Origin of the sequence: Nitrosococcus halophilus Nc 4 (assembly GCF_000024725.1) — a bacterium.
Taxonomy (GTDB): domain Bacteria; phylum Pseudomonadota; class Gammaproteobacteria; order Nitrosococcales; family Nitrosococcaceae; genus Nitrosococcus; species Nitrosococcus halophilus.
Genome location: NC_013960.1, coordinates 914,763 through 967,799, shown reverse-complemented (window position 1 = coordinate 967,799; position 53,037 = coordinate 914,763). Strand labels below are relative to the sequence as shown.

The window sequence follows — 53,037 nt, the reverse complement described above, 5'->3', positions numbered from 1 at the left end:
TTCACTCGATCCCAGTCGGTCCGATCTTCCCCGCGCGCGATCATCTCTTTGATTTCCTCTTCGGTATACCTCACTACATCAGGTTCCTCTGGATAGGGCCGTTTCATAAAACATTACCTCTCTGCGATTGGCTTTGCGGAAGGAGATGAGGCGCACCACCTTCGGCCTGCGCTGTACGTAGACCACGACATAAACTCTATTATTCAAGCAGCCATAGGCAATAAGCCGCTCCTCGCCGTAGTCCTTGCGGTTATCACGTACTACAAGAAGCTCTGCACTCTCCAGAACTTCGATGGCGCTCAGGAAATCTAGGCCATGCTTTTCCAAATTAGCCGCGCGCTTCTTCTCATCCCACTCGTAGTTCATTTTTATAGTGTATTTACAATGTATAAATACTTCAAGGCGGCAACCACTTTCTACCTCCCCTAATCCCCCAATTCCTCTTTTCTTTTCCGACACGGAAGTCGGTGAACACACAACTACTACAGTTTTATCAAACGTAATCCACCATTTTATTTACTAGTAAAGTAATACTTGACTAAAAATATAAAGTCATGCTTTACTTTCTCCATCGGCCCACAAATACCCCCACAAGGGACATTGAGGGCACCCACTAAAGGCAGCTGCCCGGCGGTAGCGTGCTTAAAAAAGGAGAACGATGATGGATAGAGAAGACGTGTCTTTAACGCTGTGGTTCCTGTTCACAGCAATCATGGTATTTGCAGCAGTCGATTTTGGTTCCGACTGCTACTTCTGGTTTGTGGATTTGATCGCAGGACGCGGGTTAAGCGAATGGATGTGGGAGGAATTCGCCAAATGACAAACAACGAACACATACAGCAATTCCTCTCCGAGGGAATCACGGAAGCCAGGAAGAGAAACTTCCATCTCCTGGAAGATTCCTACTGCGCCGTTCACCTGGCCAAGAAATGCGCCGAGTTGCAAGCACAGCAGTCCCGCCTAGCGCCCTACCACGAAGCCCGTAATCTCCAGCAATGGATGTGGGAAAAGCCCGTCCTAGCACGCGATGCGCTAGCCCATCTGCATATCGAGCAGCTCGCCGAACTGGCTGCCAATCCCACTCTTTTTGGTTATTACATCTTGGGCCAATTGCACGAGATCATGACGGATAACGAAGAACCGGACCAAAAGGTGGAAGACCTTCACGATCCGGTGAATGGCTATCGTTTGGATGAGCTGGGGGTGGGATGAAAAACTGCCCTTTTTGTGGAGAAGCGGAAAGATCCTGGGATACCAGGGTATCGGCACAACAATTGGAGACTGAACAATGATCACCCATATCACTATGCGCACCCTCCCCTCGAGAAGAGTGCTGACCACCTGCACGGGAGCAGAATCATTTGTCCGGCTGGATGATTTTAGCCAGTGGCCAGATACCGCACTTAACCGCATCGCCAGGGACATCATCAAGGCCAGCCAAACAAATGCCAACGTGGTTAAGTTCCCCCGCTACCGGCGGCAATTCAAAGGAGAAATTAAAGCGTGAAAAAGTTTTTATTTTGGCTCAGCGGCTACCTGCCTGCGCGCCTCATCGGCGGCACGGGCAAGGGCGATCATTTTTTGGAGCGGTACTTCATTTGCCGTGTGTTCGGCGTTGAGCTTTACCTTCACCGTTTCGTAGGACCGTCCGAACAAGGGCGGCTTCATAATCATCCCTGGGAATGGCATATATCGCTTCCGCTGACCCGGGGGTTGGTGGAAGACTGCCTGAACCTGCCCTGGTTAGCTCCATCCGCAGTAAATTCCAACGCCAGCGTGAAATGTTTCAACTTTTATATAGGTCCTGGCTATCTCGTGAAAAGGATCTCTCTCAAACCGTTCCGGTTTCGCCGTGTTGGGAATGCTCGCGGCCTATTTCATCGCCACGAGGTGAACGGCGGTGAGGCCTGGACCTTATTCGCTTGCGGGAGAAGGCAACCGGGGCAGGTTTGGGGATTCCTTAGTCCTGTGCGCTCAGGCGTCTCCATGGAGGATGAAGATATCGCTCCGCTGATGTGGAACTACACCGCCGCCGATGAAAAGCAACCAGAGTGGTGGAGGGAAGCCGTGCCTGGCCGTGTCCAATTGTCTCGGAAAAAAATTGCTGGAGGAAACCAATGAACACTAATAAAAAACTCGAATCATGGATAAATGAGCCAATCACAGATTGGCCAACGCAGCCGAAAGCGGGCAACTGCCAGTCTCTTCTTAAACTGCTCGATCATCTATGCAGCCGTGAGAATCATAGTAGCGATGAACTGCTCGACTGGGTGCTCAAGTGGCTGGCCTATCCCATTCAAAACCCAGGCGCAAAAATGCGAACGGCCCTGGTTATCCACGGTCCCCAGGGCACCGGCAAAAACCTATTTTTCGAGTGCATCATGCAGATTTACGGCCGCTACGGCCGCATCATCGACCAGTCGGCCGTGGAGGACAAATTCAACGACTGGGCCTCGAAAAAGCTTTTTATTATTGTCGACGAAGTGGTTAACCGATCCGACTCCTATATTGAAAACAAGCTCAAAGAGATCGTTACCAACGAGTGGATCCTCATCAATTCCAAAGGTGTCGACGCTTACGAGGAGCGCAACCACGTCAATATGGTGTTCTTCTCCAACGAACGCATGCCCGTGGTCCTCGAGGAAGACGACCGCCGCCATTGCATCATCTGGACCCCGGAAAAACTCCCCAAGGCAGTCTATGACGACGTGGCGGCGGAAATCCGCGACGGCGGCGTCGAGGCGCTCCATCACTATCTGCTCAATCTGGATCTCACAGGCTTCGGTGAATACACCGAACCGCCCCATGTCTGAGCCAAGTAAGTCAATGACCATCCGAGTGCTTAACAAACGCCACGGCGGCCAGGGTGTCTATATCGGACGCCCTTCGCCGCTGGGAAACCCGTTTGTCATTGGCCGAGACGGAAACCGGGATGAAGTCATCGCTAAATATCAAGCCTTGCTGGAGGTCACTTTAGAGGGAAGAAGCCAGGCAAGAACCGAGTTCAACCGTCTGGTGAAAATATATCGCGAGACCGGAGAACTCAACCTAGTGTGCTGGTGTGCCCCGCGGGCTTGCCATGGCGATGTGATTAAGGAGCAAATTCTGAACCGGATCGTGGAGGTGAAGCGGTGAGCATCAAGAAAAAAGTCCCAGCCGCTATCAGAAAAATGGAAGCCACCATCAAGGCCCTTGATGACCTGGAGAACGAACTCGACAAAAGGGAGATCGACGCACCCGGGATTATTCAGCTAAAGCGAGACCTCACCGAGTTTTGCGAGTACCTTGAAAACGCCCAGTGGTGGAGGAAAGCATGATGGAAGTTTACCTGGACTGTATTCGCCCCATCCGGAAAGGCACCGATTTAGAAATCGCGGCTCATGCCCTCGCCTTCATTGCCAACGATCTGCGCCAGGGCCGGATAGACGAAGCGACCCAGACGGCTACGGTGGCCCTGGAGGCCATCGACTTCGACAAAGTCATCATAGGAATGCAGTTAAACGAAAAACCCACTTTTTAACCACAGGAGAAAACATGAGACCTGATCTATTCGCGTACACCATCAACCAACTACGTTATGGCGCCGCTGCCCAGGAACTCAGCGAGAGATTAAACGAGTGTGTCCAGGGAGCGAGGGACACGGGCAAGCAAGCCAAACTGACGCTAACCCTGACCGTCAAACCCATCGGGCAGAACAGCGGGCAATATGAAATCCGAGAGCAAATCAAAGCCCAAGTCCCGGAGCTGGACAAAGGAATGACGCTCATGTTCGGCACCCCGGAAGGGAATCTCCAGAGAGAAGATCCGCGACAAGTGAAAATGGATTTAAAAAGCGTCAGTGACAACAAGCCTCAGCAACTCAAAAAAGTGGAGAAATAATCAGTGACCGAAACAAATCTTGAATCGATACCGAGTGATTTTCAGGCAGCCTTTGAGGCAGGGAGGGAGTCTAAACCAGAAATCATAAAAGTGGGCGAATGCCCCATCGCTATTATTCCATCAAATCATCATATTGAAGAATTAAGTAATTTGATGGAAAGACCAACCAAGACAGTCTCATCGTTTCGGTCATCAAACCCGGATTCATTTATCGCCTATATAAAAAAATACCGGTTGGAAAACACCGCTGTATTCTGTGACATAGAAGAAGGTTCCATTCGTGGAATCATTGATTACCATGGCCCATCAACGGCCGATTGGTGTAATCATAGGGCATTCCTGAAATGCAAGAAAACACCTGAATTCTTAAGCTGGGAAGGCGACAGCGAGAAGGTAATGTCCCAAACCGAATTCGCTGAATTCATCGAAGATCACCTACAAGATATCGTTGAGCCTATAGGCGCCCAAATGCTGGAAATTTGCACCACACTCAGGTGTAAAACCAAAGTTGAGTTCAATCAGGCCACCCGCCTGCAGGATGGCAATACCCAGTTCCTTTACTCGGAGGAGTCCGAAGCCGGAGCCGGTCAAAGAGGGGAGCTTCGCATTCCCGAAAGCATCAAGCTTGGGATCCAGGTCATCGAGGGCGGCGAGCATTATGAGCTGGAAGCAAAATTCCGGTATCGAATCGTCAGCGGGTCCTTAAAAATGTGGTACAAGCTCATGCGCCCGGAGCGGGCCTATCGTGATGCCGTCAATGATGTGTACGAGTATATTCGGGATGAGCTGGGGAAAGAGGTCCTTGTTTTGCTCGGTAGTCCGTAAATTCAAAACGCCCGGGGTAGCGCCCGGGCAACCCAAACCAGCCAAATATATGAGCCATGTTCTTAACTCGATCAGAATTGCAAGAACTCACCGGCTATAAAAAACCGAGCTGCATGATCAGGCAGCTCCGGTCTTATGGCCTGCGTTTTTTCGTGGCCGCCGATGGCTACCCGCGCGTTGCAAGGTCAGAGATTGAAGGGGGCAAGCAAGAAAAGCCAAAATCTAGGCCCGACTTCTCGGCGCTTGAAAGGGTAGGCAATGGGCAGGAAGCGTAAAGGTCGCAAAGATTTACCTCAGCGAGTGTACCACAACCACAACACCTACTTCTTTGTGGACCGCCAGGGGAAATGGCATAACCTCGGCCGCGACTATCATCAAGCCATGGTTCGATATGCTGAAATCAACACCCAACCTAGGCCCATGATGACTCTTGGCCAAGTGATGGACCGATACCAGAAAGAAGTCATCCCAAAGAAAGCGCCCCGGACTCAGAAAGACAATCTAAAGCAGTTGGTCCCCCTCCGAGCCGTTTTCGGACACATGCCGCCGAATGACCTCACCCCGCCTGAGATTTATGCTTACATGGACCGACGGCCCCCAGTGAGCGCCAACAGGGAAAAGGCCTTGCTATCCCATATATTTTCATACGCTATTCGCTGGGGCGCTGCCAAAGACAACCCCTGCCGACACGTTAAGCGTAATACGGAAACACCATCCGGGCGCTATGTGGATCCGGAACAATACCGCCTAGTCTATGACGTTATGCCGGAAGTCGTCCAATGCGCCATGGATATTGCGCTGCTCACAGGTCTTCGCCAGGGGGATGTGCTAAAGCTGAAACGTACCGACTGCAAAGAGGAGGGCCTGCTGGTTGGTACCAGCAAGACGGGGCGTACACTGATGTTCTCTTGGACCGAGGATCTTCGAGAGGCCATCAATCGCGCTCAAAACCTTCCGAGCACCATCGCCACACTCTGGATTCTGCACACTAAACACGGCCAGCCATACACGGGAGACGGCTTTAGAACGCTCTGGCAGAAGGCTATGCGGAAAGCTATTCAAGAAGGCAGACTTGATCCTAGCATGCGGTTTGCCTTTAAGGATTTAAGGACGACCGCAGGCTCAGATGCGAGCGACGACAACTTGCTGGGGCACGAGGACAGGCGGACTCTCTATCGGCATTACAAGAGAAAACCACTCAAGGTGACCCCACTTAGATAGAAAAATATTTGGCTGCCAAATATTTCGTCAAAATTACGTCACCCAAAAATAACGTAACTTATTGATTTAATGGTGGGCCATCAAGGACTCGAACCTTGAACCTACTGATTAAGAGTCAGCTGCTCTACCAATTGAGCTAATGGCCCCAACACTAAAATTTGGGGTGAGCGATGGGATTTGAACCCACGACCACAGGAGCCACAATCCTGCGCTCTACCAACTGAGCTACGCCCACCATAAAAGCCGATAATTATACCGCAGTATGCGGTAAGGTGCAGCCTCTAAACTGCAATACATGGCGCGCCCGGTAGGATTCGAACCTACTACCCTCGGCTTAGAAGGCCTAGAATTCACAGACATAGGTTAATAAATTCAACAACTTACTAGCCATGCCCCGCGCCTAGCGTGACTAAATATGTCACGAAACACCCCCTTTTGACAGCGTTGCGTCACGATTTAGTCACGCTAAAAAGGTTAATCCTTTACCTATGCAAATGCAAATTCTTGAGTTGGCCCCCTCCTTTCCGCTGGTGCTCTGCAGGGCTATCAGGAGCGCAGCCAGACAGGCAGAGTGCCCTCCCCGGCCTGGATGAGTTGGTTGAGACGCTGCTGGATTAGATTTGGAGCTACTCCATACATTAACCCTAATGATCTTAATTATTATAGAAGCTATGGAAACAGACCAAAGTACGTAAAAATACCCATTTTTATTACAGGGGTTTTGGTCTTTACTTACTATTCATTTTAAATTCACAACAATTGATAAAACCCCTGTTAAGCACCGGCGGCCCCATGGCAGCAAGTGCTTTCGCAATTAAGGGAGGCGATCATGTCCTTAGCGACTCACCTGGCGGTAGCCCACAGCCTCGGGGCTAAGGTTGAAGACCACGCCACCTTTTTAACTTCCCCTGAGGTCCTGGATTTTGCCCTATGCCGGGAATTTTGGGAGGCAGCACAACAAGTCCGCGATTCCGAGATGAAAGTCATCATTGACTTGAGCAAAACCCACTCGATTCGCGACTCCGGTTATACGCTGCTCTGGATGTTGAAGGACAGCCTCAATAGAGGGTGTCAAGTTTTTTGTGTAACTAATTTTCACTTGGGCATCCGCTCAGCGAAGAGGATGACGAATTGATTGAGGGCGGCCTTCCAGTCCCGAATGGGTTGAGTCCATTTTTTGGTGATATTGTTCAGGGCCAGATAGAGCACCTTGAAAATGGCTTCATCCGTGGGAAAAGCGCCCCGGTTTTTCAAGACTTTTCGTAGTGAATAGTTCAAGGATTCGATGGCGTTGGTGGTATAAATGGCTCGCCGGATCTGGGGTGGGTAATCAAAGAAGACCGTCAGCCGTGACCAATCGGCCCGCCAGCTGGGGCTGATGGCCGGATATGTCTCATCCCAACGCGCTGAGAAGCGCTCTAGGGCCTGTTCGGCCTCGGCCAGGGTCGCGGCGCCATAGATGGCCCGCAGGTCGGCCGCCACGGCCCGGCGCTGTTTCCAGGGGACATACTTCAGCGAGCCGCGCACCTTGTGCACGATGCACAGCTGAACCTGGGCCTGTGGAAACACCGCCTCGATGGCCTCAGGCAGGCCCTTGAGCCCGTCCACGCAGGCAATAAAGCAATCCTCGACCCCCCGGTTTTTCAGCTCATTGAATACCGACAGCCAGAATTTAGCCCCTTCGTTTTCACTCATCCACATCCCTAACAGCTCTTTCTCTCCCTCTAGATTGACCCCCAGGGCTAAGTACACTGCTTTCGTTTTCACCATGCCCTCCTGGCGTGATTTCACAAACAAGGCATCAAAATATAGGATGGGATAGACGGCCGATAGGGGCCGGCTTTGCCAGGCCCGCACCTCCTCCAACACCGCATCGGTCACCTGGGAAATCAGCGCCGGGGAGACCTCCACCCCATAGAGCTCTTCCAGCTGCGCCTCAATCTCTCGGGTCGAGAGCCCCCGGGCATACAGCGCTAGCACCTTCTCATCAAAGCCCTCCAGCCGACGCTGACGTTTCTTGACCAATTGCGGCTCAAAATTCCCATTGCGGTCCCGTGGCACCTCGATTTCCAATTGCCCCGCCTCGCTCTGAACCCGCTTCTTGCTCTTGCCGTTGCGGCTGTTGCCACTGCCCCGACCTTCCTGAGCATGGGGCGCGTACCCTAGGTGCTCAGTCAGCTCAGCCTCCAAAACCCGCTCCACCAAGCGCTTGCTCAGCTGCTTCAATAACCCATGCTCGCCCAGAACCTCTTTCGGGCTATTGCACTCCTTCAGAAGTTCATCCAGCAACTCATCGGTCTTTTTTTCAATACTGGTCATCAGTGCTTTCTCCTTGTTGTTAATTACAGATCACCAGTTACACAGTTATTTGTACACCCCCATTACCCAGAAAAATTGGTATTTCCTCTTTTCGTTTTAATAAAGTGAGTTCGGCTCACTTTATGGTGTTCACAAATCGCCGCTATATATTCTTGTGTCGAGACCAACACAAGCCAATCGTTCGGTCTTTTCCCGTATCTCTCAGCAACAGCCGTCGCATTGAACCACCCTTCTCCGGTGAATTGCACCAGGAGCCCTTCATAATCTTTCTCAATGAGCGCTTTCACCTATCGCCACCCTCCGGCCTGGTTATACCAATTTGACAAAAGAATGCAATTTATTAAGGTTGTAAGTGTTTGTTTAAATTAGACCTATACAGTGCAAAATTACATGAAATTGGTATTAGAAGGCGCCAGGCCCAAACGGTCCCGGTGGCACGCCTCGGCATTGCCGCCCCAAGGCTATGGCGGTGTTGTAATCTGTTCATCCGAGCGCCTTCCGCGCCAAGGTGCGCATGGCCTCGTATTCCTCCCTGGGCACACTGATCATTTCCCCTTCCCTCTCGATGACCTCGTAGCCTAGGGCGTAGAGAAAAAGCACCACCTTGCCTAGGGAGATTCCCGCTTTCCCGGACACGATCCGATTGACCTGAGTGGTGCTCAGGCCCGTCTGCTCCGAAATGGCGTTCTGGTGTGTCACGGCAATGCGACGCAGCAGGTCGGACTCGGTGATAAATCCCCTCTGATTCCCTGTCATTCCCTAAATCCATGGGCTTTACTCCTGCCAAACGATTTTTCAGGAGATGGCGATGCCTTCCTTTCAAACTGCCCGCACTGCCGCTCAATGTCCCAGGCATAACCTCGCTCGCCTTTGGCCAGGCATTCGACGGAGATTCCACCGTGAACGAGCCAAGGCTTGGCATGGAGGCAGGTGGGGGTCATGCGGCAGCCTCTTCCCTTTCCCCGAAGATGTCGGGCCGCAGTTCGTACCGGGTGACACGACCATTAGTGGCGCACTCAATGGGAAGCACGTATTCAGCGGGAATTCGCTGGCACTTGTCCCGGTACAACCAGTTCCAAATACGCTGTTGCGTAACGCCCAAGCGTTTTGCCAGCTCAACTTGTCCGCCGACGATTTCAACTGCTCTTTGTAGTGATGGAATTAATACAGGTCGATTAGCCATGCCCAATTTATACAACCTGAGTTGTCTTAATGTCAACAACTATAGATGTTTGAATGGTTACAACACAAGTTGTAATTTGCCTGGCATGAACCTAGGTGAGCGTTTAAAGAAAGCCAGGCTGGAAGCGAATATGACGCAGAGGCAGCTAGCAGAGACCTCTGGCGTCAAACAGCAAATGATTTCAAAGCTGGAAGTCGGGCGTGCATCCGAAACCTCAGATATTGTCTCGCTTGCCAAAGCGTTAGGGGTAAGATCGGAGTGGCTGGACTCTGGAGAGGAACCTATGCGCCTAGGAGAATATATTGCTGATACAGTGAAACGGTTGCGCGAGGAGCAAGGCTGGAGCCAGTCAGAGCTGGCTCGTCGTGTAAAAGTGAAACCTCAGAATATTCAGCAGCTTGAAGATGGAACCGTTAAACAACCCCGGTACTTAATGGAACTGGCTAGGGTTTTCGGCGTAACTGTTGAGGAACTCTCTTCTGGGGGTCCGCGCTCAAAAAAAGAGGAGACCCCAGAATACGTACTACGACTATCTCGGCTTATTGCCTCGGCCTCACCAGAAAAGATTAGGGCCATTGAATCGATCATTGATGCCCCGCCCGAGAAGGTTCAAGCCATCCTGACCCTCCTAGGAGTCAAGGAAGAGGCCATCTACCCCTTACCGCACAAAGAACGCCGCAGCGGCAGGGACCGCCGGCAAAACGTCCACGAAGTGGACTTCGAGCGCAGGAGCGGGCTGGATAGGCGAGATGATGAGGCGGTGATTATGGAACCTGGGGAGTCGTTGGCTGATTTCTTGGCCAGACAGGAAAAGGAGAAGAATAAAAAAAAGGATAAGGAACCCTGACATGGACGGCCATCTCACGTCACAGGGGACAATTAAAACCCTGGAGGACTTGCTTGGCAGAGCCCGTGAGGGGCAGCTTATTGGCGTGGCATTCGTGGGTATTCTTCGGGGCCGCCGCCCCATCAAAGGATTCTCGGGGCATTCCGCCCAAGATCCCTACTTCACTATGGGGGTTATGCAAGGTTTGAGTGAGGATCTTCTCGCCCGCGCCAAAACGCGGAGGTATTGAGTCGGGGGGCATTCAGCATCTATAAAGATGCCGAGGACAGGTGGTGAGGAGTAACAAGAACAGGCTAAGGGATGGGGGTATTAGAAAACATCCACCTCCCCACCGCATGCGATTGCGCTCTGGACAGTTTATTCAGAATCCTAAAGAACCTCTAGGCTAAGACGATACGGCCACTAACCGCTAAGATTTGCCCGCTGTTTAAGAAAAATATAAAGGAGCTTTCACTTTATAGCACTGAGATTTAAAAATGTAGATAGCTTAGTATGGATCTTGCTCAACAAAAAGAACAATTTAGTGTGGCTTATATAAAGGCTATCGCAGCTCAAGCAGGCCTTAATAATGCTCATCCATCTGTAGACGATGACAGCATCGACTTAGAGCTTATAGGGAAAGATTTCAAAGGAATACTCAGAAACCCGAAAATTGAATTACAACTAAAGTGCACCTCCCGTGATCTGCTGAACGGTAACGTTATTAAATTTCCATTGTCCCTAAAGAACTATAATGATCTCCGTGGAGATAATGTTCTATGTCCCAGATACTTAGCCGTCTTAGTCATTCCAGAAAATGTACAGGACTGGGTAGAATACAAGGATGAAGAGTTAATCTTGAGAAACTCATGTTACTGGGTATCTATCAGAAATCATCCTAAAACCTATAATAAAACAAAAGTCACCGTTGATATTCCGCTAAAGCAAAGGCTGACAAAAGAGACTTTAGTGGAACTTATGACCCTTGCTAGCAAGGGTGAGTACTTATGAGCAACTCTACCCTCTTGAAGCGTATTGAAGCAATTACGCCGGACCAAATCCGAGGCTACTTGGTATCCAATGGATGGATAGAGGAAGGCTCAATAGGAGAGATTGCATCGATTTGGCACAGAACAGAAGCCAAATATACAAATTTCGAGGTGGTTCAGCCAGAAGCGCAATATCTCAAGGATTACAAGAAACGTGTCTGGGATATAATTCATATACTTTCTCACTTCGAAGAAAGATCTTATGACGATGTATTAAAGGACGTTGCAAATTTCTATGCCGACCTCGTACAGATACGAGTTGTCCATACTGATGTTAAAGACGGCTCAATTCCCATAGAAGATGGAGTATTGCTAATTAAAAAGGCACAAGCTCTAATTACGTCAGTGACACTTTCAACTCTTTCAAAGAAAAAACTTTTCTCTGGGTATTATCCTCAGAAAGCGAAAGATCATATAAGGAATGTAAGGCTCGGGCAAACTGAAGCAGGCAGCTATATAATTAACTTAATTTCCCCGATACTACAAAATAAAGAAGCCCAGTCAGAGTTATTAGAGAGAGTATCTTTTGCGCGCGCAGTTATGAATACTCTAGCAAAAAGCTTAGAAGCGATTTCATATTCCGTAGAAGAGTACAGGAGAAAATCGAGCTTGTTTGTTTTCGATAAGGCCGTTGAGCAAGGTGTAAGCGCAAATTTTTGCGATGCCCTTATAGGCCTAAGTGGAGAAACCAAAGCTCGTAATTTCTCTATCTCTATATCCCTCTCAAAAGCCGAGAAGAGCATCGATAAAATAAAATTAGAGCATTCATTTTCCTCTGATTATATACCTTATTTGGAAGAAGCTTCCGAATATTTCAAGGATAATTATATACTACAAGACACCAAGATTCTTGGTATAGTTAAGAAATTAGAACGCGATGAGAACAGCGAATCTGGACTGGTTACGGTAACTGAACTAGAAAATGAGAAAAAGCGGAATATTACGTTTGAATTATCTGGAGATGATTATCTGAACGCTATCCATGCGCACGAAAATAGGCAATTAGTAGAATGTCGTGGAGACCTACATATATCCCCTAGAAGTGCAAAACTCATAAATAATAGCGGATTTAGAATTCTATCCCCTAATAGGGATTTGTTTGAGTCGTAAAAGACTATTCCTAGCCCACCCTGAGCAGGCCTTTTTGCACCTTTCTGGCGTTTGCTTACTAATCCACTGGCGCTGAAACCTCCTGCTCCAGCACCTCCACCACCCACTGATTGAGACTCTTCCCATTGGCCTCGGCCATCATGGCGCAGCGCGCGTGAACTTCTGGCGGCATGCGAAGGATCAGTTTGCAGGAATAAGGTTTTTGCGCCGGAACGCCGCGCTTCTTACTCACCTCGATATAGTGATCCACCGCAATCAACTACCGCCGTTCCTCTTCAGCGCTGCGTTAGTGCATCTCTCCTGGAACTTTGATCAAGTTTGTCTGCCAGCCAGAGCTTAATCAACGCTTGGCGTGTGACTCCGAGGCGGCGCGCTTCCCTATCAAGCAATTGCACCATCCAGGCGGGGAAATCCACGTTGGCGCGCCTTGCCTCAAGCCCTGGGCGGCAGGCCTTTTCTAAATCAAGGAACTCAGTTACATCCTTGCCCTCATTGAACTTCCTGTCAAAATCAGAGGCTTTCATCGCTCCGAGCGGTGCTCCTTAATCCATTCCTTTAAAGCCTCATCCATGCGGGCCTGCCAGCCTTCGCCGGTGGATCGGAAGTATTCAACCACCTCTGGGCTATACCGTATCGACAATAATATCTTGCGGTTCTTCGCCTTTGGCCTGCCCCCGCGTACCAGCTTATTGCCTCTGTATTCGTCAGCCTCATCAAAGAACTCATCCGTCAATTCCGGCAGTTCCTCATACTCCTCCGGCTGGATGGCATGAGCGTCAACTTTCTTCAAGTCGCTCCCGATATTTTTTGATTTCCCGTTCATTCCTCACGCCGCCGTACACAATGAAAGGTGAATTTGAATTTCATCCCACGGTACATACAGCCGCCCCTCTGCATCCTTAGCGATGAGTTCATGCTTGAGCAGCTTCTGCGCATCCCCGTGGACGTTGCTGTAGTTGCGCTCCAAACACTTTGCCAAGGCGTAGATGGTTAAGGGGCCTTCCGATTTCAACAGCTCCAGAAGCGCAAGCCGAGCGGGAGTCAGCTCGGAAAAAAGATGGGCCGCACTCGAAAAATTCAGGTAATAATCCGCCTCCGGCACCCGCTCTCCCGCATCCATGCGCCGAGCGGTTTCACGCGCACGGCGGGCCATTTCATCGAATGACTCCACGCCGATAAAAACCTTGTTGGCCATAAATCACGCTTTGATTAGGCTGCATTTCTGGTTTTGGTGACAGGCTCGGGTATGGAATCTCCAGACTTCCTACAAGCCTCAACCCACGCGGCAGCCGCGTCCTGAATTTCTCGAATAGCTTCCTCCGGGGTGGCGCCCCAGGCGCTACAGCCCGGAAGATCAGGAACTACCGCGATATAACCTTCATCCTCCTCGCTCCAGAAAATCTCAATCAAATACTTCATAGGCCGCCTCCATATTTCTGGATCATCGCTATCAACTGCCGTGCTTGGTAAGGCGGGATATAACCTTGGCGCTTTTGGAAGTTAAGCTGTACCGGTTCGCCTTTCCTTTTAAAAACACGATGGGAGCCTTTACCTCCCCTATGGGCAAATCCCAAATACTCAGCAGCTTTGCAGGCATCCTCAAACCGCACCGCTTTGGGATTGTTGCAAACAGCCTCCAACAATTTAGTCTTCATATCATCATGGTAGGCGATATATTGCATATAGGCAATATACTCCCTCTAACCTCCTCATCCCCTTCCCTTTTCCGATATGGCAGCGGCTGGAGTGAGCCCGCTAATGTCCCGCTTTCCCGCTAATATCGCGGTAATGCTGTGGAGCCTTAGAAAATAAATTTGTAATTATTTACAACTTTAGTTGTTGACATATTGACAACCTAAGTTGTAATCTCTCCCTATCGACGCCCCAAATGTCTCCACAGGGGACACATTAAGGGCAAAGCGTTTAGGTTGCGGCGGCGTAGAAATTCGCAGACACGCAGGCAAGAACACGCTGATTAACCCGCAACCGAGGGTGTCAAGTTTTTTGTGTAACTAATTTTCACTTGGGCATCCGCTCAGCGAAGAGGATGACGAATTGATTGAGGGCGGCCTTCCAGTCCCGAATGGGTTGAGTCCATTTTTTGGTGATATTGTTCAGGGCCAGATAGAGCACCTTGAAAATGGCTTCATCCGTGGGAAAAGCGCCCCGGTTTTTCAAGACTTTTCGTAGTGAATAGTTCAAGGATTCGATGGCGTTGGTGGTATAAATGGCTCGCCGGATCTGGGGTGGGTAATCAAAGAAGACCGTCAGCCGTGACCAATCGGCCCGCCAGCTGGGGCTGATGGCCGGACATGTCTCATCCCAACGCGCTGAGAAGCGCTCTAGGGCCTGTTCGGCCTCGGCCAGGGTCGCGGCGCCATAGATGGCCCGCAGGTCGGCCGCCACGGCCCGGCGCTGTTTCCAGGGGACATACTTCAGCGAGCCGCGCACCTTGTGCACGATGCACAGCTGAACCTGGGCCTGTGGAAACACCGCCTCGATGGCCTCAGGCAGGCCCTTGAGCCCGTCCACGCAGGCAATAAAGCAATCCTCGACCCCCCGGTTTTTCAGCTCATTGAATACCGACAGCCAGAATTTAGCCCCTTCGTTTTCACTCATCCACATCCCTAACAGCTCTTTCTCTCCCTCTAGATTGACCCCCAGGGCTAAGTACACTGCTTTCGTTTTCACCATGCCCTCCTGGCGTGATTTCACAAACAAGGCATCAAAATATAGGATGGGATAGACGGCCGATAGGGGCCGGCTTTGCCAGGCCCGCACCTCCTCCAACACCGCATCGGTCACCTGGGAAATCAGCGCCGGGGAGACCTCCACCCCATAGAGCTCTTCCAGCTGCGCCTCAATCTCTCGGGTCGAGAGCCCCCGGGCATACAGCGCTAGCACCTTCTCATCAAAGCCCTCCAGCCGACGCTGACGTTTCTTGACCAATTGCGGCTCAAAATTCCCATTGCGGTCCCGTGGCACCTCGATTTCCAATTGCCCCGCCTCGCTCTGAACCCGCTTCTTGCTCTTGCCGTTGCGGCTGTTGCCACTGCCCCGACCTTCCTGAGCATGGGGCGCGTACCCTAGGTGCTCAGTCAGCTCAGCCTCCAAAACCCGCTCCACCAAGCGCTTGCTCAGCTGCTTCAATAACCCATGCTCGCCCAGAACCTCTTTCGGGCTATTGCACTCCTTCAGAAGTTCATCCAGCAACTCATCGGTCTTTTTTTCAATACTGGTCATCAGTGCTTTCTCCTTGTTGTTAATTACAGATCACCAGTTACACAGTTATTTGTACACCCCCGCTGGATACCCGTGAAGAAGCCGGCAAGCTGATTCGCGAGGCTGGAAGAGATCCTCGGGCGCAGCACTTGCCGGACTTTATCACATTGGCTCTTCATACCGGCTGCCGAAAGGGCGAACTTTTAGGGTTGGAATGGCGGCGGGTCAACATGAAAGCCCGTCTGATTTTACTCGAAGGGACGCACACAAAAGCCGGTAAGCGCCGCTCGGTGCCTATCAACAATACCGCCCATAGCGCACTAATGCGGCGGCTCAAGTTCCGGGCACAGCATTGTCCCCAGACTCCTTGGGTCTTTTGCCATCCAGACGGAACACGAGTTAAAAATATCCATGCCAGGGGCGGGTTCAGAACGGCCTGCCGGCGGGCCGGGATTGAGAACTTCCGGGTCCACGACCTAAGGCACACTTGCGCGGCTTGGTTGGTGACTGCCGGGGTGCCTTTGGCGGAGGTTAGAGACCTACTCGGTCATCACACCATCGCGATGACAGAGCGCTATGCCCATTTAGCGCCTGAGAACGTCCGAGCGGCTGTGGGGCGTCTTGATAGTGAGTCACGATCTGGTCACGTTATGGAAATCATTTCCAATGGATAACCAGGTAACTTATTGATTTATATGGCGCGCCCGGTAGGATTCGAACCTACTACCCTCGGCTTAGAAGGCCGATGCTCTATCCGAATGAGCTACGGGCGCATGGAATGGCACTCTTATAACCCATAGACGGGCCAACAGGCACCACTCCTTGTATAAAGTGGTCGGGGTAGAGGGATTTGAACCCCCGACCCTCTGCTCCCAAAGCAGATGCGCTACCAGGCTGCGCTATACCCCGAAACTGTTGATATTAAGGCGAGCCGGACGAAGCGTCAATGCATCTCTACCCGCCTTCTTTCCTTAATGGGTTTCTACAGGGGGTCTGACTGTGTAATTTAGTGACCCTTCCCCTTAAGGAATTATAATAACAAATTACGCTTTCTATTACTGAATTATTATAAGGATCATTCATGAGCGCTAAAATCCTTGACGGTAAAGCCATCGCCGCCAACATTCGACAAAATATCAAAAAACGGGTTCAAGAAAGGATTGCGGCTGGGCTGCGCCCTCCAGGACTGACGGTGATACTTCTTGGCAACGATCCGGCCTCCCGGGCTTATGTCCGTAACAAACGGCGCGCCTGTGAAGAGGTGGGCTTCAAATCCTTGGCCTATGATCTGCCAGCAGATACCACCCAATCTCAGCTGCTAACCCTGATTGACCAATTAAACGCGGATTCAACCGTAGATGGGATTTTGGTTCAATTGCCCCTTGGAAAGCATATTGATCCCGAGCGAGTCATCGAACAGATCCATCCCGATAAAGATGTGGATGGCTTCCATCCCTACAACATTGGTCGGCTGACTCTGCGCCTCCCCCTTCTTAGGCCCTGCACGCCCCATGGGGTCATTACTCTTTTGAAAACCACAGAACAAGATCTCAAGAGCTTAGAGGCGGTCGTGGTGGGGGCTTCCAATATCGTGGGACGACCCATGGTCCTGGAGCTATTACTCGCTGGCTGTACAGTGACTGTCTGCCACCGTTGGACTCGGGATTTATTAAAGCACGTCTCAGAGGCGGATATTCTAGTTGCCGCCGCTGGGAAACCCCATTTAATCAAGGGGGAATGGATCAAACCGGGGGCAACGGTTATTGACGTGGGCTTTACTCGGCAACCCGACGGGACCCTAAGCGGCGATGTGGAATTTGAAGCGGCCCGCAAACGGGCGGCTTGGATCACGCCGGTTCCGGGAGGAGTAGGTCCAATGACCATAGCGACCTTACTGGAAAATACCCTTTATGCCGCAGAGCAACTGCATAACTAATCCTACGCCCCCAAATAACGGCCTCTGGCGGTATGAAAGCTCTAGCCGAGATTTTTCACCACCAAGACACAAAGAACACGAAGGTGGAAGTAAACTATTTTAATATATTTAAGTTTTTTGATTTCTTTGGGTTTTTCGTGCCTTTGTGGTGGTTTCGCGAATTATTGGGGCTAGCCCCGCCGCCAGAGGGTTCCCGTCGGGGTATCCTCCAGGGTAATTCCCTGTTTTTTCAGAACATCACGGAGGTGGTCCGCTGCCGCCCAGTCTTTGTTTTTACGGGCGGCGGTCCGCTGGGCAATCAATTGCTCAATGTCACCATCGGAAAGGGCGGCTTCTCCCTCTGCTGAGACAATGCTAGGTGCAGCGGCCTGTCGGGGATCGCGGAGAAACTGCTCGGGCTCCTGGGTTAGCAATCCTAAAATAGCACCCAATGATGGCAATAACCTTGCCAAATATTGCACCTTATCCTTATCACCCTCCTCGCGAGCACGATTAAGAGCATGCCGGATTTCATTTAATAGGGCCAAGGCCTCGGGAGTATTAAAATCATCGTCCATAGCTTCACAGAAGCGTTGGACAAAAGGATCATCCCCCTCGGCCAGTTCTTGTGCTGACCCTTGAGCCGATATGGAGATCCCCTCCCCCGGCATCCCTCGCAGCGCTGTATATAAGCGGGTAACGGCAGCTTGGGCGGTTTCTAGCTGTTGCTCGGTATAATTCAAAGGGCTGCGATAATGGCTAGAGAGAATAAAGTAGCGTAGCACTTCGGGGTGATAGTGTTCCAAAACCTCACGCACAGTGAAAAAATTGCCCAAGGATTTGGACATTTTCTCATCATCCACCCGCACAAAGCCGTTGTGCATCCAATAGTTAACAAATTTACAGCCAGTGGCCGCCTCACTCTGGGCAATCTCGTTCTCATGGTGAGGAAACTGCAAATCCTGACCCCCTCCATGAATGTCAAAATGAGGACCTAGTGCTTGGGTGGACATAGCCGAGCACTCAATGTGCCAACCGGGACGTCCCGGTCCCCAGGGAGAATCCCAGGCGGGCTCATTGGGTTTGGCGGCCTTCCATAGAACAAAATCCAAAGGATCGGTTTTGGCTTCGCTGACTTGCACCCGTTCGCCGGCCCGTAATTCATCTAATTGCTTTCCAGAAAGGGCACCATAGCCTTCAAAATGGCTGACATCATAGTAGATATCTCCATTTTCCCCTTGATAGGCATAGCCCTGCTCCAGCAACCGCTGTACCATGGCAATGATGGCCTCCATGGATTCCGTGGCCCGTGGCTCCCGATCCGGGGGTAATATCTGGAGGCCTTCCGCATCTTCATGGAGGGCCTCAATGTAACGGGCAGTCAGTTCCTGAATGTTCTCTCCCCTTTCATGGGCACGGCGGATGATTTTGTCGTCGATATCAGTGATGTTCCGGACATAGGTTACCTCAAATCCGCTGGCTCGCAGATAACGGGCCACCACATCAAAAACCACCATGACTCGGGCGTGACCCACATGGCACAGATCGTAGACCGTCATGCCACACACATACATGCGCACCTTGCCTGGTTCGATGGGAACGAACTCCTCTTTTCTCCTGGTCAGGCTATTATAGATACGCAGCATAAGGGGTTTCCTAAGATATTCAGCAAACTACCAATTTTCTATAAATTGTACTGCACTTTGGCGCCAAAGCAGCAATGCCCCAAAGAAGAACGGAAGAATCTTATTTATCAATAAGTTGTGAGCGAACGCTCGGGGTGCATACAGTTCTGCAGCCGCTGCCGTAGCCGTCCCGTCCCCAGCAAGGGGAGCAAACGGGCCAGTTCTGGGCCGTCTAGCTCGCCAGTGAGGGCGGCCCGCAAAGGAAGAAAAAGCGACTTGCCTTTGGCCCCTGTGGTTTGTTTTAGCTGGGTGGTGAGCGCTTTGAAATCAGTACCACAACTGTCAACGGCCACCAAGGCCTGGGTAAAAAATGTGGGACCCGCTTCCTGGATGACGGGGAGAACAGGCTCCTTGAGCACCAGCTCTTCCCCAAACAGCACCGTCGCCCAATGGCGGGCGTCTTCAGGCAAAACTACATTGGGCCGTACCGCCTCGACAAATTCCTGGTATTTATCAGCCGGGACTTGCTGAGCGACCACTGGCGCTAACCACTGCCCGAAGGTATCAAGATCCTGGTGGGCCAAAGCCTCCCGCTGCCAGTGATGTAGTTGTTGCAGGTCAAAACGAGCGGGTGCCCGCCCAAGCCGGTTTAAGTCAAATTTTGCGGCCAGGGCATCCAAGTCCAGAAAATCCGTATCCTCATAATGGTGTCCTAGCCGGGCCAGATAATTGCACAATGCCTCAGGCAGATAACCGGTTTCTCGCAACTCCCGAACGCTGCGGCTGCCGTGACGCTTGGACAGGGGCGCCCCGTCGTTGCCCACAATCATGGCAATATGCCCATAGCGGGGAACCGGCAACCCCAAGGCCTGGAGTAACAGGATTTGACGAGGCGTATTGGTTAAGTGATCTTCCCCCCGCAGAACATGGGTCACTCCCATCAAGGCATCGTCCAAAGCATTGCTGAAAAAGAACGCCGGCGAACCATCGGCGCGCCGGATGATAAAGTCGCCAATATCACCCGTCGCAAAGCGTTGAGGACCCCGGACCAAATCCTCGAATTCAACCGTGGCCAAGAGCGGCACGCGAAAGCGCAGGGTAGGCTTTAAGCCCGCAGCCAGTTTCCTTTCCACTTCTTCTGGAGCCAGCCGAGCGCAGGTGCCCGGATAGCGGGGTGCTTGGCCTGCCGCCAACTGTCGTTTGCGCACCCGCTCTAAATCCTCCGGGGAGCAAAAGCAAGGATAGGCTAACTCCTCAGCCTCCAAGCGCTGGAAATAGGCTCGATAAATGGGCTCCCGCTGAGACTGCCGGTAAGGTCCGACTTCTCCCTCTACTTCCGGCCCTTCCTGCCACCCTAAACCCAACCAGCGCAAATCTTCCATGAGCGCTTCCACATATTCCTCAGCGCTCCGTTCTTGATCCGTATCTTCAATCCGCAATAGGAATATGCCCTGGCTACGACGGGCCAGTAAGGCATTAAACAAAGCGGTGCGCACATTTCCTAAGTGCAACAAACCGCTGGGACTAGGGGCAAAACGAGTCTTGAGTTTAGTCATGACACGGCATAGTAATAGAAAAACCGATCTGCCACAAAAGTTCTTGATGCGGGATTTTGCTCACCATAGGGATATTCGCGTAGTATAACCGCTGACTGAAATTTGATTGAATTGAAATGTTCAACCTTGAATATATAGGCCTGCTCATATGTATGCTTCCCAAAAAACTCTTGCTTTCCTTTTACTCGGTGTATTTACCTTGGCAGCCGAAGCTGGCGGCGGTGCGACTGCCCAAAAGCAGCCCCGGGTTAAACTGCAAACCAATTTCGGCAATATTACGGTCGAGCTCAACCGAGAAAAGGCCCCTGTTTCAGTAGAAAATTTTCTCCGCTATGTCAGCGAAGGCTTTTACGATAACACCTTATTTCACCGGGTGATTGATAATTTCATGATCCAGGGTGGCGGTTTCGATACCGATTTTAAGCCCAAGCCAACCCATTCCCCTATACAAAATGAAGCGGATAACGGGCTTAAGAACGAAGAAGGGACTCTCGCCATGGCGCGTACCTCTGATCCCCATTCAGCAACCGCGCAGTTCTTTATTAATGTCGCCGACAATGATTTCCTCAATCATCGCAGCAAGGACCGCCAAGGCTGGGGATATGCCGTTTTTGGCCGGGTTGTGGAAGGCATGGAGGTGGTCAATACCATCAAGGAAGTAAAAACCGGCGCCAAGGGACACCACCGGGACGTGCCATTGGAACCGGTGATCATCGAACAAGCCACTATTGTAGCCGATTGATAATTCAAGGGCTACGTGGCTACATTTTTTATTTCCGATCTCCACCTAGGATCGAACAAGGCCGAGATTCAATCCCAGGCCTTAGAGTTTCTCTCCCAAGAGGCACCTCATGGGGAAACCCTCTATATCCTAGGCGATCTGTTTGACTATTGGATTGGAGACGACGCACCCACCACGGAGGGCTTGGCCATTACCCAGGCCCTCCGTCGCCTCTCCGAGGCAGGGCTTAACCTTTATTTCATCCCTGGAAATCGCGATTTTCTAGTCGGTCGGGCCTTTGCTCAAGCAAGCGGTTGCCGGATCCTGCAAGACCCTACTCTCATCGACCTGTACGGAGTTTCTACCCTGTTAACCCACGGGGACATGCTCTGCACTGATGATGTGGCCTACCAAAAAGCCCGGGCTCGGCTGCGCCGGCCCCTGTTCCTCCGAACCTATCTGGCGCTGCCTAAATCCTGGCGCTGCGCCATTGCTCGGCACCTGCGCCGTCGGAGCCAGACCCATACCCAACAACAACCCTTAGCCATCATGGATGTCAATCAAGCTGCGGTTGAAGCAGCCCTTCAGACCCACGGGGCCAAACGACTCATCCATGGCCATACCCACCGTCCGGCAGTACACCACTTTTCCGTGGATGGCCATCCCAAGCAACGCATCGTGTTGGGCGATTGGGACCGAGGGAAGAGCATACTAACCTGCACTGGGGAGGGTTTTTACTTTCTTGATCCCCAGATATCGGAACCCCACTTCAACCATCATCTCCCTGCTTAATTACTTAAACTTAAGGATGAGCCGCTATTTTTCGCTCCAAGATATTAACCAGATTCTGGGGACGGACAAGCCCTGGTAAGGTGGAACCATCTTCCAGAATCAAAGTGGGGGTAGCATTGACTCCTAGGGATTGACCGAGATTGAATTGCTCAGCCACGGGATTATTGCACTTAGCGGTATTCTCCACCGGCTTGCCCGCTTTGGCCTGAGTCATGGCCTGGTGGCGATCCTTGGCACACCATACCTCTACCGCTTTGTCATAGGATGAAGAACCAATACCGGCACGGGGAAAAGCAAGGTAGCGGATTTTGATCCCCAATTCATTGTATTCGTCGATATGCCGGTGCAATTGGCGGCAGTAACCGCAATCAATATCGGTAAAGATGTTCACCGTGTGCTTTGCCTGCTCAGGCCCAAACACAATCATATTTTGCTCATCGAGACCATCAATGGCCGCAGCCCGCATCACCTTCAGCCGTTCCTCGGTCAGGTTGGTTCGATTCGCTAGATCAAGCAGCTGCCCTTGCATGGCGTAGCGGCCATCCTGGCTGATATAAAAGACCTGTCCCTCTACCACCACCTCATAAATGCCAGGAATAGGCGCGGCTTTGATACTCTGGGGCTGCACCCCCGGTGCCCACTTTTGTAGGGATGCCCGAACCGCCTCCTTCTCTTCGTCCCCAACCGCGGAGAAAGCAAAGGTTACCAACACCCCTGTTAACAGAAAGCCTAATAGTTTTCTTCCCATCGTTACATCCTAAGTTAATCGCGAAAATTTACGTACTGCAATGGTAAATCTAAATTGGCCTCTCGCAACAAGGCAATCACCTGCTGTAAGTCATCCCGTTTCTTCCCTGAAATCCGCACCTGCTCTCCCTGAATGGCAGCCTGGACCTTGAGTTTGCTCTCCTTTACCATCTTGATGATTTTGCGGGCAGTCTCTTTATCGATGCCTTGGCGGACTCGGATAGACTGACGGGCGCGCTTCCCCGAAATCTCAGGTTCTTGAGCCTCCAAACAAGCCACGTCCACTCCCCGCTTAGCGAGCTTAGTGTCCAATATGGTCCCCATCTGCTGAAGTTGAAAATCACTTTCAGCAATCAGTGTGAGTTCCTCCTCTGACCCCTCGATCCGAGCCTCGGTTCCACGAAAATCGAAGCGAGTGCCAATTTCGCGATTAACCTGATCGATGGCGTTTTGCAGTTCATGCTTATCCACTTCAGAAACCACGTCGAATGAGGGCATTCAAATTTCCTCCTCGATATAATCGGTTAACCTCATCTTGCAGTATATCACTGTGACTACTGGGGACCCGATGATGACCCTTATCCACGGGGATGGTGCTGTTGATGGAGCTGCTGTAAACGAGCCCTCGCCACATGAGTGTAAATCTGGGTAGTGGAAAGATCCGCATGCCCGAGCAACATCTGCACTACCCGCAGATCCGCCCCATGGTTGAGAAGATGAGTCGCAAAAGCGTGGCGCAAGGTATGAGGCGAGAGCGCTTTCCGGACACCGGCCTGGCGGGCATAACGCTTAATCAAATACCAGAAAGCTTGCCGGGTCATAGCGCCCCCGCGTCGGGTCAGGAATAAAATTTCACTCATCTGAGCCTTGATTAATCCCGGACGCGCTTCACGGGAATAACACTCGAGCCAGCTCAATGCCACTTCACCTAAAGGCACAAGGCGTTCTTTATTGCCTTTACCGCTTAAACGCACGACTCCCTGCCGGAGATTTAGTTGAGGCAAGGTTAAATGGACCAATTCAGAAACCCGCAACCCGGTAGCATAGAGGGTTTCCAGCATTGCCCGATCCCGCAGCCCTAAATTACAGTTGACTTCTGGGGCGGCCAGCAGTGCTTCCACTTCTTCTTCACTCAAGGACTCGGGTAAGGGTCTCCCCAGCCGAGGAGCTTCAACCCGGTCACTCGGGTCACTGTCGCGGACTTTCTCCCGCACCAGATAGCGATAAAAACGGCGCAGGCTAGAGACAGAGCGGGCCGCACTCCGAGCTTTGTGACTCCGCTCCAAACGGTGTGCCAGATAGGCCAGCAGATCCTCCCGTTGCGCCTCGACCAATGTTCGCCCCTGGGGGTACAACCACCGGGAAAACCCCTCTAGATCCCGGCGATAAGCCGCTAAGGTGTTCTCGGCTAATCCTTCCTCTAACCAAAGGGCATCCAGAAAATATTCCAGCTGTCTTTGGTCAGCCGCTAGGCGTACCTTTTCAGGACTTCCGGGCACCCTGGGCCTCATGCTGTAACAACCATGCCTTAATATCCAACTGGGCGCCTTCCATCGCTCCGCTGTAGCCCCCTAAACTGTGCTTAGCAACCACCCGGTGGCAGGGGATAAAAATAGGCAAGGGGTTAGCCCGGCAAGCGCCACCTATGGCCCGCGCGCTGGTGTTTAATTCTTTAGCCAACATGCCATAGCTCACTGTCGAGCCCGAGGGGATGAAGCACAAAGCTTGCCAGACCCGCTTCTGAAATGGCGATCCCTGGGGGAGGAGGGATAATGTAAACATGGTCTTAGGATCGGCAAAATAGGCCTGAAGTTGAATGAGGGCTGCTTCTGTAACCGGATCGGAGGGAAAATGTTCTGGAATGTCTGGCTCCAGAAAATCTAGTCCCGTCAAAACATTCCCGGAAACCGACAATCCCAGCTTACCAAGAGGCGTAGCGACAATCGCCCCATAACCGGAGTCTGTCCTCACCATCTAGCCTTACTCCAAAAACAAAAAAGGCACTTCAAATTGAAGTGCCTTTAGTCGCCTTTCTCTCATTATCTCCAATGTTTAGCGTTAAATTTTTTCCTTAATACGGGCGGCCTTACCCGTCCGTCCCCGGAGATAATAGAGCTTAGCGCGGCGCACATCACCCCGCCGCTTGACCTGGATGCCTGCCAGAGTGGGGCTATGGGTTTGAAAAACCCGCTCAACCCCCTCCCCATGGGAGATTTTGCGCACGGTGAATGAAGAATTGAGGCCACGATTACGCTTGGCAATCACGACTCCTTCGAAGGCCTGTAGACGCTCCCGATTACCCTCCGTCACCCGAACTTGCACCTGAACCGTGTCCCCTGGATTAAACTCCGGTAAATTTTGCTTTAGCTGTTCCGCTTCAATCGCCTTAATGATATTGTTACTCATGTCGATTCCCCATATTCTGCTTGATACTCCCGAATAAATTCAGCAAGCAAGTGTTGCTGTTCTAAATTCAATATCCGCCCACTCAACAAATCCGGCCGTCTCAGCCAAGTCCGACCCAGCGCTTGCTTCAACCGCCAACGGCGGATAGCTTCATGGTTGCCACTCAGCAATACGGACGGCACCCGACGACCCTCGATCACCTCCGGGCGAGTGTAGTGGGGACAATCAAGCAAACCATTCACAAAGGAGTCTTGCTGCGCCGACTCCGTTGCGCCTAGCGCACCCGGCAACAACCGCACCAAGCCATCGATCATCACCATAGCTGCCAATTCTCCGCCACTTAGGACATAATCACCGATGGACCATTCCTCATCGATATCCATGTCCATGAGGCGCTCATCCACGCCCTCGTAACGTCCCGCCACAAAAAGCAGGGCCTTTTGGGTCGCTAATACCTCTAATCCGGCCTGATCTAACCGCCGCCCCTGGGGGGAAAGATATAGGACGCGACATCCCTCCCCTAATTCGGCACGCCCGGCGTGAATAGCATCGTGAAGAGGCTGAACCCCCATCACCATACCGGGACCTCCGCCATAGGGCCGATCATCCACGGTACGATGCCGATCATGGGTAAAGTCCCTTGGATTCCACAAACTTAACCCCACGATCCCCTGCTTCAATGCACGCCCTATCACCCCAGAGTCCCACAATGCATCGAACATAGAGGGGAATAGGGTGACCACGCCGAGACGCACCGCTGACCATCCTCGCAGGATATTAAAAAATCAGAAATCCGGGTCCCAATCGACCCGCAGCAGCCCTTGCTCTAAGTCTACTTGCTTGACGATGGTGTCCTTTCGAAAGGGAATCAACCGCTCCCGCTCTCCCTGCACAACGAGCACATCGTTCGCTCCCGTCTCCAACAAACGTTCGACCCGACCTAGCTCAACCCCTTGCACCGTGATCACTCGCAGTCCAATCAGGTCAGCCCAGTAATATTCGCCTTCCTCGGGGGGGGGTAACTGTTCCCGATGGACAGCAATTTCACGGCCTATCCATTGGGTTGCCACATCCCGGTCATCGATACCGTCTAGGGCGACCACAATCCCTTTGCCCTGGGTACGCCCTTCAAGCAGCCGCCGCGCTATCCACTTTCCATTTTGCTGCAAATACCAGGGTTCATAGCGCAGAATATTATCCCGAGGTTCCGTATAGGAATACACCCGAACCCAGCCCTGGATGCCATATACCCCCGAAATACGCCCGATGAGAACATAGCGGTTATCGTCGGCTAGACCCTGAGCTAACTCCACCGATAAGCGGGCTTTCTTAGGCCGAGTAGGACTTAATCAAGTGGGCGACCCGCTCGGAAGGTTGGGCCCCCTGGGATAACCAGTAGCTGACTCGCTCCATATCAATCTGCAAAGGAACTTCTCCCCCATTTGCAACGGGATTGAAATAACCTAGCCGCTCGATATGGCGCCCATCGCGCTTATTGCGTTTGTCGGCCACCACAATACTGTAGAAAGGACGTTTTTTCGCCCCACCTCTTGCCAAGCGGATTGTTACCATTGCACCTCTTGCCTCGTTTAAACTCTATCGTTACTGAAAACCGACAGATTTTACGGGAAATTTCCAGCCTTGAGAAGCATGGGCTCAAAAAGGCATCCCTGGCGGCATCCCTCCTTTCATCCCCCGCATTAACTTAGCCATCCCTCCTTTACGAGACATCTGCTTCATCATTTTTTGCATCTGAGTAAACTGCTTGAGCAAACGGTTGACTTCTTGGACTTGGGTGCCCGAACCCGCTGCAATACGTCGTTTGCGAGAGCTTTTAATAATCTCCGGCCGTTGACGCTCCTTCGGCGTCATGGAATTAATAATCGCCTCCAGACGGGCCAGATCCCGATCATTGACTTGTTCGGCGGCACCCGCAGGCAAATTAACCCCGGGGAGTTTATCTAACAAGTTGGAAACCCCACCCATCTTGCTCATTTGCTGCAACTGTTGGCGGAAATCCTCAAGATCAAAGCCTTTACCCTTCTTCAGTTTCTTGGCAAATTTTTCCGCCTTATCCTTATCAAGTTTCTCCTCTACCTCTTCCACCAAGCTAAGGACATCCCCCATACCCAGGATGCGGGAAGCCAAGCGGTCCGGATGAAAGAGTTCAAGGGCAGCAGTTTTTTCCCCTACCCCTAAAAATTTGATAGGTTTGCCGGTGATTTGCCGGATAGATAAGGCCGCCCCCCCGCGGGCATCACCGTCGACCTTGGTGAGAATAACGCCCGTTAGCGCCAGGGAATCATTAAAGGCCCGGGCCGTATTGGCCGCATCCTGCCCAGTCATACTGTCCACTACGAAGAGAGTCTCAGCCGGCTCTACCGCTCCATGGAGGCGCTTGATCTCCGCCATCATCTGGTCATCCACATGGAGGCGGCCCGCCGTATCGATAATGAGCACATCAAATAACCGAGTACGAGCCTGCTGAAACGCCCCCTGGGCAATCACGACCGGATCTTGGCTAGCCTCGCTAGGGTAAAAATCCACCTCCACTTCTTGGGCTAGGGTCTCAAGCTGCTGAATCGCCGCTGGCCGATAGACATCGGCACTGGTCACCAGCACCGATTTCTTTTGTCGCTCCTTCAGCCAACGGGCAAGCTTGGCTACGGTGGTCGTCTTCCCCGACCCCTGCAACCCCGCCATTAAGATGACGGCAGGAGGACGAACATCCAGCTTTAGGCCTTCCGCAGCCTCCCCCATGACCGCCATCAGTTCTTCATGGACGATCTTGATAAACACCTGGCCCGGTGTCAGGCTACGCAGAACCTCCTGTCCAATCGCCCGTTCCCGAACTTTAGCGACGAAATCCCGCACCACGGGCAAAGCGACGTCCGCTTCCAGTAAAGCAACGCGCACCTCACGTAGGGTGTCTTTGATATTGTCTTCGGTGAGGCGAGCCTGGCCTCGTAACCGTTTCAGGGTTTGGCCAAGACGCTCCGTCAAATTATCAAACATCAAACAACCCCATAAAAATGTCTATAAAACCTTAAAAAAGATGTATAATTATAGCCTGAATATTCCCCATCCAACAGGCATTATCCAGAAACCACGCACCGAGCAAAAACTCAAACTGAAGCGACCACTGGTCCCTGCTTGAATTTAGCGATAAGCGGTTCCCTTTAAGGAAGCCGAGCGTTATGGGATGATGGGATTTTTCCTGGTTAATAAACCCGATTGATATGTCGTCGATATCGATAGAAAGCCTGCTTGGGATTCTCTGCTATTGCGCCGCAGGCATCACCGTAGGCTGGTACTTATTGAATGTAAACGCCAAGAAAAGCAAGCGCAATGCTAGCAAACGGCTAGCCGCCCTGTTGGGGCTGACTGGCGTCGTCTTTCATGGCGTCGTGCTGGCGAACCGCCTCTTCACGGCCTCCGGCATCAACCTTAGTTTTACCGATGCCCTATCTGCCGCAGCTTGGCTGATGGTCCTGCTATTGCTAGCCACTAGCCTCAAAGAGCCTATAGAGAATATGGGTATTGCCGTTTATCCTTTTGCGGCGATTACGTTAGGGGTACAAAACCTCTTTCCATCCCAACATATTGTCATCGAGTTCGGGGCTGAAACCAACACGGCCAACCCTCTGGAAATCCATATCTTAATATCCCTGGTAGCCTATAGCCTCTTTGCTTTGGCGGCCATGCATGCCATCTTGCTGGCGGTTCAAAATAAGCACCTTAGGAACAAGCACCCAGGCGGTTTTATCCGCGCCCTGCCTCCCTTGCAGACGATGGAAAATCTCCTATTCCAGATTCTCGCAGTGGGGTTTGTGCTGCTTTCACTCAGTCTTTTTAGTGGCATTCTTTTTCTAGAAGATTTATTCGCCCAACATCTGGCCCATAAGACCGTGTTCTCGATCATTGCTTGGCTGGTATTCGGGATCTTGCTCTGGGGACGGTGGCGCTTTGGCTGGCGGGGACCCACCGCAATCCGCTGGACTCTGAGCGGTTTTTTCTTTCTAATGCTGGCCTATTTTGGCAGCAAGTTGGTACTAGAAATTGTATTACAACGCACCTAGCCTTATGATACCCGCATATTGGACAATGGTAAGGGCCACCGTTTAAGAATACGCAGGGCACCCTTGTAGAGAACAAAATACAACTGACTTACATCATTGCCGCTCGTTACCGCTTAGCCTCTCGTGACAAGTACTTAGTTTCTTGGTAGATGCTTGATGAAATCCCCCTAGGGCTTCTGTTTGCTGCACTGGTCGTGCTGTTGCTGATCTCCGCTTGTTTTTCCAGCTCAGAAACAGCATTAATGAGCCTTAATCGCTACCGGCTGCGGCACCAAGAAGAAGCCCAGCATCCAGGGGCAATACGGGTTGCCCGCTTACTCAGGCGTCCCGATCGGCTTATCGGCCTTATTCTCCTCGGCAACAATTTTGTCAATATTCTGGCTGCCTCGATTGCCACCATCATCGCTGTGCGGCTACTGGGGGATGAGGGAATCGCCGTGGCTTCCATCGTCCTCACCATAGTGGTGTTGCTGTTCGCCGAAGTCACCCCTAAAACCTTGGCCGCTTTACATCCAGAGCGAGTCGCTTTTCCCGCTGCCTACGTTCTGGGGCCTTTACTGAAGCTGCTTTATCCCCTGGTGTGGCTTATCAATGTCATTGCCAATGCCCTGCTTGGCCTATTCGGCGTCCATCCCCACAGGGGCTCTGCCACCACCCTGAACCAAGAAGAACTGCGGGTGATTCTGAGCGAAACCGGGTTACTCGTACCTAAGCGCCACCAACGCATGCTACTGAGTATTCTCGACTTGGGAAAAATGACCGTCAACGACGTCATCGTGCCCCGTCATGAAATCGATGGCATCGACATCAACGGCCCTGTGGATACGATTGTCAATCAACTGACTCACTGCACCCATACCCGTTTGTATGTCTACCAAGACAATATTGACCATGTCGTGGGTATCCTGCACCTGAGAAAAGCGTTACACCTCATTGCCAATAATAATTTCAATAAAGAAAGCTTGCGGGCCATTATCAAGGAACCCTATTTCATCCCTGAAGGGACGCCCTTAAATCTCCAATTGTTGAATTTTCAGCGAGGCAAACGGCGGACCGGCTTGGTCGTGGACGAGTACGGCGATATCTTGGGTCTGGTGACCCTGGAAGACATTCTGGAGGAGATCGTGGGCAAATTCACTGTGGATGACATTGGCAGTGAACGAGAAATACACCCCCAACCCGATGGCAGCTATTTGATTGCTGGCAGCAGTAATATCCGGGAATTAAACCGCACCATGCAGTGGGACCTCCCTACCAACGGCCCAAAAACCTTAAATGGTCTCATTATTGAGTATCTGGAGACTATTCCCAACCCGGGGATCAGCTTACGTCTTGGCCGGTACTTTATCGACATTGTCCAAACCAGTGGAAACGCGGTACGTACCGCCCGGATACGCCCCCCCCAGGATGAAAATGACAAAGATATTGAAAGCAGCTCTCCCGAGCCCTCTTCCGATTCCTCCCAGGTCTAGACTATAAAACAACCTCCTTTCCCCATCGAGCCCCTCATGATTTTCCCCTCCAGTCCGAACGAATCAAGTGGTCTCTAAATAAATGCGGAATGAGGGGATTTATGAAATGAGGGAAAATTTTCGGCTGACTGGGTTTGGATTCCATTTCGAAATGAAATCCAAGCCCCATCCCAATTCCGCTGAAGCAGATTCCTCTGGCCCGTTTCTGCTGTCCACTCCCCGGTTGTTGGATGATAAAAATCCGCTGGTAGAGACCCGTGAAAACAAAATAAAACAGTGGACCCGGAAATTGCCGGTGATGAATTTACTCCACTCTAGCCGGGCCCTGCTAGATGCCCTAACTCTATTGAATGAACAGCCCCTCCAAGAGAAACACCGGGTTCAACTGCTCGACATTTACCGGGATCCCATCAATACCATGCTGCTTAGCTTTAATCCGTTGTACTTACGCCAACTTCCCGTCCCCTCGACACAACGGGAGCAAGTTGCCCAGAATATCACCCAACTCCCCCTAATGTTGGCAAACGGCTATAAAACGGTCGTCAAACAAGGATATCAGCTAGGTCACAAGCCAAGTAAGAACAAAACCCTACTACTTGCCGCCATCCGAGCCTGCGAACAACTAAGCCATGCCCTATTGCATCTATTTCGCATCGCTCACCCGGTTCCCCCCCAGCTTTATCTTGAACTTAATCAGCTCTATCGCTACGCTGAACACTACCAAATTCTGCATCAGGTACCTCCTGCCGCCAAACGGGCTGGCATTGACAAAGATATCGCCACGATCTATAAGCAGTTGATGTTATTAGCTATTGCCGATCCATCCCGGCTATCCGAAAGTGAAATTCTATCGACCTATGAATTACTAGAGCGGTTATTAACCCATGTGGACATCTCTCCCCCTCACAGTCCCCTTGAAGAGAAGCACTATTTTGTCGTTGATCTCCACAGTGATCATCCTCCTAGGGCCTTAGCCCCTCATGGGTTTACTTCAGAAAACAAGAATCTCCGTCTTTTCAACACCTATTCCCTGCTTCGTAAGGTGGGGGAGTTGCTGCAACAGGCTGAGAATCCCTCAGTCACGCGAGTGCATAAACCGGATGTCCAACTGCTGCGACAGCTAGCGCCTTATCTCAATGCTTCCTACCAGCGCCCCTCCCCAGATACACCATTGCCAAACGAGGAATTTATAAGGAACTAATATTTATGAAGAAATTTTTAAAATTTCTCTTCTCGACCTTCCTTGTTGTTATTCTGCTCATTGTGATTGCGGCTGCCGTTCTACCTTTCATCATTGACCCCAATGATTTCAAACCGCAGATCACTTCCCAGGTTAAAAAAGTCACAGGCCGAGAACTGACCCTTGGGGGGGATATCGATCTCAGCCTCTTCCCCTGGTTAGGAGTCGCCCTTAAAGATGTCAGTCTCAGCAATCCTCCCAGCTTTGAAAAAGCCTCCTTTGCTAAAGCAGCGGATATGGAAGTTCGGGTCAAGTTATTGCCCCTATTTGAAAAGCGCGTGGTGATGGATACAGTGGTGCTGCGCGACCTTGATCTCAATCTAGCTCGTAACGCCCAAGGGAAAACCAACTGGGAGGATTTGCTGGCAGAAAAACCCCAGGAAGCGCCCCCCGAGGCCAAACCTCCCGAAGAGGAAGGAACCCCGCCTCCTATTGCAGGCATTGCCATCGCCGGTCTCAAAATCGAAGCAGCCCGCATCCACTGGCGCGATGAGGTGAAAGATGTCCGCTATACCATCGAACAGCTGAACTTAGCTACCGATCCCCTGGTGCCCGGGGAGCCGATCCAGATGGAACTGGCGTTTGACTTTGACTTAAGTGAGCCGGCGGTCCATGGACACCTGGATTTTGGTGGCGAGGTGATGGCCGATCTGGAAACCAACCATTACCGTCTCCAGGATACGGACCTCAAGCTTACCGCAGCCGGTCCAGCACTGCCCATCGAACAACTGGCGCTGCAGCTAGATGCTAACGTAGATGCCTTACTGGCTAAACAGCAATTGACCGTGAGTGATCTCAAACTCACCAGTCAAGTGAAAGGACCACAAGAAGCGCAACTTACCCTGAATACTTCCCTGGAAGGGGATCTTGCGGCCCAACGGTATCGCTTCCAGGGCCTCCAGCTAGAAACCCAGGTTAAAACACCCCAATTCCCCGAACCCTTAAACGCAAGGCTGGCCACGACGGCGAATATGGATCTCAACAAAGGGACCTTAACCCTCCAAGATCTCACCCTCGCCACCCTCGGCATTCATCTAAATGGCCATATCGATGGCACTAAGATACTAACTGAACCTAGTTTCAGTGGCCGCCTTGTCAGCAACCAATTCAATCCTCGCCGCGCGGCGGAAGCGTTGGCCTTGGAACTTCCTCCCACTGCGGACGAAGCCGTCCTCAACCAGGCCCGGTTGGCGCTGAAATTCTCCGCCTCACCCCAGGATTTCGACGCCCAGGGGCTGGTGCTCAAATTGGACGACAGCACCCTGAAGGGGGCAATGACCGTACGCAACTTCCAACAGCCCGCTATCCGCTTTGACCTGGCCCTAGACACCATTAACTTGGATCGCTACCTGCCACCCCCTTCCGAGGAGGCACCTCAACCTACGCCACCGACCCCTCCCGGCGCGGGTGCGGCAGCCGGTGCAGGGGGACTCCCCCTGGAAGCTTTACAGGCCCTCAATGCCAGCGGGACATTAAAGATAGGTGAGCTTACCGCCGGCGGCCTCCATAGCGAGGGTATCCGCATTACCCTAGAAGCCAAAGATGGGTGGGTACAACTTCACCCTCTATACGCTAAGCTCTACCAAGGCACCTACACCGGTAATGTCCAGCTAGATGCCCGCAGTGCCCCCCCCAAACTGGCCATTGATGAAAAACTCGAGGGGATCCAAGCCGGTCCTCTTCTCAAGGATCTGATGGGTAAGGACAAAATAGTGGGCACGGCCAATATGAATGCCCAACTGACGGCCACCGGTGCTGCCCCGGAAGCCATCCGGCGTACCCTTAACGGCGCCGCCGGGTTCTCCTTTTCCGACGGGGCTGTCAAAGGCATCAATATTGCCCGCCTCATCCGGGAAGCCAAAGCTACTTTGGAAGGCAAACCCCTCCCCCCCACCACGGAGCCAGAGCAAACCGACTTCACCATACTGGAAGGGACCCTGCAGGCGACCAATGGGGTTCTAAAAAATAATGATCTCAAGGCCCAATCCCCCTTTCTCCGGGTTCAAGGCCAAGGGACGGCTAATCTCGTCCAAGAAACCCTCGACTACCAATTGGGTGTCGCCATCGTCAAGACCCTCAAGGGTCAGAAGGGAGAAGCCTTATCCGAGCTGGAAGGCGTCACTGTTCCCCTCAAGATTAGTGGCACCTTCGACCAACCCAAATACGGTGTTGACCTGGAAGGCATTATCAAAGCTAAAGCAGAAAAACTCATCGAAGAGAAGCGGCAAGACATCGAGAAAGAACTGGAAAAGGGGCTAGATAAGCTCTTGGGAATTGAGCCCGACAAAGAAACCCCGCCTGCCGAAGGGGAAACTCCTAGCGAAACACCCTCAACGCCTGAGCAGCAATTAAAGGAAGAGCTTAAAAATAGATTGAAAGGAATTTTCTAGCTCTAAAAATCTTCCGCAAACTATGCTTAGCCGGATGGCAGCCGCTGGGATTCAGAACCTGGAGGTATGGCGCCACAATGCGGGTTATGTGATCAGCGGCCAAGTCCGGCTGCGAGCCCCCCTGGAGGTCGTGCGGGCACGGCTGCTGGATTTCAATCACATGGACCGCCTCCACCGGAGCATCCAGGTGAGTGAATTGCAATGCAGCTTTCCCGACGGCCGCCACCGGGTACGGGTCCACGTCCAGTTTGGGATTCTATGGTTCTGGTTCACCCTCCAAAGCGTTCAGGACTTTAGCTGGAGTGAGCGCACCATTCAGGCCGTAATGCTGCCGGAGAAAAGCGATTTCACCCACGGCGAAATCCAGTGGAAACTCATGCCCATCAATGGCAATACCCAGCTCCAATTCAGGGCAGAGTTAATCCCCACTTTTTGGGTTCCCCCGGTCATCGGTCCTTATCTTCTCAAACGCCTCCTGCCGGAAAAAGCCCGGGAAATAGTACAAAATTTGGAAAGCTGGACAGCCCCATGAGCAGGACTGCTTTCAGTCAACGCCTGCTCACCTGGTTTGACGCCCACGGACGCCAAGATCTGCCTTGGAAACACAATCCTACGCCTTACCGGGTCTGGATCTCGGAAATCATGCTGCAACAAACCCAGGTGGCCACCGTCATCCCCTACTACCAACGATTTATCAAACGCTTTCCCGAGCTGCCGGCCCTCGCTCAGGCCTCCGTGGATGAGGTCTTAGGGCTGTGGACAGGGCTAGGTTACTATGCCCGAGCCCGCAACCTACATCGGGCCGCCCAGTTGACCTGGGAATCCCATGGCGGCGAATTGCCCACGACCCTGGAGGCACTCATAGAGTTGCCGGGGATCGGCCGCTCCACTGCTGGCGCTATCCTGGCTCTGGCCCTTGGCCAGCGACACCCTATTTTGGATGGCAACGTCAAGCGAGTGCTGGCCCGACAGGAAGCCATTCCAGAGTGGCCGGGCCAACCGAAGGTAGAAAAACAACTCTGGCAGCGATCCGAGGAACTTCTCCCCCAGACCCGCGTTGCAGACTACACCCAGGCCATCATGGATCTAGGCGCTACCGTTTGCACCCGGCGCCATCCCCGCTGCCCCTCCTGTCCAGTCAAGAAAACCTGCCGAGCCCATGCCCAAGGGAACCCGGAGGCTTATCCCCCCCCTCGCCCCCGCAAACGCTTACCCCTGCGCACCACCCGCATGCTGCTGCTGCTCAATGACCAAGGAGAGGTGTTATTGGAACGCCGCCCCCCCGTCGGAATCTGGGGAGGATTATGGAGCTTTCCTGAGTGTCCCCCCCGCACAGAGTTGGCCCTCTGGTCCCAGGAGCAGCTCGGCTGGCCAATCGAGGAGGTGATGACTTGGCCTCCTGTGCGCCATCATTTCACTCACTTTACCCTAGATATCCAACCCGTCGTGGCTCGCATACAAGGTCAGAGGTGCCAAGTCATGGAACCCAGCGACCGGGTTTGGTGTAAAATGGGAACAATGCATAAGCGTGGCCTCCCGGCTCCCATCCTGCGGCTGTTGGCGAGACTGCGTGAACAATTAGAAGGAACATAAACCGTGAGCCGTACTGTACATTGCGTCAAACTAGACCAGGAAGCCGAAGGTTTGGATTTTCCCCCTTATCCGGGGGAATTGGGCAAGCGCATCTACGAGCAGGTCTCTAAAGAAGCTTGGCAGATGTGGATGAAACATCAAACCATGTTGATCAACGAATACCGCCTGACCCCCGTCGATCCCAAGGCCCGGCAATTCTTAGAACAAGAAATGGAAAAGTTTTTCTTTGGTGAAGGTTCGGCCCCCCCCCAAGAATATGTGCCGCCTGAGCAGTAACCTGAGTTCTGGACAAGGTAGAACTCTCTCCCTAGAAGCAGAGCAGGGCGAAAATTTCTTAAGGGTATTGGCCGAGCCCCTAGGGTGAGGGCCTGGGGCGGCAGCCCCTCCCCGCGGTAGCGCCGACTTTCCTTTCCTGAAGCCGCGCCGGGGGAAAAGGGGAGGAAGGCAAATCAAAGGCGGGTTTCACGGGGTTCAACCCGCCCTACGGCCGCCCCTGTGGCAGTAGGGTGCGCAGAGCATCGCGATGCGCACCATCAAAAAAAAATCCGCTTATCCAATCAGAAAACGCTTGTCCCCTCTAGGGGCTGAGGTATAGACGGATAAAAGGGAATTGTTTAATTAAGAAACAAGCGGTTGCAAGAATAGAAGGAGTAGACAGGCACGGAGACATCTGATCTCATACGGGTCACGATTAAAAACCGAAGAGAGGTTGTTCCCGTGCCTGTGAAGAAGATTTTACACCGGATGTTGTCGGAGATCATGCATTTAAAACGCTTGTGGACGTTGGTGTTGTTGGTGGAGACGGTCTTGGAGACGAAGCGGTTATCGGTAACCCAGCTGGGTCGGTCATTGAAGTTACCGATTCAAGAGCGCAGTGGGATACGGCGGTCGGACCGATTTATGGGGAATAAGTACGTCCAAGCCCAAAGCAAAGCGGTGTATGAGGCGTTAGTCAAGCAGCTGGTGGGAAACAAACGGCGGCCGTGGATACTGGTAGATTGGAGTCATCTACCGAACACAGACTTGTATGTATTGCGGGCAGCATTAGTGGCGCCGGGACGGGCGTTGACCCTGTATGAGACGGTCCATGCGCAATCGCAGCAGGGGAATGAGCGCGTGCAGCGAGCTTTTTTAAAGACGCTCAAGGCGTTGTTACCGGCGGCGAGTCGGCCCGTGATTATCACGGACGCCGGATTTCATAACCCCTGGTTTAAGCAAATTGTGAGTTATGGCTGGGATTACGTAGGCCGGATCCGGGGGCGAAAATCCTACCGACCGGTGGGGGAGCGGGAATGGCGGCCCTGCCGAGAATTATGGGCGCAAGCCAGTGGCCGAGCGAAGGCACTCGGAGCGGTAGAGATGTGTCGTAAGAACCCGTTAAAGAGTAGGTTCTATTTGTTCAAAGGAAAAGCCCGGGGTCGGCATGGCAAGTCGATAGCCGAATACCGTCTGGCGGCGAAGGAGCCGTGGTTGTTGGCCAGCTCCTTGTGCGGTCGTCAATCGGCCAAGCGCGTGGTGAAACTCTATCGTACGCGGATGCAGATTGAAGAAGGGTTCCGGGATTTGAAAAGTCCAGCCTATGGCTTCAGTTTTAATCTGGCCTATAGTCGTGACCCGCACCGCATTGAGGTGTTGCTGTTGATTGCGGCTTTGGCAGGCATGGTGGCCTGGGCCGTGGGTTGGCTGACAGAGCGGCAACAATTACATTATCAGTTTCAGGCCAATTCGATAAAACATCGGCGCGTGCTCTCTCTATTCTATCTAGGCTGCCAAGTGATTCGACGAAAAGTAAGGGTAATCGTAAGTGAACAAAGTATCCGTGAGGTTTTCGATGCTATCGAAAATGAAGGATGCCCCCCATGAAACAGGGCAATTTATGCGTCTATCCTACAGCTCTAGGGGGATAAAGAAAAAGTGTAGGGCGCCGGGTCCAGAATAGGCTCCCGCCCTAGGAGGATATCCGCCAATAAACGAGCCGATGCCGGACCGGTCACCACACCATTGCGGAAGTGGCCGGTATTGACATAAAGCCCCTTGAGGGTGAGATGTTCCCCAATGTAGGGAATGCCCTGAGGCGAACCGGGGCGCAATCCCGCCCACTGGTGTTCCACGGCCAGCGACTTCAGCGCAGGAACCAGGGTATGGGCGACATCGCGCAGTTCCTCCAGCGCCTCTTCCGTGGTGGATTTGTCGAAGCCGACATACTCTACGGTACTCCCGGCGAGGATATGCCCATCCCGGCGCGGTATCAAGTAACGTCCCTGCCACATCACCATTCTCGATAACAGGCCTGGCTGTCCTCGAAACAGAATCATTTGTCCCCGTACCGGTTCTACTGCTAAGCGGACCCCAATTTCCGCCAATATTTGCCCGCTCCAAGCCCCTCCCGTGACCACCACCCGCTCAGCGGCCACCGAACCTGTTCGAGCAGCCACCCCGGTCACGATTTGATTGCGAATCAACAAGCCAGTCGCTTCAACCCCTTCTCGAATATCCACCCCTAGACTCTCCAAACTCTGCCGTAACGCCCGCACCAGCCGGGGATTGCGCACCTGAGCGACCCCCGGCATCCACAGCCCAGTGGCTCCCGCATCCTGCCCTAAGGCCCGCTCCCATTGCCTCAGGCCAAACTTATCCAGCACTTCCAGCGCCACCTCCCAGCGCTCAGCCCAGTCCCGCGCTTCCGACTCTTGCTCTTCCTCCAACATTAACAGGCCGCTAGGAGTCCATTCAGGATCCACCCCGCTTTCTTGCCAAAGGCGCTGGCAAAGGGCCTCATAGCGGGGTTGGCTCCAAGCGGCAAGGGTGGTGACTTCATCCGGATAGCGCCAAGGATAAAGGGGGGAGAGAATACCCCCTCCCGCCCAGGAAGCCTCCTGTCCCGCCCGACCCCGCTCCAGCAAAGTCACCTTCAGTCCACTCAAACATAACTCACGGGCCGTCAACATCCCGATAAGGCCGCCACCCACGACCACCACATCACGCATCCTTCTTTCCTTGGAATTAAACATGGATGTTTAATGACCCACCCCCTGCCTGCCTGCCTGCTGCAGGCAGGAGGGCCGGATGACTTATTGTCGTCGCCGTGTTTGGCTCAGACAGCCGAAAGGCCGTAGTCATAACCCTCTCCTCTTTGGATTAGTTTGAAATTTTTCCAGTTGGCCGAGATCTTTCCGGCCTTGGCCTTGATATCAAAGACGCCGTTAGCCCGGATGCCCGCCAGTATTCCGGTGTGTGCGCCCTCATACTTGCCTTTGGGCTGAATGAGTCTTACCCGATCACCCGTTTGAAATCCCTTCACTCGCTTACAGCGTCCCGCCTTGCCCCGTGGGAAACCATATTTATCAGTTCTGACAACTTGCCGCGTGCCGCGTCCCGTGGCTTTTATTTGCAGCGGGCGATCACCTTCGGCGAGGGTCACTTGCTCGCCACTTTCACCGACACAGGCCGCATCTATCCAATGGTCCTTGGCATAGCCTTGAGAGAGTCGGTTTTTCTTGGTTCTGCCGCCACTCCAAAAAGAAGTCGGCAGCCCTATGGACTGAATAGCGCGCCCGATGGCGTAGCGGGTGGCGTTGACCGCGGCGGCGTCTTTCAAGGGCTGATTAGCTTTCGTTTGCAGGTGCGGATAGCCAAACTCAGCCGCCGTTTTACTATTCTTCTTTTGGTTGCAGGGCGTACAGGCCAAGGTTAAATTAGATACCCGATGGCTACCCCCTCTTGATCGAGGAACAAGGTGCTCAATCTCTAGCGGGATATTTGTCTTATGGCAATAAGCGCACTTTCTGCCCCATTTCTCCAGCACATATTCACGCACTTCATAACCTTGTAATTCCCCTTGCTGATACTCAACGCCGCTAATTTCAGGGTTTTGAATCTTCTGCAAGTCAAAACGCACGGTCTCAATATGGCATGCTGAAATGGGCGCTCTATCGAGTAAGCGGTTAAACCAAGTCGAGACGTTCTCCACCCGTGATCGCAGCGAAGGCGCTAGCCAGCCTTGAGGGCGAGTTCTATTTAAAAACCGGGGGGCGCGATAGCGGGTCTTTCTGCCTCTGCGGCCTCGGCGCAATAGGCGGCGCCTCTCTAACCTATCGCGCACGGATTGCCCTCTATGCATTAGATTGGCGGCCCACAGCACGACGCGTCCCTGCACAGAGAAATGACCGACTAGGGCCATGCCCGTGGTTTTGCTGCCCGGATCAACCTTAAATTCAACCGGCTGAGGGGTGGGGACAACCCGGTATTTCAGGATGACCGTAAAGGGCTGCATCCTAAAAACCGCGGCCCTCCCATCCCGTAATAACCGCCTAGCCCTTGATGGCCTACACGGCATCAGCGGTGTTTTATCAGTGTCTAATACAAAAACGCTATTCATTAGCTTTCGCTACTCTAAAAGTTAAGGTTCCCTCGCCAAAGAATCGAAAGGTCGTTCAGTCTCATCGTTCGCACACTTGCCGCAATGTGCTAGTTCGATTTTGACCTCAGAGCCTAGGGCTGGGAGATGCACCCTAGGGTGAGTCGATTTCTCTTCACTTTCGACCGTAGCCCCGACCTGCCTGCCTGCCTGCTGCAGGCAGGCTGCAGGCAGGAGGGCTGAGGCTGGTTGAGCCAACCCACTCATTCAAAAAGTTCAGGACGAACTTGGAGAATGAGTGAAGCGACGACTCAACATCCATCTTGCAATCCCAGTAACTGCATGCAACCACCTTAACCTGAATTATACCTAGGGAAACGATATGACGACGTCTTAAGTTACGACGATTTTTGCCGATCAAAACCTATAAATGGAAGCTTTAGGGCGCTCCTAGCCAAGGGCAATAAGCACCAAATCCGAGTGGATGGAGGCATTTATCAAATTTTTTCCAAGGCCAAAAACAAATTTGCAGAATGCTTCACATCTCACTTTGAAAGACCCGATATTCTAGGCATAAATATTTACACGCCTTTTTTCCATCACTGGCTAACAGCACGATCTAGGCCACTATGAATAACACCATGTGCATTTTTAGGCGAGGTTTTAGAGGTTTTACCTTAGTTGAGCTCATTATCACGATGGCCATTGCCGCGATTATAACCACGATGGCAATTCCAAGTTTTCAGGAAACCATCAGAAATAATCGAATGGTGACTCAAGCCAATGAATTCATCACCACTTTAAATCTCGCCCGTAGCGAAGCAGTCAAACGAGGACAACGGATCACCGTTTGCAAAAGCACTAACAGCACGAGTTCTTCACCAGGGTGTAATACTTCAAGCACCGTTGGCTGGGATAGCGGTTGGATCATCTTCGTCGATGTCAACGAAGATGCCGTCCTAGATGCGGGAGAAACCATCCTCCGTGTCCATGAGACCCTGGAGGGAGGTCCTAATCATAACCTGACGGGAAATACCCATGTGGCTAACTATATCTCCTACATACCCAATGGGACGACGCAACGCACCGATGGTGCACTCCAAATGGGCACCCTCACCCTATGCCATCCTCCCAAGGCCCGCCAAATTGTCATCAACAGCACGGGCCGTGTCCGCTCAACCGAGGCGACTTGCTCATGAAGCATCACTTTGCACTAATAGCTCCTCTTGCAAAAGGTTATTCCTTGCTGGAAGTCCTCATCTCGGTAGTAATCCTATCTGTTGGACTACTAGGGCTAGCGGGACTTCAAGCCACCGGTTTACGCAATAATCACAGCGCCTATCTGCGCAGCCAAGCCACTTTGCTAGCCTATGACATCGTCGACCGGATGCGCGCCAACCGCACTGTCGCTCTGAGTGGCAACTATAACCTCGCCCTAGACGCCACGCCCGTCACCCCTGCAAAAGACTGTACTGCAACGAACTGCGCAGCAGACGAATTAGCGACTTATGACGTGAACGACTGGATTCAAAATCTCACTATCGCATTGCCTGCGGGCGATGGTGGAATCAGCCAGCCCGTAGTTGCCAGCCCAAGTGTCATTACTGTCACGGTGCAATGGGACGAAACTTGGGCACGAAAAGAGAATGTCGAAAATGACGACGGTAACGATCCCATAACCAAGCAATTCTCCATGAGTACCGAGCTATGAGCCCGCCAAGTTTCCCTTCAAGACCCCTGCAACAGGGGCTCTCCATAGTCGAAATTTTAGTAGCGCTCACGGCAGGCTTCATTCTCATAGGAAGCATCACCCAGATTTTTGCCAACAGCAAGCAGGGCTACCGAGTCCAGGAAGCCCTCTCCAGGCTTCAGGAGAATGGGCGCTTCGCCATAGAATTTATCAGCCGGGATGTGCGCAGCGCCGGTTTCTTCGGTTGCGCCGGAAGCACCACCCGTATCGTCAATACCCTTAACAACGCCAACCAATATGCTTGGGATTTTTCCACGGCATTGCAGGGCTTCGAGGCCGCCAGCCCAGGCACTTGGGCCCCTGCCCTAGATACCAGTATCACAAATCCTCTAGATAGCAGAGATGTAATCACTATCCGCCATGCTTCGGGAGATCCCACCCAAGTCGTTCTCCATCCTGGAGGCACACCCCCTGGCTCCGCCGATATCCAAACCAATCCCGGCAATGGCCTCAATCAATTTGACGTGGTCATGGTCTCCGACTGCATCGATTCGGCCATCTTTCAAATCAGCAGCGCGAACCCGGACACCTCCGGCAGCCTGGCCCATAACACTGGGGTCGGCACCCCCGGCAATGCCACTCAAGAGCTAGGAAAGGAATACACCAATAAGGCCACAGTCATCCGGGTCACCACCAGCACCTATTACCTCCGCAACAACGCTGAAGGTGACCCGGCCCTATACCGGATAGCAGGCAACGCCGCTCCTCAAGAACTCATCGAAGGAGTGGAGGATATGCAAATCCTCTACGGCGAGGATACCGATGGTAACCGGGAGGCGAATGCTTACGTAACCGCAGATAACGTCATCGACTGGAATAATGTCATCAATGTGCGCCTCAGCCTGCTGCTACAAACCTTGGAAGATAACCTAGCCGCTACCCCCCAACCCTATACCTTCAATGGGGCCACCACGACCCCCAACGATAGGCGCCTGCGGCGAGTCTTCACCGCAACAGTAAATTTGAGAAATAGAACATTATGAATGCAACTTCTAGGTATCTCGGCAAAAATTTTGAGAAGAACGCGGTCGGTTTCGCGCAGCTCACCCTCCCCTGCAAGCCGACCAGTAGGGTGCGCTGTGGGCACGAAGAAGAGTGTGCTGGCTGGGATAGAGTTCAAAAAAACCAACCCCTCAAAACTGTCGCTGGGGCGCTTACCAATCATCCCTCACAACAGGGTGCGACCCTCATCATCAGCCTCTTAATATTGCTTGTCCTGAGCCTTATCGGGGTAACCGCCGTACAGACCACGGCCCTAGAGGAAAAGATGGCAGGCAATATGCGCGACCAGAACCTGGCCTTCCAGGCTGCTGAGGCAGCCCTGCGAGCTGGCGAGGATTGGTTGGGGCAACAAATCACCGAACCCACTCCCCAAAGCAGCTGCAGCACGCCCCCTTGTGATCTGGTGTGGCAAATTAATGTTCTCAATGGAGGCGACTTTCTCGACATCAATTGGTGGAAAACCAGCGGCGACACGCGCATCTATGGTAATGCCACCCTCACCGAGGTAAAGACGGCCCCCAGACACCTTATCGAATACCACTCCTTTCTCAAAGACACCCTCGTCATTGGCAGGCAAAATGATGAAGTGGGAAGGCATACCTATCGAATTACCGCCCGGGGCACGGGGGGGAGCGACGACGCTCAAGCCATTCTCCAGACCACCTATACCCGTCGCTTCTAAGAGTTGTAAGTACCGAGAGATGAACCGGTCTGGTCTTCATTTACGGCGCCGACAACGAGGTCTCTCCATAACGGAGATTTTAGTCGCCACCACAGTCAGCCTTCTACTCACGGCTGGGGTTACCCAGGTTTTTGTCAACAGCAAACAGGGGTACCGGGTCCAGGAAGCCCTCTCCCGGCTCCAGGAAAACGGACGCTTTGCCATCAACCTTATCAGCCGGGATGTGCGCAGCGCCGGCTTCTTCGGTTGCGCCGGAAGCACCACCCGTATCGTCAATACCCTCAACAACGCCAGCCAGTATGCTTGGGATTTTTCCACGGCATTGCAGGGCTTCGAGGCCACCAGCGCCACCACCTGGACTCCGGCTCTGGACAGCACCATCACCAGCCCTTTGGGCGGCCGGGATGTGCTGACCCTTCGCCATGCCTCGGGGAATCTGGCCAAGGTTAAGCCTCCCTTCATGCCTAATACTTCTGCGGACCTTCATACCGATACCGATAATGGTCTGAGCCAATTTGATATTGTCATGGTCTCCGACTGCATCGATTCGGCCATCTTTCAAATCAGCAGCGCGAACCCGGACACCTCCGGCAGCCTGGCCCATAACACTGGGGTTGGCACCCCTGGCAATGCCACAAAAGATCTCGGAAAAATATATACCAACAAGGCCGCCATCATTCGGGTCACCACCAGCACCTATTACCTCCGCAACAACCCTGAAGGTGACCCGGCCCTATACCGGATAGTAGGCAACGCCGCTCCCCAAGAACTCATCGAAGGAGTGGAGGATATACAAATCCTCTACGGCGAAGATACCGATGGTAACCGGGAGGCCAACCTTTACGTGACCGCGGACAGCGTGACCGACTGGAATAATGTCATCAATGTGCGCCTCAGCCTGCTGCTACAAACCTTGGAAGATAACCTAGCCGCTACCCCCCAACCCTATACCTTCAATGGGGCCACCACGACCCCCAACGATAGGCGCCTGCGGCGAATCTTCACCGCAACAGTAAATTTGAGAAATAGAACCCTATGAAGGGGAACGACATGAATCAACAATCACAGATGGAAAAGCCTCGGCTTAAAATTACCGCCTATTCCCTAGCCACTGTAGTCACTCTGGGTTATTTCAGTCCTGCCCAAGGCGCTGATCTGGACCTCAGTGTCTCACCGCTTTTTCTCACTGACAATGCCTCTCCACTAACCATGTTGGTGATGGGGAAAGATCATAAGCTTTACTACGAAGCTTATAACGATGCTTCTGATCTTAATGGGGATGGCACCATTGAAATTGGCTATAAACCCACGCTTATCGATTACTACGGCTATTTCGATTCTTACAAGTGCTACCTCTATGATAGCGGCGACAACCGCTTTGAACCCAGCGCCGCCACCAGTGACAAGACCTGCTCCAGTGCTTGGAGCGGGGATTTTCTCAACTATCTCACCACTTCTCGCATGGATGCCCTCCGGAAAGTGTTCTATGGCGGACACCGGGACATCGACACGGCCTCGGAGACGGTCCTAGCTGGGGCCTTCATTCCTCAAGACGCCCATAGCTGGGGCAAACAGTACACCAGTACTGCCGTGGATGGTTATGATCTCAGTCAATACGCCCCACTAGCCTTACCCACCTCGGGAAATCGGCACCTGTTTGCGGTGACCAGTCTTGCTGATGGGAATATACCCGTGCTGCGGTTGCTCCAGAACCAATCAAGCCCCATCTGGGAGTGGGTCAGTAAAGAACGGCCTGTAGCTGACACCTCTTTGGGCACGCCAACGGATTATTCCATCCGAGTATTGGCCTGCGCCTCCTCCTTGCTAGAAGAAAATTGCCAACAGTACGGTTCCTCATCATATAAACCCACCGGCTTACTGCAAAAATACGGCGAAAACGACAGCATGTATTTTGGCTTGCTCACTGGCTCCTATGCCAAAAACACTTCCGGCGGGGTGTTAAGAAAAAATATGGGGAGCATTACCGATGAGATCGATTCTAATACTGGCGCCTTTACCTCCACCAGCGGGATCATCAAAACCATCGATAACCTCAGGATCATTCAGTTTGACTATGGGGACCATGAGTATAGCCCCGGCTGGCCAGACGCCTGGATTAGTACCCGCCCCATTAATGAAGGGGAACAACCTAATTGGGGCAATCCCATCGCTGAAATGATGTACGAAGGATTGCGCTATTTTGCTGGCAAAGCCTCCCCCACTCCCGATTATTGGACGAATACCTCACCAGATACCGATCTGGGGCTGCCCGCCGCTAGCTGGGATGATCCTTACACGGACACCAATTTCCCGGCTTGTTCAAAACCTTTCCAAATTGTCATTAGCGATATCAATCCTTCCTACGACACGGATCAAATCCCAGGGAATTACTTTTCCAGCTTCAGCGGGGATGTTTCCGGTCTCAACAGCCAAACCCTCGCGGACACCATCTCCAGCCATGAACCAGGAGTGGCCGGGAGCCATTTTATTGGCCAATCAGGCACAGACGCTGATGGCGCCCCCTCGGCGAAAAATGTCACCAGCCTAGGGAATATCCGCGGCTTATCCCCGGAAGAGCCCACCAAGCTAGGGGGCTACTACGCCGCCAGCGTGGCTTACTTTGGCCATACTAATGATCTCCATTCCGCTGATGGGGAACAAAAAATGAGCACCTTCGGGGTCGCCTTGGCCTCGCCTTTACCGAAAATCGAGATCCCGGTCAACAACCAAACCCTGACCCTGGTCCCCTTCGCCAAGTCAGTGGGCACCACTAGCGGTTGCGAAGTCAGTGACATCAGCAGCGCCGAGGGGGACTTCCAGCCCACCGATCAAATTGTGGATTTTTATGCCGAGACAGTGACTTCCACTTACGGCAAATTCCGCATCAACTACGAGGATGTAGAACAAGGGGCCGATCATGACATGGATGTGATTGTGGAATATGAATACCAGGTCAATAGCGATGGCACCGTGAGTATTACCCTAAACTCCACCTACTCCGCCGGCTGCGTCATCCAGCATATAGGGTACGTGATCTCTGGCACCACCGCCGACGGCACCTACTTAGAGGTCAGGGATGATGATACCCCTGTTGCGGAAGATCCCGATTACTTCCTCGACACACCCCCTGGAGCGACCCCTGGCAACGGCTGGCAAGATAGTGCTGCCCTCCCCCTAACCACGACCCGCACTTTCACACCGGGAACCAGCAGCGCCGCCACCTTATTGAAGGATCCCCTGTGGTACGCCTCCAAATGGGGCAGTTTCAATGACCGGAACAAAGACAACATCCCCCAAGGAACCGAATGGGACATTAACAGTGACAATATCCCTGATAATTATTTTTTGGTCACCAATGCCCTGAAACTGGAAGATCAATTGACCAAGGCCTTTGATGAAATTATCGAGCAAACTTCTTCTAACTCTTCGGTGGCCTTAAATACCGGCTCCATCAGCACCGATAGCCATCTTTACCAAGCCCGCTTCAACAGCGGCACTTGGACCGGGCAACTGCTGGACTTTCCCATTAACAGCGATGGCAGCTTGGACACCAAAAACTGGGAGGCGGCGGAGCTATTGGATGAGGTTTCAAACAACAATCGAAAAATCGTCACCTACAAACCCTCTACCAGTAGCGGAATTCCCTTCCGTTGGCCCACGGACCCCACCTCCCCCGCCAGTTCCGAGATGGATGTCGTCCAATCCACGGCCCTGGATACCGATCCCGCCACTGGCACCGCCGATGGTCGAGGCAGTGAACGTCTTGATTACATTAGGGGTACCGAAGTTTCCGGCTTTCGCGAACGGGTTCATAAGCTCGGCGATATTGTCCATTCTTCGCCTGTATACGTGGGCACAGCCCCTCAATTCCGCTATCCCGATACATTGGAAACAGCGAATTACTCTACATTCAAGAGTACAACGAGCCGGGAGGCCATGGTCTATGTAGGAGCCAATGACGGCATGCTCCACGCTTTCGATGCCACCACCGGCGAAGAACGCTTTGCCTATGTCCCTAATGCTGTCCTGGAAAACCTCAATCAACTCAGCGATCCCAATTACAACCACCGCTACTATGTGGATGGGACCCCCACCGTGGTGGACGCCTTCTTCGGTAGTGATTGGCACACCGTGCTTGCCGGAGGACTTCGGGGGGGAGGTCAAGGCATCTTCGCCTTGGATATCACCACCGCCCCTAGTACCACCACAAGCGAGAGCACCATCGCTTCCAAGGTGCTTTGGGAATTCACCGACGCCGATGATCCCGATCTCGGCTATACCTTTAGCGAGCCGAACATCGTGCGCATGAACAACGGCAAATGGGCGGTGGTTTTTGGCAATGGCTATAACAACACCGAAAACGATGGCAACGGGAGCCTCACTGGTAATGCGGTACTTTTCATCGTAGATGCGGAAACCGGCACGCTGATTAAGAAAATCGATACGCTGGTGGGGAAAGCCCTTGACCCTACCCTCCAGAATCGGCCCAATGGATTAGCCACCGTGGCCCCTGTGGATGTAAATGGGGATTTTATCGTCGACTACATCTATGGGGGGGACCTCTTCGGTAATCTATGGAAATTTGATGTCACCAGCAGCAATGCCAGTTCCTGGGACATCTCCTTTAAGAGCGGCAGCACCCTATTCCCCCTGTTTACCGCCAAGGCCGCTGACAACAGCTACCAACCCATTACCACCCGCCCCCAAGTGGGTCACCATCCCACGGAACCCAATACCTTTATGGTTTATTTTGGTACCGGGAAATATCTCGAAACCAATGACGACAGCCAGAGTGGTCAAACCACCCAGACTTTCTATGGCATCTGGGATAAAAATGAATCCAGCCTCACTTCCTTTAACCGTTCCAACCTGCTACAGCAGGAGATTACCCAGGAGGTTGCCCAGGCCTTTGATACCGACGGGAATGGATCCGCTGACACCACCTTCGAGTTCCGAGTCACCACGGGAAATACTATTGATTGGTCCACCCACAAGGGCTGGTATATGGATTTGGTGAACACCGAGAACAACAACACCAACAACTATGGTGAAAAGCAAGTTAGTGATTCCTTGCTACGCAACGGCCGTATTATTTTCACCACCCTGATCCCTTCCGATGAACTTTGCGACTTTGGTGGCACCGGTTGGCTCATGGAGCTGGATGCGACCAACGGCGGACACTTGTCCTTTGCTCCCTTTGATCTCAATCATGACGGAATTTTTGATAATGCCGACTACATCAACGTGGGCGATACCAATGGCGATAGCAACGATGACTATGCGCCTCCCGGCGGCAAAAAATCGAAGGTAGGCATTATCCCCACCCCGGGCGTTATCTCCGGTCCAGGGACAAATCCGAGACAGGAGTTCAAATATACCAGTGGTTCGACTGGCAATATTGAAGTCACCCGTGAAAATGCCGGGCCCGGCTATGCGGGCCGCATATCCTGGATCCAACTGCGCTAGAAATTCTGTAAGACATGGGAAGCCACATGAAAATAGACAGTCAAGAGAAGACTATTGAACCGCGACGAAAACAACGGGGCTTTACTTTAATAGAGGTCATGATCGTGGTCGCAATCGTCGCTATCCTGGCCAGTGTCGCCTTTCCTAGTTATCAGGAAAGCATGCGAAAAAGCCGACGAGGCGATGCCCAAGGGGCATTGATAGCTTTTGCCGCCGCCATGGAGCGCCATTTCACGGAAAACAATACCTATGAGGGTGCCGCCAGCGGGGGAGGCGATACGGGGACTCCCGCCATCTTCGCCACCGAGGCACCTCTCGATGGGGCGGACAAGTTCTACGACTTGACCATTGTAAATCCTACTAATGCGACGACTTACACCTTACGGGCAACTCCCAAAAACGCCCAGGCAGGCAATGGCTTCCTGGAACTGACCAGTACCGGCGTCCGGAGATGGGATGAAAACAATAATGGCACAATTGGGACTGGCGAAGATGATTGGAAAAAGGGCTAGGATTTAGCCCGGATAATCCATGAGATCACCACAAAGACACGAAGAGCACAGAGAAATCAAAAGGTCTAAATCTTAATCCACCCACATCACTCACGAGATTGAGTAACCTGCTTTACCTCAGGGGGCTGGCTTGCCAAATACGCTTTGTATAATGAGCAGCGCGGCGCCCACGGTAATGGCAGAATCGGCAATATTAAAGGCGGGCCAGTGCCAACCTTGATAATATAAATCGATAAAATCAATAACATGACCATGCCAGAGCCGGTCAATCACATTACCTAAAGCTCCGCCAAGAATCAGCGCTACAGCCACCGCTTCCCACAGGGCGTTTGACCCTAGCCGGTACAGCCAAAAAACCAACCCTATGCTCACAGTGAGCGCCAGCCCCACAAAGAACCACCGCTGCCAGCCACCGGCATCGGCAAGAAAACTAAAAGCCGCGCCGGTATTGTAAGCCAAAGTAAAATTAAAAAAAGGTAATACCGGAACCGGCTCATAGAGCTGTAATTGATGTTCCGCCAGATATTTGGTCCCTTGATCCAGCAGGATTATCAACATGGAGAGCCACAACCATTTCAGCATCAATTTACCCATTATAAACTTATAAGATTATCCGGAAATCCAAAAGTGAGCGCTCGCGCTCACCCTGAGAATCGAAATAGCGGACTTCTCCCCTCTCACTGACCAGCCAGACTTCCTTCGCTCCCCGTTGAAAATAGAGGGCCATTTTATCCTTCATCTCCTGATGACTATTGCTGGGGGATAATATTTCCACACACACTTCAGGGGCCTCACTATAAGGCGTCTCAAACCCATGGGCAGTCATAAACTTATCCGAACACCAAGCCACATCCGCCACTTTGACCCCTTTCTCCGTATCAATAGCACACTCGCTAATCACTTCCCCATCTGGTACGTTTTGCCGGAGCATATAACTAATTTTACTCTGCAAATAGCCGTGCCTATTGGAGGCCGGAGTCATCACAATTTTCCCGTATTCATTCAATTCAATTTTATAGGGCAGCTCCCGCAGGGACTTATCTTGTAGTACCTCTGACCACCGCATTGTCTGATCCCCCGGCTAGGTCGTGTTTTAAATGGGGAGAATTTAGCAAATTAATGGAGGCTAACCCATCTGTTTCGGGCAATGACCTTGCTGGAAACGGCCTCAAGGCCTTCTAGGCGGCGCTAACAAATAGCCCGTAGGCCGGATTAAGCGTCGCGTATCCGGCAAAAAATACTAAGCAAAAACCCGCTGTTCCCCCACACCCTCGATGTTCTCCACACAACGGCCGCACAATTCAGGGTGATTCCCATGGCTTCCTACATCCTCGCGGTGATGCCAACAACGTATGCACTTGGGATAACTGGACGGAGTCACCACCGTCCACAAGCCCGGCATTTCAGTCTCTAGGGCATCAGAGGGGCGTTTTTGGGCCGGATGCACACGGGCATAGGAAGTAATTAATACGAAACGGAGTTCATCGCCAATCTCCATGAGGGTGTGGTATAAGGCCTCTTCGGCATAAAGGTCCACTTCCGCGTCCAGGGAAGAACCAATCCGCCCTTCCACCCGGACCCGCTCCAACTCCTTGGCAATGGCTTCCCGCACGGCCAACACCACATCCCAAAAAGTACGACCCAAGGGCGCCTCCTCTTCCAAGGGGGGCAGCCCTTGATACCAGGTGGTCAGAAACACCGATTCGCCCCGCTCACCGGGAAGATGATGCCAAATCTCATCGGCGGTAAAACTCAATACCGGAGCGACCCAGCGCACCAGGGCCTCGGCAATATGGTACATGGCGGTCTGGGCCGAACGCCGGGCGCGGCTGTCCGCTTGGGTCGTATATTGGCGATCTTTGATGATATCGAGATAAATCGCCCCCAAATCTACGGCACAAAAATTGTGTACCCGTTGATAGATAAGATGGAAGTTATAATCCTCGTAAGCCTGGAGAATCTCCTCTTGGAGCAAGAAGGCCCGATCCATGGCCCAGCGGTCCAGGGCCAGCATATTTTCCACCGGCACCCCATGGGCGGCGGGGTCAAAGCCATTCAAGTTAGCCAACAGATAACGGGCGGTATTGCGCATGCGGCGATAAGAATCGGCAATGCGCTTTAAGATTTCATCCGAGACGCTCATCTCGCCCCGATAGTCGGTAGCCGCTACCCACAGGCGAAGGATGTCCGCGCCCAGACTTCCCATCACCTGTTGCGGAACCACCACATTACCCCGGGACTTCGACATCTTCCGGCCCTCGGCATCCACGGTAAAACCGTGGGTCAACACCGTCCGGTAAGGCGCCGTACCCCGCATCGCCACCGAGGTCAACAGGGAGGATTGGAACCAGCCCCGGTGCTGATCCGAGCCCTCCAGGTAGAGATCCGCCGGCACGCCTAGCTCCTCTCTTGTCGCCAGAACACAGGCATGAGTCACCCCGGAATCAAACCAAACATCCAGGGTATCGCCGACCTTCTCATACTCCGGGGCCTTGCTGCCCAGCAGCTCGCTCGGCTCCAGCTCAAACCAGGCATCCACCCCCTTCTCTTCTACCCGCCGAGCCACTTCTTCTATGAGCCGAGGGGTCTCGGGGTGCAACTCACCGCTTTGGCAATGAACAAACAAAGGGATGGGGGTTCCCCAAGCCCGTTGGCGGGAAATACACCAGTCTGGCCGGTTTTCCACCATGCCCTCAATCCGTTGCTGTCCCCAGCCGGGGAGCCAACGGGTTTTTTTGATTTCTTCAAGGGCCGCGCCACGCAGACCTTGCCGATCCATACTGATGAACCACTGGGGCGTTGCCCGAAAAATGATAGGGGTTTTATGGCGCCAACAATGGGGATAGCTGTGCTGAAGGCGCTGCTCACAGAGCAGGGCCCCTCGCTCCTTGAGGACCTGAATAATATGCTCGTTGGCTTTAAATACCGGTTCACCCGCAAACAAGGGAGTCTCGGGCAAAAAGCGGCCATCTCCTCCCACTGGATTGTCTACGGGCAATCGGTAACGGCTGCCCACCACATAATCGTCCTGGCCATGGCCGGGCGCCGTATGAACGGCTCCCGTACCCGCTTCCAAATTGACATGTTCCCCCAGGATA

The 53,037-nt window shown here is 52.6% G+C and carries 66 protein-coding genes and 4 tRNA genes (2 of these 70 running past the window's edge); 36 read left to right on the top strand and 34 right to left on the bottom strand.

Going from position 1 to position 53,037, the window contains the following annotated elements:
* Together NHAL_RS22320 and NHAL_RS04770 are read right to left on the bottom strand one after the other, a co-directional pair.
* Positions 1-107, bottom strand: the beginning of a protein-coding gene (locus tag NHAL_RS22320) for a BrnA antitoxin family protein (RefSeq protein WP_013032034.1). The gene continues 220 nt to the left of window position 1, outside the view; only the first 107 of its 327 coding nucleotides appear in the window; it begins with the start codon at positions 105-107; its stop codon lies off the left edge, out of view.
* On the bottom strand, positions 79-366 hold the full coding sequence (locus tag NHAL_RS04770) for a BrnT family toxin (RefSeq protein ID WP_013032033.1): 288 nt from the start codon (positions 364-366) through the stop codon (positions 79-81). The genes NHAL_RS22320 and NHAL_RS04770 overlap by 29 nt, the downstream gene beginning before the upstream one ends.
* Before the next feature lie 292 nt (positions 367-658).
* On the opposite strand from NHAL_RS04770, the gene NHAL_RS20925 reads away from it, so the two are divergent.
* The 12 genes from NHAL_RS20925 (at position 659) to NHAL_RS04715 (ending at position 5,925) form a co-directional block, all read left to right on the top strand.
* On the top strand, positions 659-820 hold the full coding sequence (locus tag NHAL_RS20925) for a hypothetical protein (protein WP_157862480.1): 162 nt from the start codon (positions 659-661) through the stop codon (positions 818-820).
* Positions 817-1,212, top strand: a complete 396-nt coding sequence (locus NHAL_RS04765) for a hypothetical protein (RefSeq protein ID WP_013032031.1) — start codon at positions 817-819, stop codon at positions 1,210-1,212. Before NHAL_RS20925 ends, NHAL_RS04765 begins: the two co-directional genes overlap by 4 nt.
* 76 nt (positions 1,213-1,288) lie before the next feature.
* Positions 1,289-1,507 (top strand): hypothetical protein, encoded by a 219-nt coding sequence (locus tag NHAL_RS04760; RefSeq protein ID WP_013032030.1) that lies wholly within the window; start codon positions 1,289-1,291, stop codon positions 1,505-1,507.
* Positions 1,504-2,121, top strand: a complete 618-nt coding sequence (locus NHAL_RS04755) for a hypothetical protein (RefSeq protein WP_013032029.1) — start codon at positions 1,504-1,506, stop codon at positions 2,119-2,121. Before NHAL_RS04760 ends, NHAL_RS04755 begins: the two co-directional genes overlap by 4 nt.
* Positions 2,118-2,813 (top strand): primase-helicase family protein, encoded by a 696-nt coding sequence (locus NHAL_RS04750; RefSeq protein WP_013032028.1) that lies wholly within the window; start codon positions 2,118-2,120, stop codon positions 2,811-2,813. Before NHAL_RS04755 ends, NHAL_RS04750 begins: the two co-directional genes overlap by 4 nt.
* 13 nt (positions 2,814-2,826) lie before the next feature.
* A complete protein-coding gene (locus NHAL_RS04745) occupies positions 2,827-3,135 on the top strand; it encodes a DUF4326 domain-containing protein (RefSeq protein ID WP_013032027.1) in 309 nt (102 codons plus the stop codon).
* Entirely contained in the window at positions 3,132-3,317 is a 186-nt protein-coding gene (locus tag NHAL_RS04740) for a hypothetical protein (RefSeq protein ID WP_013032026.1), read from the top strand. Before NHAL_RS04745 ends, NHAL_RS04740 begins: the two co-directional genes overlap by 4 nt.
* Complete coding sequence (locus tag NHAL_RS04735; protein WP_013032025.1) at positions 3,314-3,520, top strand: hypothetical protein; 207 nt, start codon at positions 3,314-3,316, stop codon at positions 3,518-3,520. The genes NHAL_RS04740 and NHAL_RS04735 overlap by 4 nt, the downstream gene beginning before the upstream one ends.
* A gap of 14 nt (positions 3,521-3,534) precedes the next feature.
* Positions 3,535-3,879: a hypothetical protein gene (locus NHAL_RS04730; protein ID WP_013032024.1), complete on the top strand. Its 345-nt coding sequence runs from the start codon at positions 3,535-3,537 to the stop codon at positions 3,877-3,879.
* Positions 3,880-3,882: 3 nt separating this feature from the next.
* Entirely contained in the window at positions 3,883-4,704 is an 822-nt protein-coding gene (locus tag NHAL_RS04725; RefSeq protein WP_013032023.1) for a YfdQ family protein, read from the top strand.
* 56 nt (positions 4,705-4,760) lie between these two features.
* Positions 4,761-4,979 (top strand): DUF4224 domain-containing protein, encoded by a 219-nt coding sequence (locus NHAL_RS04720; RefSeq protein ID WP_013032022.1) that lies wholly within the window; start codon positions 4,761-4,763, stop codon positions 4,977-4,979.
* Positions 4,963-5,925 carry a site-specific integrase gene (locus NHAL_RS04715; RefSeq protein WP_013032021.1) on the top strand — a complete coding sequence of 321 codons (963 nt, stop codon included), beginning with the start codon at positions 4,963-4,965 and terminating at the stop codon, positions 5,923-5,925. Before NHAL_RS04720 ends, NHAL_RS04715 begins: the two co-directional genes overlap by 17 nt.
* A gap of 70 nt (positions 5,926-5,995) precedes the next feature.
* On the opposite strand, the gene NHAL_RS04710 is transcribed toward NHAL_RS04715, so the two are convergent.
* Both NHAL_RS04710 and NHAL_RS04705 read right to left on the bottom strand, forming a co-directional pair.
* Positions 5,996-6,071: transfer RNA gene (locus tag NHAL_RS04710), tRNA-Lys, on the bottom strand.
* A gap of 13 nt (positions 6,072-6,084) precedes the next feature.
* Positions 6,085-6,160 (bottom strand) — tRNA-His (locus NHAL_RS04705).
* A 594-nt stretch (positions 6,161-6,754) separates the two neighbouring features.
* Between NHAL_RS04705 and NHAL_RS20810 the strand changes: the two genes are divergently transcribed.
* Positions 6,755-7,060: a hypothetical protein gene (locus tag NHAL_RS20810; protein ID WP_013032020.1), complete on the top strand. Its 306-nt coding sequence runs from the start codon at positions 6,755-6,757 to the stop codon at positions 7,058-7,060.
* On the opposite strand, the gene NHAL_RS04700 is transcribed toward NHAL_RS20810, so the two are convergent.
* From NHAL_RS04700 to NHAL_RS04680, 5 genes are all read right to left on the bottom strand, one after another.
* Positions 7,021-8,244: an IS256 family transposase gene (locus NHAL_RS04700; protein ID WP_013031487.1), complete on the bottom strand. Its 1,224-nt coding sequence runs from the start codon at positions 8,242-8,244 to the stop codon at positions 7,021-7,023. The two genes, NHAL_RS20810 and NHAL_RS04700, sit on opposite strands and share 40 nt — an antisense overlap.
* A 62-nt stretch (positions 8,245-8,306) precedes the next feature.
* Entirely contained in the window at positions 8,307-8,531 is a 225-nt protein-coding gene (locus NHAL_RS04695) for a KilA-N domain-containing protein (protein ID WP_013032019.1), read from the bottom strand.
* Positions 8,532-8,727: 196 nt separating this feature from the next.
* Positions 8,728-9,000 carry a helix-turn-helix domain-containing protein gene (locus NHAL_RS04690; RefSeq protein WP_013032018.1) on the bottom strand — a complete coding sequence of 91 codons (273 nt, stop codon included), beginning with the start codon at positions 8,998-9,000 and terminating at the stop codon, positions 8,728-8,730.
* Positions 8,997-9,185 carry a hypothetical protein gene (locus NHAL_RS04685; protein ID WP_013032017.1) on the bottom strand — a complete coding sequence of 63 codons (189 nt, stop codon included), beginning with the start codon at positions 9,183-9,185 and terminating at the stop codon, positions 8,997-8,999. Before NHAL_RS04685 ends, NHAL_RS04690 begins: the two co-directional genes overlap by 4 nt.
* Positions 9,182-9,427: a helix-turn-helix domain-containing protein gene (locus NHAL_RS04680; RefSeq protein WP_013032016.1), complete on the bottom strand. Its 246-nt coding sequence runs from the start codon at positions 9,425-9,427 to the stop codon at positions 9,182-9,184. The genes NHAL_RS04685 and NHAL_RS04680 overlap by 4 nt, the downstream gene beginning before the upstream one ends.
* On the opposite strand from NHAL_RS04680, the gene NHAL_RS19635 reads away from it, so the two are divergent.
* The 4 genes from NHAL_RS19635 (at position 9,426) to NHAL_RS04660 (ending at position 12,412) form a co-directional block, all read left to right on the top strand.
* Positions 9,426-10,274, top strand: coding sequence for a helix-turn-helix domain-containing protein (locus tag NHAL_RS19635; protein WP_083761358.1), 849 nt, complete (start codon positions 9,426-9,428; stop codon positions 10,272-10,274). The two genes, NHAL_RS04680 and NHAL_RS19635, sit on opposite strands and share 2 nt — an antisense overlap.
* A 1-nt stretch (position 10,275) precedes the next feature.
* A complete protein-coding gene (locus tag NHAL_RS04670) occupies positions 10,276-10,503 on the top strand; it encodes a hypothetical protein (protein ID WP_013032014.1) in 228 nt (75 codons plus the stop codon).
* A 263-nt stretch (positions 10,504-10,766) separates the two neighbouring features.
* Positions 10,767-11,264, top strand: coding sequence for a DUF4365 domain-containing protein (locus NHAL_RS04665; protein ID WP_013032013.1), 498 nt, complete (start codon positions 10,767-10,769; stop codon positions 11,262-11,264).
* The gene (locus tag NHAL_RS04660; RefSeq protein ID WP_013032012.1) at positions 11,261-12,412 is read left to right on the top strand and encodes a hypothetical protein; all 1,152 of its coding nucleotides are present in this window, start codon (positions 11,261-11,263) and stop codon (positions 12,410-12,412) included. The genes NHAL_RS04665 and NHAL_RS04660 overlap by 4 nt, the downstream gene beginning before the upstream one ends.
* A gap of 58 nt (positions 12,413-12,470) precedes the next feature.
* Here NHAL_RS04660 and NHAL_RS04655 read toward each other — a convergent pair whose 3' ends face one another.
* From NHAL_RS04655 to NHAL_RS04625, 7 genes are all read right to left on the bottom strand, one after another.
* Positions 12,471-12,644: a toxin-antitoxin system HicB family antitoxin gene (locus NHAL_RS04655; RefSeq protein WP_238985442.1), complete on the bottom strand. Its 174-nt coding sequence runs from the start codon at positions 12,642-12,644 to the stop codon at positions 12,471-12,473.
* 43 nt (positions 12,645-12,687) lie between these two features.
* A complete protein-coding gene (brnA, locus tag NHAL_RS04650; protein WP_013032010.1) occupies positions 12,688-12,936 on the bottom strand; it encodes a type II toxin-antitoxin system BrnA family antitoxin in 249 nt (82 codons plus the stop codon).
* Positions 12,933-13,235 carry a BrnA antitoxin family protein gene (locus tag NHAL_RS04645; RefSeq protein WP_013032009.1) on the bottom strand — a complete coding sequence of 101 codons (303 nt, stop codon included), beginning with the start codon at positions 13,233-13,235 and terminating at the stop codon, positions 12,933-12,935. Before NHAL_RS04645 ends, brnA begins: the two co-directional genes overlap by 4 nt.
* Positions 13,236-13,238: 3 nt before the next feature.
* Positions 13,239-13,583, bottom strand: coding sequence for an HVO_A0114 family putative DNA-binding protein (locus NHAL_RS04640; RefSeq protein WP_203434358.1), 345 nt, complete (start codon positions 13,581-13,583; stop codon positions 13,239-13,241).
* A gap of 38 nt (positions 13,584-13,621) precedes the next feature.
* Entirely contained in the window at positions 13,622-13,831 is a 210-nt protein-coding gene (locus NHAL_RS04635; RefSeq protein ID WP_013032007.1) for a type II toxin-antitoxin system HicB family antitoxin, read from the bottom strand.
* Complete coding sequence (locus NHAL_RS04630; protein WP_013032006.1) at positions 13,828-14,094, bottom strand: type II toxin-antitoxin system HicA family toxin; 267 nt, start codon at positions 14,092-14,094, stop codon at positions 13,828-13,830. Before NHAL_RS04630 ends, NHAL_RS04635 begins: the two co-directional genes overlap by 4 nt.
* 337 nt (positions 14,095-14,431) lie before the next feature.
* Positions 14,432-15,655 (bottom strand): IS256 family transposase, encoded by a 1,224-nt coding sequence (locus tag NHAL_RS04625; protein ID WP_013032005.1) that lies wholly within the window; start codon positions 15,653-15,655, stop codon positions 14,432-14,434.
* Positions 15,656-15,684: 29 nt separating this feature from the next.
* Between NHAL_RS04625 and NHAL_RS04620 the strand changes: the two genes are divergently transcribed.
* Positions 15,685-16,308, top strand: coding sequence for a tyrosine-type recombinase/integrase (locus tag NHAL_RS04620; RefSeq protein ID WP_083761357.1), 624 nt, complete (start codon positions 15,685-15,687; stop codon positions 16,306-16,308).
* Positions 16,309-16,330: 22 nt separating this feature from the next.
* Here the strand turns inward: NHAL_RS04620 and NHAL_RS04615 are convergent.
* Positions 16,331-16,407, bottom strand: a tRNA-Arg gene (locus NHAL_RS04615).
* Between the two features lie 59 nt (positions 16,408-16,466).
* Positions 16,467-16,543: transfer RNA gene (locus NHAL_RS04610), tRNA-Pro, on the bottom strand.
* Positions 16,544-16,715: 172 nt separating this feature from the next.
* Between NHAL_RS04610 and folD the strand changes: the two genes are divergently transcribed.
* Complete coding sequence (gene folD / locus NHAL_RS04605) at positions 16,716-17,570, top strand: bifunctional methylenetetrahydrofolate dehydrogenase/methenyltetrahydrofolate cyclohydrolase FolD (RefSeq protein WP_013032004.1); 855 nt, start codon at positions 16,716-16,718, stop codon at positions 17,568-17,570.
* 170 nt (positions 17,571-17,740) lie between these two features.
* Here the strand turns inward: folD and cysS are convergent, their stop codons facing one another.
* Together cysS and gltX are read right to left on the bottom strand one after the other, a co-directional pair.
* Entirely contained in the window at positions 17,741-19,195 is a 1,455-nt protein-coding gene (gene cysS, locus NHAL_RS04600; RefSeq protein WP_013032003.1) for a cysteine--tRNA ligase, read from the bottom strand.
* Between the two features lie 107 nt (positions 19,196-19,302).
* Positions 19,303-20,730: a glutamate--tRNA ligase gene (gene gltX / locus NHAL_RS04595; protein ID WP_013032002.1), complete on the bottom strand. Its 1,428-nt coding sequence runs from the start codon at positions 20,728-20,730 to the stop codon at positions 19,303-19,305.
* 148 nt (positions 20,731-20,878) lie between these two features.
* Here gltX and NHAL_RS04590 point away from each other — a divergent pair, with 148 nt between their 5' ends.
* Together NHAL_RS04590 and NHAL_RS04585 are read left to right on the top strand one after the other, a co-directional pair.
* Positions 20,879-21,472, top strand: a complete 594-nt coding sequence (locus NHAL_RS04590; protein WP_013032001.1) for a peptidylprolyl isomerase — start codon at positions 20,879-20,881, stop codon at positions 21,470-21,472.
* 15 nt (positions 21,473-21,487) lie between these two features.
* A complete protein-coding gene (locus NHAL_RS04585) occupies positions 21,488-22,243 on the top strand; it encodes a UDP-2,3-diacylglucosamine diphosphatase (protein WP_013032000.1) in 756 nt (251 codons plus the stop codon).
* Between the two features lie 10 nt (positions 22,244-22,253).
* On the opposite strand, the gene NHAL_RS04580 is transcribed toward NHAL_RS04585, so the two are convergent.
* The 9 genes from NHAL_RS04580 to ffh form a co-directional block, all read right to left on the bottom strand.
* Positions 22,254-22,991, bottom strand: a complete 738-nt coding sequence (locus NHAL_RS04580) for a DsbC family protein (protein WP_013031999.1) — start codon at positions 22,989-22,991, stop codon at positions 22,254-22,256.
* 14 nt (positions 22,992-23,005) lie between these two features.
* Positions 23,006-23,488: a YajQ family cyclic di-GMP-binding protein gene (locus NHAL_RS04575; RefSeq protein WP_013031998.1), complete on the bottom strand. Its 483-nt coding sequence runs from the start codon at positions 23,486-23,488 to the stop codon at positions 23,006-23,008.
* Between the two features lie 80 nt (positions 23,489-23,568).
* Entirely contained in the window at positions 23,569-24,501 is a 933-nt protein-coding gene (xerD, locus tag NHAL_RS04570) for a site-specific tyrosine recombinase XerD (RefSeq protein WP_041354644.1), read from the bottom strand.
* On the bottom strand, positions 24,473-24,964 hold the full coding sequence (locus tag NHAL_RS04565) for a methylated-DNA--[protein]-cysteine S-methyltransferase (protein WP_013031996.1): 492 nt from the start codon (positions 24,962-24,964) through the stop codon (positions 24,473-24,475). Before NHAL_RS04565 ends, xerD begins: the two co-directional genes overlap by 29 nt.
* A gap of 84 nt (positions 24,965-25,048) precedes the next feature.
* Positions 25,049-25,396 (bottom strand): 50S ribosomal protein L19, encoded by a 348-nt coding sequence (rplS, locus tag NHAL_RS04560; RefSeq protein ID WP_013031995.1) that lies wholly within the window; start codon positions 25,394-25,396, stop codon positions 25,049-25,051.
* The gene (gene trmD, locus NHAL_RS04555; protein ID WP_013031994.1) at positions 25,393-26,151 is read right to left on the bottom strand and encodes a tRNA (guanosine(37)-N1)-methyltransferase TrmD; all 759 of its coding nucleotides are present in this window, start codon (positions 26,149-26,151) and stop codon (positions 25,393-25,395) included. The genes rplS and trmD overlap by 4 nt, the downstream gene beginning before the upstream one ends.
* 30 nt (positions 26,152-26,181) lie before the next feature.
* Complete coding sequence (rimM, locus tag NHAL_RS04550) at positions 26,182-26,709, bottom strand: ribosome maturation factor RimM (protein ID WP_013031993.1); 528 nt, start codon at positions 26,707-26,709, stop codon at positions 26,182-26,184.
* Positions 26,710-26,725: 16 nt separating this feature from the next.
* The gene (rpsP, locus tag NHAL_RS04545) at positions 26,726-26,968 is read right to left on the bottom strand and encodes a 30S ribosomal protein S16 (RefSeq protein ID WP_013031992.1); all 243 of its coding nucleotides are present in this window, start codon (positions 26,966-26,968) and stop codon (positions 26,726-26,728) included.
* Positions 26,969-27,052: 84 nt separating this feature from the next.
* Complete coding sequence (gene ffh, locus NHAL_RS04540) at positions 27,053-28,411, bottom strand: signal recognition particle protein (protein ID WP_013031991.1); 1,359 nt, start codon at positions 28,409-28,411, stop codon at positions 27,053-27,055.
* Positions 28,412-28,635: 224 nt separating this feature from the next.
* Here ffh and NHAL_RS04535 point away from each other — a divergent pair, with 224 nt between their 5' ends.
* The 8 genes from NHAL_RS04535 to NHAL_RS04500 all read left to right on the top strand — a co-directional run bounded on the left by NHAL_RS04535 (position 28,636) and on the right by NHAL_RS04500 (position 38,033).
* The gene (locus NHAL_RS04535; protein WP_013031990.1) at positions 28,636-29,475 is read left to right on the top strand and encodes a cytochrome C assembly family protein; all 840 of its coding nucleotides are present in this window, start codon (positions 28,636-28,638) and stop codon (positions 29,473-29,475) included.
* Positions 29,476-29,624: 149 nt separating this feature from the next.
* Complete coding sequence (locus tag NHAL_RS04530; protein WP_013031989.1) at positions 29,625-30,947, top strand: HlyC/CorC family transporter; 1,323 nt, start codon at positions 29,625-29,627, stop codon at positions 30,945-30,947.
* A 106-nt stretch (positions 30,948-31,053) separates the two neighbouring features.
* Entirely contained in the window at positions 31,054-32,148 is a 1,095-nt protein-coding gene (locus NHAL_RS04525; protein WP_157862479.1) for a hypothetical protein, read from the top strand.
* A gap of 5 nt (positions 32,149-32,153) precedes the next feature.
* Positions 32,154-34,577 carry an AsmA family protein gene (locus NHAL_RS04520; protein WP_013031987.1) on the top strand — a complete coding sequence of 808 codons (2,424 nt, stop codon included), beginning with the start codon at positions 32,154-32,156 and terminating at the stop codon, positions 34,575-34,577.
* Positions 34,578-34,599: 22 nt separating this feature from the next.
* Positions 34,600-35,109: an SRPBCC family protein gene (locus NHAL_RS04515; RefSeq protein ID WP_013031986.1), complete on the top strand. Its 510-nt coding sequence runs from the start codon at positions 34,600-34,602 to the stop codon at positions 35,107-35,109.
* Positions 35,106-36,170: an A/G-specific adenine glycosylase gene (gene mutY, locus NHAL_RS04510; RefSeq protein WP_013031985.1), complete on the top strand. Its 1,065-nt coding sequence runs from the start codon at positions 35,106-35,108 to the stop codon at positions 36,168-36,170. Before NHAL_RS04515 ends, mutY begins: the two co-directional genes overlap by 4 nt.
* Positions 36,171-36,173: 3 nt before the next feature.
* Complete coding sequence (locus tag NHAL_RS04505) at positions 36,174-36,446, top strand: oxidative damage protection protein (protein ID WP_013031984.1); 273 nt, start codon at positions 36,174-36,176, stop codon at positions 36,444-36,446.
* A 447-nt stretch (positions 36,447-36,893) separates the two neighbouring features.
* Positions 36,894-38,033, top strand: coding sequence for an IS4 family transposase (locus NHAL_RS04500; RefSeq protein ID WP_238985334.1), 1,140 nt, complete (start codon positions 36,894-36,896; stop codon positions 38,031-38,033).
* Positions 38,034-38,065: 32 nt separating this feature from the next.
* On the opposite strand, the gene thiO is transcribed toward NHAL_RS04500, so the two are convergent.
* Both thiO and iscB read right to left on the bottom strand, forming a co-directional pair.
* Complete coding sequence (gene thiO / locus NHAL_RS04495) at positions 38,066-39,157, bottom strand: glycine oxidase ThiO (protein WP_013031983.1); 1,092 nt, start codon at positions 39,155-39,157, stop codon at positions 38,066-38,068.
* Between the two features lie 107 nt (positions 39,158-39,264).
* Positions 39,265-40,548 carry an RNA-guided endonuclease IscB gene (gene iscB / locus NHAL_RS04490; protein ID WP_013031982.1) on the bottom strand — a complete coding sequence of 428 codons (1,284 nt, stop codon included), beginning with the start codon at positions 40,546-40,548 and terminating at the stop codon, positions 39,265-39,267.
* 608 nt (positions 40,549-41,156) lie between these two features.
* Here iscB and NHAL_RS04485 point away from each other — a divergent pair.
* The 7 genes from NHAL_RS04485 to NHAL_RS04455 are packed head-to-tail and all read left to right on the top strand — an operon-like array spanning position 41,157 to position 49,939.
* Positions 41,157-41,726, top strand: coding sequence for a GspH/FimT family pseudopilin (locus NHAL_RS04485; protein ID WP_013031980.1), 570 nt, complete (start codon positions 41,157-41,159; stop codon positions 41,724-41,726).
* Positions 41,723-42,238, top strand: coding sequence for a type IV pilus modification protein PilV (gene pilV / locus NHAL_RS04480; RefSeq protein ID WP_013031979.1), 516 nt, complete (start codon positions 41,723-41,725; stop codon positions 42,236-42,238). The genes NHAL_RS04485 and pilV overlap by 4 nt, the downstream gene beginning before the upstream one ends.
* Positions 42,235-43,260: a PilW family protein gene (locus NHAL_RS04475; protein ID WP_013031978.1), complete on the top strand. Its 1,026-nt coding sequence runs from the start codon at positions 42,235-42,237 to the stop codon at positions 43,258-43,260. Before pilV ends, NHAL_RS04475 begins: the two co-directional genes overlap by 4 nt.
* Positions 43,257-43,961: a pilus assembly PilX family protein gene (locus NHAL_RS04470; RefSeq protein ID WP_013031977.1), complete on the top strand. Its 705-nt coding sequence runs from the start codon at positions 43,257-43,259 to the stop codon at positions 43,959-43,961. Before NHAL_RS04475 ends, NHAL_RS04470 begins: the two co-directional genes overlap by 4 nt.
* A gap of 19 nt (positions 43,962-43,980) precedes the next feature.
* Positions 43,981-45,000: a PilW family protein gene (locus NHAL_RS04465; RefSeq protein ID WP_013031976.1), complete on the top strand. Its 1,020-nt coding sequence runs from the start codon at positions 43,981-43,983 to the stop codon at positions 44,998-45,000.
* 11 nt (positions 45,001-45,011) lie between these two features.
* On the top strand, positions 45,012-49,427 hold the full coding sequence (locus NHAL_RS04460; protein WP_013031975.1) for a pilus assembly protein: 4,416 nt from the start codon (positions 45,012-45,014) through the stop codon (positions 49,425-49,427).
* Positions 49,428-49,453: 26 nt separating this feature from the next.
* The gene (locus NHAL_RS04455; protein WP_013031974.1) at positions 49,454-49,939 is read left to right on the top strand and encodes a type IV pilin protein; all 486 of its coding nucleotides are present in this window, start codon (positions 49,454-49,456) and stop codon (positions 49,937-49,939) included.
* Positions 49,940-50,056: 117 nt separating this feature from the next.
* Here the strand turns inward: NHAL_RS04455 and lspA are convergent, their stop codons facing one another.
* The 3 genes from lspA to ileS all read right to left on the bottom strand — a co-directional run.
* Positions 50,057-50,521: a signal peptidase II gene (gene lspA / locus NHAL_RS04450; protein WP_041355406.1), complete on the bottom strand. Its 465-nt coding sequence runs from the start codon at positions 50,519-50,521 to the stop codon at positions 50,057-50,059.
* Between the two features lie 19 nt (positions 50,522-50,540).
* Positions 50,541-51,005: a Uma2 family endonuclease gene (locus tag NHAL_RS04445; protein WP_013031972.1), complete on the bottom strand. Its 465-nt coding sequence runs from the start codon at positions 51,003-51,005 to the stop codon at positions 50,541-50,543.
* Between the two features lie 174 nt (positions 51,006-51,179).
* Positions 51,180-53,037: the 3' portion of an isoleucine--tRNA ligase gene (ileS, locus tag NHAL_RS04440; RefSeq protein WP_013031971.1), read on the bottom strand. The gene runs 965 nt beyond the window's last position; only the last 1,858 of its 2,823 coding nucleotides appear in the window; its start codon lies off the right edge, out of view — the gene reads right to left on this strand; it ends in the stop codon at positions 51,180-51,182.

What these genes read in the sequence shown, in the direction of transcription:
- NHAL_RS04770 (WP_013032033.1), bottom strand. Translation starts at nt 366, where the DNA reads ATGAACTACGAGTGGGATGAGAAGAAGCGCGCGGCTAATTTGGAAAAG.
- NHAL_RS20925 (WP_157862480.1), top strand. Translation starts at nt 659, where the DNA reads ATGATGGATAGAGAAGACGTGTCTTTAACGCTGTGGTTCCTGTTCACA.
- NHAL_RS04765 (WP_013032031.1), top strand. Translation starts at nt 817, where the DNA reads ATGACAAACAACGAACACATACAGCAATTCCTCTCCGAGGGAATCACG.
- NHAL_RS04760 (WP_013032030.1), top strand. Translation starts at nt 1,289, where the DNA reads ATGATCACCCATATCACTATGCGCACCCTCCCCTCGAGAAGAGTGCTG.
- NHAL_RS04750 (WP_013032028.1), top strand. Translation starts at nt 2,118, where the DNA reads ATGAACACTAATAAAAAACTCGAATCATGGATAAATGAGCCAATCACA.
- NHAL_RS04745 (WP_013032027.1), top strand. Translation starts at nt 2,827, where the DNA reads ATGACCATCCGAGTGCTTAACAAACGCCACGGCGGCCAGGGTGTCTAT.
- NHAL_RS04735 (WP_013032025.1), top strand. Translation starts at nt 3,314, where the DNA reads ATGATGGAAGTTTACCTGGACTGTATTCGCCCCATCCGGAAAGGCACC.
- NHAL_RS04730 (WP_013032024.1), top strand. Translation starts at nt 3,535, where the DNA reads ATGAGACCTGATCTATTCGCGTACACCATCAACCAACTACGTTATGGC.
- NHAL_RS04720 (WP_013032022.1), top strand. Translation starts at nt 4,761, where the DNA reads ATGTTCTTAACTCGATCAGAATTGCAAGAACTCACCGGCTATAAAAAA.
- NHAL_RS04715 (WP_013032021.1), top strand. Translation starts at nt 4,963, where the DNA reads ATGGGCAGGAAGCGTAAAGGTCGCAAAGATTTACCTCAGCGAGTGTAC.
- NHAL_RS20810 (WP_013032020.1), top strand. Translation starts at nt 6,755, where the DNA reads ATGTCCTTAGCGACTCACCTGGCGGTAGCCCACAGCCTCGGGGCTAAG.
- NHAL_RS04700 (WP_013031487.1), bottom strand. Translation starts at nt 8,244, where the DNA reads ATGACCAGTATTGAAAAAAAGACCGATGAGTTGCTGGATGAACTTCTG.
- NHAL_RS04690 (WP_013032018.1), bottom strand. Translation starts at nt 9,000, where the DNA reads ATGACAGGGAATCAGAGGGGATTTATCACCGAGTCCGACCTGCTGCGT.
- NHAL_RS04685 (WP_013032017.1), bottom strand. Translation starts at nt 9,185, where the DNA reads ATGACCCCCACCTGCCTCCATGCCAAGCCTTGGCTCGTTCACGGTGGA.
- NHAL_RS19635 (WP_083761358.1), top strand. Translation starts at nt 9,426, where the DNA reads ATGCCCAATTTATACAACCTGAGTTGTCTTAATGTCAACAACTATAGA.
- NHAL_RS04680 (WP_013032016.1), bottom strand. Translation starts at nt 9,427, where the DNA reads ATGGCTAATCGACCTGTATTAATTCCATCACTACAAAGAGCAGTTGAA.
- NHAL_RS04670 (WP_013032014.1), top strand. Translation starts at nt 10,276, where the DNA reads ATGGACGGCCATCTCACGTCACAGGGGACAATTAAAACCCTGGAGGAC.
- NHAL_RS04665 (WP_013032013.1), top strand. Translation starts at nt 10,767, where the DNA reads ATGGATCTTGCTCAACAAAAAGAACAATTTAGTGTGGCTTATATAAAG.
- NHAL_RS04660 (WP_013032012.1), top strand. Translation starts at nt 11,261, where the DNA reads ATGAGCAACTCTACCCTCTTGAAGCGTATTGAAGCAATTACGCCGGAC.
- brnA (WP_013032010.1), bottom strand. Translation starts at nt 12,936, where the DNA reads ATGAAAGCCTCTGATTTTGACAGGAAGTTCAATGAGGGCAAGGATGTA.
- NHAL_RS04645 (WP_013032009.1), bottom strand. Translation starts at nt 13,235, where the DNA reads ATGAACGGGAAATCAAAAAATATCGGGAGCGACTTGAAGAAAGTTGAC.
- NHAL_RS04635 (WP_013032007.1), bottom strand. Translation starts at nt 13,831, where the DNA reads ATGAAGTATTTGATTGAGATTTTCTGGAGCGAGGAGGATGAAGGTTAT.
- NHAL_RS04630 (WP_013032006.1), bottom strand. Translation starts at nt 14,094, where the DNA reads ATGCAATATATCGCCTACCATGATGATATGAAGACTAAATTGTTGGAG.
- NHAL_RS04625 (WP_013032005.1), bottom strand. Translation starts at nt 15,655, where the DNA reads ATGACCAGTATTGAAAAAAAGACCGATGAGTTGCTGGATGAACTTCTG.
- folD (WP_013032004.1), top strand. Translation starts at nt 16,716, where the DNA reads ATGAGCGCTAAAATCCTTGACGGTAAAGCCATCGCCGCCAACATTCGA.
- cysS (WP_013032003.1), bottom strand. Translation starts at nt 19,195, where the DNA reads ATGCTGCGTATCTATAATAGCCTGACCAGGAGAAAAGAGGAGTTCGTT.
- gltX (WP_013032002.1), bottom strand. Translation starts at nt 20,730, where the DNA reads ATGACTAAACTCAAGACTCGTTTTGCCCCTAGTCCCAGCGGTTTGTTG.
- NHAL_RS04590 (WP_013032001.1), top strand. Translation starts at nt 20,879, where the DNA reads ATGTATGCTTCCCAAAAAACTCTTGCTTTCCTTTTACTCGGTGTATTT.
- NHAL_RS04580 (WP_013031999.1), bottom strand. Translation starts at nt 22,991, where the DNA reads ATGGGAAGAAAACTATTAGGCTTTCTGTTAACAGGGGTGTTGGTAACC.
- NHAL_RS04575 (WP_013031998.1), bottom strand. Translation starts at nt 23,488, where the DNA reads ATGCCCTCATTCGACGTGGTTTCTGAAGTGGATAAGCATGAACTGCAA.
- xerD (WP_041354644.1), bottom strand. Translation starts at nt 24,501, where the DNA reads ATGAGGCCCAGGGTGCCCGGAAGTCCTGAAAAGGTACGCCTAGCGGCT.
- NHAL_RS04565 (WP_013031996.1), bottom strand. Translation starts at nt 24,964, where the DNA reads ATGGTGAGGACAGACTCCGGTTATGGGGCGATTGTCGCTACGCCTCTT.
- rplS (WP_013031995.1), bottom strand. Translation starts at nt 25,396, where the DNA reads ATGAGTAACAATATCATTAAGGCGATTGAAGCGGAACAGCTAAAGCAA.
- rpsP (WP_013031992.1), bottom strand. Translation starts at nt 26,968, where the DNA reads ATGGTAACAATCCGCTTGGCAAGAGGTGGGGCGAAAAAACGTCCTTTC.
- ffh (WP_013031991.1), bottom strand. Translation starts at nt 28,411, where the DNA reads ATGTTTGATAATTTGACGGAGCGTCTTGGCCAAACCCTGAAACGGTTA.
- NHAL_RS04535 (WP_013031990.1), top strand. Translation starts at nt 28,636, where the DNA reads ATGTCGTCGATATCGATAGAAAGCCTGCTTGGGATTCTCTGCTATTGC.
- NHAL_RS04530 (WP_013031989.1), top strand. Translation starts at nt 29,625, where the DNA reads ATGCTTGATGAAATCCCCCTAGGGCTTCTGTTTGCTGCACTGGTCGTG.
- NHAL_RS04525 (WP_157862479.1), top strand. Translation starts at nt 31,054, where the DNA reads ATGAGGGAAAATTTTCGGCTGACTGGGTTTGGATTCCATTTCGAAATG.
- NHAL_RS04520 (WP_013031987.1), top strand. Translation starts at nt 32,154, where the DNA reads ATGAAGAAATTTTTAAAATTTCTCTTCTCGACCTTCCTTGTTGTTATT.
- NHAL_RS04515 (WP_013031986.1), top strand. Translation starts at nt 34,600, where the DNA reads ATGCTTAGCCGGATGGCAGCCGCTGGGATTCAGAACCTGGAGGTATGG.
- mutY (WP_013031985.1), top strand. Translation starts at nt 35,106, where the DNA reads ATGAGCAGGACTGCTTTCAGTCAACGCCTGCTCACCTGGTTTGACGCC.
- thiO (WP_013031983.1), bottom strand. Translation starts at nt 39,157, where the DNA reads ATGCGTGATGTGGTGGTCGTGGGTGGCGGCCTTATCGGGATGTTGACG.
- iscB (WP_013031982.1), bottom strand. Translation starts at nt 40,548, where the DNA reads ATGAATAGCGTTTTTGTATTAGACACTGATAAAACACCGCTGATGCCG.
- NHAL_RS04485 (WP_013031980.1), top strand. Translation starts at nt 41,157, where the DNA reads ATGAATAACACCATGTGCATTTTTAGGCGAGGTTTTAGAGGTTTTACC.
- pilV (WP_013031979.1), top strand. Translation starts at nt 41,723, where the DNA reads ATGAAGCATCACTTTGCACTAATAGCTCCTCTTGCAAAAGGTTATTCC.
- NHAL_RS04475 (WP_013031978.1), top strand. Translation starts at nt 42,235, where the DNA reads ATGAGCCCGCCAAGTTTCCCTTCAAGACCCCTGCAACAGGGGCTCTCC.
- NHAL_RS04470 (WP_013031977.1), top strand. Translation starts at nt 43,257, where the DNA reads ATGAATGCAACTTCTAGGTATCTCGGCAAAAATTTTGAGAAGAACGCG.
- NHAL_RS04465 (WP_013031976.1), top strand. Translation starts at nt 43,981, where the DNA reads ATGAACCGGTCTGGTCTTCATTTACGGCGCCGACAACGAGGTCTCTCC.
- NHAL_RS04460 (WP_013031975.1), top strand. Translation starts at nt 45,012, where the DNA reads ATGAATCAACAATCACAGATGGAAAAGCCTCGGCTTAAAATTACCGCC.
- NHAL_RS04455 (WP_013031974.1), top strand. Translation starts at nt 49,454, where the DNA reads ATGAAAATAGACAGTCAAGAGAAGACTATTGAACCGCGACGAAAACAA.
- lspA (WP_041355406.1), bottom strand. Translation starts at nt 50,521, where the DNA reads ATGCTGAAATGGTTGTGGCTCTCCATGTTGATAATCCTGCTGGATCAA.
- NHAL_RS04445 (WP_013031972.1), bottom strand. Translation starts at nt 51,005, where the DNA reads ATGCGGTGGTCAGAGGTACTACAAGATAAGTCCCTGCGGGAGCTGCCC.